We start from the raw sequence: 56508 nt of genomic DNA, 5'->3' as shown, positions 1-56508 counted from the left end.
ATGCGCTGCTCTCGCTCGTCGCCACGGCCGTCGACCGGGCCCGACCGCCCGCCCACTAGACTCGCCGCATGTCCTCCCTCTCCCGCGACGAGGTCGCGCGCGTGGCGGGGCTGGCCCGGATCGACCTGACGCCCGCGGAGCTGGACCGCCTCGCGGGCGAGCTCGACGTCATCGTCGAGTCGGTCGCGCGCGTGAGCGAGATCGCCACGCCGGACGTGCCGGCCACCAGCCACCCCCTGCCGCTGACCAACGTGTTCCGCACCGACGAGCCGGTGGCCCCCGTGGACCGCGACGAGGTGCTCGCGGCCGCGCCCGCGGCCCAGGACGGCAAGTTCCTCGTGCCGCAGATCCTGGGGGAGGACGCATGAGCGACCTGACCTGTCTCACCGCCGCAGCGCTCGCCGAGAGCCTCGCCGCGGGCGAGGTGTCGAGCGTCGAGGCCACGCAGGCGCACCTGGACCGCATCGGTGCCGTGGACCACGCGGTGCACGCGTTCCTGCACGTCAGCACCGACGAGGCGCTCGCCACGGCGCGCGACGTCGACGAGCGGCGCGCACGCGGCGAGCAGCTGCACGCGCTCGCGGGCGTCCCGATCGCGGTCAAGGACGTCGTCGTGACGCGCGGCCTGCCGACGACCGCGGGCTCGCGCATCCTCGAGGGCTGGGTGCCGCCGTACGACGCGACGCTCGTCGAGAAGATCAAGGCCGCCGGGCTGCCGATCCTCGGCAAGACGAACATGGACGAGTTCGCGATGGGCTCGTCGACCGAGCACTCCGCGTACGGCAACACGCACAACCCGTGGGACCTCGACCGGATCCCCGGCGGCTCGGGCGGCGGCTCGGCCGCGGCCGTGGGCGCGTACGAGGCGCCGCTCGCGATCGGCACCGACACGGGCGGCTCGATCCGCCAGCCCGCGGCCGTCACCGGCACGGTCGGGGTCAAGCCCACCTACGGCTCGGTCTCGCGCTACGGGCTCATCGCGCTCGCGTCGTCGCTCGACCAGGCCGGCCCCGTGACGCGCACGGTGCTCGACAGCGCGCTGCTGCACGAGCTCATCGGCGGCCACGACCCGCGCGACTCGACGTCGATCGCCGAGCCGCTGCCGGCGCTCGTCGCTGCGGCCCGCCGGGGCGCGACGGCCGGCCTGTCCGGGGTGCGCGTCGGCGTCATCACCGAGCTGCAGGGCGAGGGGTACCAGCCCGGCGTCCTGGCCCGGTTCGAGGAGTCGCTCGAGCTGCTGCGCGGCGCGGGCGCCGAGATCGTCGAGGTCTCCTGCCCGCACTTCACGTACGCGCTCGCGGCGTACTACCTGATCCTCCCCGCGGAGGCGTCGAGCAACCTCGCGAAGTTCGACGGCATGCGCTTCGGCCTGCGCGTCGTCCCCGAGGACAACCCGACCGCCGAGCGCGTCATGGCCGCGACGCGCGGCCAGGGCTTCGGCGACGAGGTCAAGCGCCGCGTCATCCTCGGCACGTACGCGTTGTCCGCGGGCTACTACGACGCCTACTACGGCAGCGCGCAGAAGGTCCGCACGCTCATCCAGCGCGACTTCGACGCCGCGTTCGCGCAGGCAGACGTGCTCGTCTCGCCCACGGCGCCGACGACCGCGTTCAAGCTGGGCGAGAAGCTCGACGACCCGCTCGCGATGTACCTCAACGACGTCGCGACGATCCCCGCCAACCTCGCGGGCGTCCCCGGCCTGTCGCTACCCGCCGGGCTGTCCGACGACGGCCTGCCCGTCGGTTTCCAGGTGCTCGCGCCCGCGAAGGCGGACGACCGCCTGTACCGGGTGGGCGCCGCGCTCGAGGCGATGCTGGAGAACACGTGGGGCGGGCCGCTGCTGGCCCAGGCCCCGGAGCTGGAGACCCGATGAGCACGCAGGTGGACCTGGTCGACTATGACGAGGCGATCGCCCGGTTCGACCCCGTGATCGGCATCGAGGTGCACGTCGAGCTCGGCACGCGCACCAAGATGTTCGACGGCGCGCCCGTGTCGTTCGGCGCCGAGCCCAACACCGAGGTCACCCCGGTGTCGCTCGGGCTGCCGGGCGCGCTGCCGGCCGTGAACGGCACCGCCGTGGAGTACGCGGTGCGCATCGGGCTGGCGCTCGGGTGCTCGATCGCCGAGAGCTGCCGGTTCGCGCGCAAGAACTACTTCTACCCGGACGTGCCGAAGAACTTCCAGACGTCGCAGTACGACGAGCCGATCGCGTACGAGGGCTTCCTCGACGTGGAGCTCGAGGACGGCACGGTGTTCCGCGTCGAGATCGAGCGCGCGCACATGGAGGAGGACGCCGGCAAGAACACGCACGTCGGCGGCGCGACGGGTCGCATCCACGGCGCCGAGTACTCGCTCGTCGACTACAACCGGGCGGGCATCCCCCTGGTGGAGATCGTCACGAAGCCGATCGTCGGGGCGGGCGAGCGGGCCCCCGAGGTCGCGCGGGCGTACGTCCAGACGCTGCGGGACATCTTCCGGGCGCTCGAGGTGTCCGAGGCCCGCATGGAGCGCGGCAACGTGCGCGCGGACGTCAACGTGTCGCTGCGCGCGACGCCCGACTCCCCGCTCGGGACGCGTACCGAGACGAAGAACGTCAACTCGTTCCGCTCGATCGAGCGCGCGGTCCGCTACGAGGTCTCGCGCCAGGCGGCGGTGCTCGACGCGGGTGCGTCGGTCGTGCAGGAGACGCGGCACTGGCACGAGGACACGGGCATCACGACGTCGGGCCGCGTGAAGTCGGACGCCGAGGACTACCGGTACTTCCCCGAGCCGGACCTCGTCCCGATCGTGCCGGACCGCGCGTGGGTCGAGGGCATCCGGGCCGCGCTGCCCGAGCTGCCGGCCGCGCGTCGTCGTCGGCTGCAGGGCGAGTGGGGCTACGCGGACGCCGAGATGCGCGACGTCGTCAACGCGGGCGCGGTCGAGCTCATCGAGGCGACGGTCGCCGCGGGGGCGTCGCCGGCGGCGGCCCGCAAGTGGTGGATGGGCGAGCTCGCCCGCACCGCGAAGCAGCAGGACGTCGAGCTCGCCGAGCTGCCGATCACGCCCGCGCAGATCGGGGCGCTGCAGGGGCTCGTCGACTCCGGGCGGATCAACGACAAGCTCGCTCGTCAGGTGCTCGAGGGCGTGCTCGCGGGCGAGGGCGACCCGGAGTCGGTCGTCGTGGCGCGTGGGCTGGAGGTCGTGTCCGACGACGGTCCGCTGCTCGCGGCGATCGACGAGGCGCTCGCGGCCCAGCCCGACGTCGCGGACAAGATCCGGTCCGGCAACCTCGGCCCGGTGGGCGCGATCATCGGCGCAGTCATGAAGGCGACGCGCGGCCAGGCGGACGCCGGGCGCGTGCGCGAGCTCGTGCTCGAGCGCGTCCAGGGCTGATCCGTCCGACGCCCGGCGACCCGGACGGGTCGCCGGGCGTCGTCATGCCGGGAAGTACCGCTCGAGCGCGTCGAGGTACGCGTCGCCGTCGAAGTCCTCGACGAGGGTCGCCTGGATGACGTACCCCTGCACGGCCGAGACGAGCAGCGGGGCCTGAGCGACGCCGATCTCGTGCGCCCCGGACGCGGTGGCGCCGTGCGCACGCTCGTGCCACAGGGCCACGTAGCGGCCGAGCGTGCGCCGCAGCTCGGCGAGCACCGACGCCGCCAGGGTGCGCAGCTCGGGGTCGGTGACGCCCTCGCCCCACAGCTGCAGCATGACGCCGGTCGACCCGAGGTCGCGCACCATCCCCTCGACGAGCATGCGCGGGACCCGCGGGGGCGGGGGCATGGGGTCGAGTGCGGCGAGCCGTTCGACGTCGGCCACGCGGGAGCCGACGATCCGTTCGGCGACGGCCATGACCAGCGCGTTCTTGCTCGCGAAGTGCCCGTAGATGGCTCCCGCGGACAGGCCGGACTCGCTGATGATGTCGGCCATCGAGGTCGCCTGGAAGCCCGTGCGCCGGAAGGCGCGCAGCGCGGCGTCGGCGATCTCGTCGCGTCGGGCGGCGCGGTACTCGTCGGTGACCTTGGGCACGTCCCACCATAAAAACGAACGAACGTTCTTGACAAGCCGCCGGACGGGGTGGAACCTGAAAAACGAACAATCCTTCTGTTTGAGGAGTCCCCATGAACGTCCAGACCTCGTGGCGTCGGCTGGCCGCGCTCGGCACCGCGCTCGCGGCGGCTGCCGCCGTCCTCGCGCTCGCGTTCCTGTGGCCGAGCGCGGTCTCGAAGGCCAAGGACCTCCCGGTCGCGGTCGCCGGGCCGCCCGCCGCGGTCGCACAGCTCACCGGAGCGCTTGACGAGCGGGCCCCGGGCGTGTTCGACGTCGTCCCCGCCGCGGACCGCGCCGGCGCCGTCGACCTCATCGAGACGCGTGACGTCTACGGTGCGGTCGTCCTCGGCGCGCAGCCCGAGATCCTCACGACGAGCGCGGGCAGCGCGGTCGTGGCGCAGCAGCTCGGCTCGCTCGCACCCGTGCTGACCCAGCAGCTCCAGGCGAACGGCGTCGACGCGCAGGTGTCCGTCACCGACGTCGTCCCGCTCGGGAGCGGCGACCCGCGCGGCACGGTGCTCGGCGTCGTGACGCTGCCGCTCGTGCTCGGCGGCATGATCGGCGGCATCTCCGTGTCGCTCCTCGTCGTCGGGGTGTGGCGCAGGGTCGCCGCCGTCGGCGTCTACGCGGTCGTCGGCGGGCTCACGGTCGCGGGGGTCGTGCAGGGGATGCTCGACGCCCTCCAGGGCGCCTACCTCGTCAACGCGGCGATCGTCGCCCTCACGCTCGCCGCGATCGGCGGCGTGATCGTCGGGTTCGTGTCGCTCGTCGGGCGAGCCGGCATCGCGATCGGCCCCGTACTGTTCCTGCTCTTCGCCAACCCGCTCGCGTCGGCGGCCGCGCCCTGGCAGATGCTGCCCGCGCCCTGGGGGGCCATCGGCCAGTGGATGCCGCCGGGGGCAGCTGCGGCGCTCCTGCGCGACCACTCCTACTTCCCCCGTGCCGACGCGTCGCAGCTGTGGCTCGCGCTGGCGGCCTGGGCCGTCGTCGGCCTCGTCCTGGCGACCGCCGGGCACTTCCGCGGCACCGGCGCCGTGACCCACCTGGCGATCGAGGAGGCCGAGCACGACGCACGCGAGCCGCTGGTCGCGGCTCCCTGAGCGCGCGGTCGCACCGCGGTAACGTCGCTGCCACATGCGCGCCGTATCGTCCCTGTGGACGAGAGGAGACGTCGATGGACAAGCCGACGTTGCAGGGCGAGATGATCACCCTGCGACCGATCCGGGCCGACGACGCACCCGCGATGTGGGCCGCCCTGGGCGACGAGGAGGGCAACCGCCTCACGGGGACGACGCAGGTGTTCACGCTCGAGGAGATCGAGGCGTGGTGCGCGAGCCGGGGCGACGCTCAGGGACGCTACGACTTCGCGGTGACCGCCGGCGGGACCGACGAGTACCGCGGCGAGATCGTGCTCAACGAGATCGACGACGTCGTGCGCTCGGCGAACCTGCGGCTCGCGATGGGGCCCGCGTACCGCGGCCGCGGGTACGGCACCGAGGCGATCCAGCTGGTGCTCGGGTTCGCGTTCGACGGGCTGGGGCTGCACCGCGTCGAGCTCGACGTCCTGAGCATCAACGCCCGTGCGCAGTCGCTGTACGAGAACATCGGGTTCCGGCACGAGGGTCGTCGGCGGGACGCGTACCGCGACGGCGACGGGTTCTGCGACGCGATCGTCATGTCGATGCTCGAGGACGAGTTCCGGGCCGGTCAGATCGGCTGACGCGACGACGAAGGTCCCCGGGTCGAGACCCGGGGACCTTCGTCGTGCACGGCGTGTCAGCGGAGCCAGGGGTTCTTGCGCACGATCGGCAGGTTCGCCCACCAGCGGCCCAGGCCCCACGTGTCGCCCGCGAACGTGAGGGCGACGACGACGAGCACCAGCGCGTAGATGACGTGGTAGTCGATCAGCGGGTTGGTCGACCCCTGAGCGAGCGGCCACTCGGCGAGCCACATCATCGCCATGATGATCGAGCCGCACCACGCCGAGACGCGCAGGCCGATGCCGAGCATGACCGCGGCGCCGACGCCGAGCATGCCGAGCATGAACAGCCAGTCGGTGAGCGGGCTCGCGATGTTCGCGAAGAAGTCCTTGAGCGGACCCGTGGTGCCGAACTTCAGGAAGCCCTGGCTGGGCTGGCCGCCGTCGATCCACGACAGCGAGGGCTTGCCCTCGGCCACCGGGGCGCCGGTGCTGTAGTGCAGGCCGAACGTCTTGTCGAGGAAGGCCCACAGGAAGATGAAGCCGGTCGCGAGGCGGGCGATCGCGAGGGTCACGCGCGCCTTGCTGGAGGTGACGACGTCGGTCTCGGTGACATAGGTCGCCGACGCGGTGTCCGGAGTACGAAGGGCGGTCATGGTCGTGCTCTCTCGATGGATCCGAATGGCGTCGAGGTCGACGTCGTGCCTCCAGCGTTCCGCTGCGTCGCGACGAGTTCCCGGGACGTTCGTCCCCACTTCGTCACACTTCCACCACATCTGGGCGGGGAGCGCTCCCCAGGAAATCGCGCGTTGTGACCTGAATGACCCTTTCGCTACGCTCAGGGAGCGCTCCCTCGGGAACGGCCCTCCCGGAGCGCACCTGACGCGAGCAACGAGGCTCGCGCGTCACGGAAGAGGTCCACCTGCATGCGTGTCCCCGCTCGCCTCCGCCCTCCCGCGGTCGTCTCCGCCGCGGCCCTCGTCGTCGCGGCCGGCCTCGGCGCCGGAGCGCTCGTCGCGCCCGCCTCCGCGGCACCGGTCCCGAACCCGTCGGTCGTGGCGGTCGGGTCCGGCTCCTACGCGTCGGCGCCGCCCGCGGCGCTCGACTCGACCGACCACGACGTCTCGGGCTGGGTCGACAAGCCGCTGTTCATCGACGGCTCGGTCGCCGGCAAGCCCGTGCCGACCAACCAGTGGTGGACCGACCTCGTCGTCAGCAGGTACTCGGGCTCGTTGTGGGCGGACCCGCTCGTCCTGTCGAACTCGGCGTCGGGGACCAAGGTGTTCTACCCGACCCAGTGGAACGCGGACGGCACGGCGAGGGTCCTGTCCGACGAGATCGAGGTCGGCGGGGTCGGGCAGCCCGCGCCGCTGCCCGGCGACGTCGTGATGGCGGACTTCGAGGCCGCGCTGCCCACGGGCTGGACGGCGACCGGGAACGCGTTCACGGGGGTCAGCACCGGCACCAACGCCGGCCAGAGCACGGTCAGCGGGTTCACCGGGAAGGGGTTGGCGAACAGCTTCGTCGGCGGCGACGGCGCGACGGGCACGCTCACGTCACCCGCGTTCACGGTCGAGCGCCGCTACCTCGCGTTCCAGGTCGGCGGCGGGTCCACCGGGGTCGGCGTCCGCCTGCTCGTCGACGGCCAGGCGGTCCGGACCGCGACGGGCAAGAGCTCCGAGCAGCTGTCCTGGGTGACGTGGGACCTGAGCGACCTGAAGGGCCGCTCCGCCAAGGTCGAGATCTTCGACTCGAGCACGGGCGGCTGGGGTCACGTGCTCGCGGACCAGTTCGTCCGGACCGACGACGTGAGTGGCATCGACACCCGGTTCTCCTCGACGTTCCAGGCGCTCGACGCCAAGGCGCTGAGCTGGGGCGACTGGGACGTCAGCTGGCGGATGACGTCGTCGTCGGGCCAGCGCATGGACGTCACCGCCGCACGGGGGACGCCGTACGTGTGGTTCGAGACGAAGGGCGTCACACCCCAGGTGCGGCTCGGCAAGGACGCGACGGTGACCGGCCTCGACGGCAAGGCCGTCACGTTCCCCGCGAAGGTCGCGGCGCTCCAGGTCACGCAGAACGGTCGCTCGTTCGGCCTGCACCTGCCCGCGGACGCGTCGGTCGAGCGTGCGGGCGACGTCCTCACGGTGACGTCGGCGAAGGGCTACCTCGTCGTCAGCGCGATCCCCGCCACGGGCGCGAGCCTGGCGGACCTGCAGGCCCACGCGTTCGCGGTCCCGCGTGACACCACGATGACCTACGCCTACGACCCCACCGCGGGTGAGGTGCGCGAGACGTGGGACGTGCGCACCGACGTGCTCGAGGGCACGGACCACGCGACGATCCAGGGCTGGCTGCCGCACCACTACGTGCAGGCGAAGAACACGCTCGCGTTCACCGGATACGGCTACGACGCACCGCACGGACGGCTCAAGATGACCGTCGGCACGGGCGGCTGGGTGCTGCGCTACCCGTTCACCGGGATCCTGCCCGTCGCCCCCGCGCCGACGGGAGACGCGGCGGCCCGCGTGCGGAAGTACGTCGAGGACTACGCCGGCAAGACCGGCTACGGCGGCGACACGTACTGGGGCGGCAAGGACGTCCTGCAGCTCGCCGAGTACATGACGATGGCCAAGCAGGTCGGTGACACGGGCGCCTACACCGCGCTCAAGAAGACCCTCACGACCGCGCTCGGCGACTGGTTCACGTACACACCGGGGGAGACCGAGCACTTCTTCGCGCGGTACCCGACGTGGAAGGCGCTCGTCGGCTTCTCCGACTCCTACGGCTCGTTCCAGTTCACGGACAACCACTTCCACTACGGGTACTTCACGCTGGCGGCCGCGCTGCTCGCGATGGACGACCCGACGTGGGGGCAGCAGTACGGCCCGATGGCGACGCTGGTGGCGAAGCAGTACGCGAACGGCGACCGCACGAGCACGGACTTCCCCTACCTGCGCACGTTCGACACCTGGGAGGGGCACTCCTACGCGGGCGGCACGAGCTCGCCCGGCGGCAACAACCAGGAGTCCAGCTCCGAGGCGATCCAGTCCTGGGTCGGCGTGTTCCTGCTGGGCTCGGCGCTCGGCGACGACAAGATGCAGGCCACGGGTGCGATGGGCTACGTGACCGAACGGGCCGCGGTGCAGGAGTACTGGCTGGACACCCCCGGCCCGTCGCTGACCACCGGAAACGCGGGGACGACCAACCGGCCCGCCGCCTACCAGCACGGCACGACCGGCATCCTGTTCGACTCCGGTCAGGCGTTCGCGACGTACTTCAGCGGCGACCCCGCGTGGATCTACGGCATCCAGTGGATGCCCACCGGCCCGTGGTTCGGCTACTTCGGATGGGACCGCACCGCCGCGCGCGAGCTGCTCGCGAAGATGTTCGACGAGCGCCCGGCCGTGCTCGCCAAGGACACGGGCGAGGACCTCGCGACGGCGCGGCAGAAGTACGCCTACGACGTGCGCGACTACGTCGCGGGCCGCGACACCGCGCACGCCGCCGACGTCTACTCGCTCATGGGCGACGCGCTCGGCAACGTCGTGCTCGGGTACCTCGCGCAGGCCGACCCGGCGCAGTACGCGGACGTGATCGCCGAGCTCGACCGCCGGGCCGACCCGGTGGCGCGCGGCGTGTCGATGGCGGGCGCGGTGTACTACAACGGCCTCGCCAACATCTCGCTCGGCCAGGAGGTGGTGAGCAGGCACGTCGCGGCCCCGACGAGCCAGGTCTACAAGAACGGCTCGACGTACACCTACGTCGTCTACAACCCGACGGGCGCGCAGCAGACGTACGCGGTGCTCGACGGCAGCACGCAGATCGGCTCGATCGCGGTGCCGGCCCGCACGCTCGTGCGCTCGACCGGCCTGGGCTCGACGCTCACGACGATCGAGCTGTCGGCGTCGCCCGCCGTGCGGACCGTCGCACCGGGGTCGTCGGTCACGTTCTCGGCCCGCGGGATCGACCAGAACGGGGCGACGACCGCCACCCCGGGGCTCACGTGGTCCGTGAGCGGCGGCGGCACGATCTCGTCGGCGGGTGTCTTCTCCGCGACGACGAGCACCGAGAAGGTGACCGTGACGGCGACGTCGGGCAGCGTCAAGGCCACCACGACGATCCGCGTCGCCCCCGCCCCCGTGCTCACCGGGATCGACGTGAGTCCCGGCTTCGCACGGACCACGGTCGGTGGGACCGCGACGTTCTCCGCGGCTGGCGTCGACCAGTACGGCGACCCGTACCCGCTGTCGGGCGTCACGTGGAGCGCGCCAGGGGTCGGGACCGTGGCCGCGGGGAAGCTCACCGCGTCCGCGGTGGGGTCGGCGGCCGTGACCGCGAGCGTCGGGTCCGTGCAGGGGTCGGCCGTGGTGGCCGTCGCGACCGAGCAGCAGCTCGCCGGCGGCGCGACCGCCACGGCGAGCGGCGGCACGGCGTCGCTCGGCGTCGACGGCTCCGCGACGACGCGGTGGGAGAGCCCGTTCGCGGACGAGCAGTGGTACCAGCTCGACCTCGGCGCGAGCTACGAGCTCACGGGCGCGAAGATCACGTGGGAGGCGGCCGCGGCCAAGACGTACGACGTCCAGGTGTCGTCGTCCGCGAACGGGCCGTGGACGACGATCCGCTCGGTCACCAAGACCGACGCGTCGGCCGACGACCTGGCGCTCACGGGTTCGGGCCGCTACCTGCGCCTCGCGCTGCACACACGGCTGACCGGGTACGGGTTCTCGTTCTGGGAGCTCGCGGTGCGCGGTGTGCCGTCGGCGTCGTCGGTGACGCCGAACGTGCTGCGGGTGTCGCCCGGCAGCGTGGCGGTCCCCGCCGGCGGCACGCGCACGCTCGCGGCGTACGCGTTCGACGCGCAGGGACGCGGCGGTGCGGTCTCCCCGACGTGGTCGGTGACCGGCGGCGGGAGCGTGTCGGCGAGCGGGACGTTCAGCGCGCCGACGACGGCCGGCACGAGCACGGTCTCCGCGACGTGGAACGGGCTCAGGGGCACGAGCGCGGTCGCCGTCGGCGCCGGAGGAGGGTCCACGGATCCCACCCCGACGCCGACCCCGACGCCCACGGGCTCGCTCGTCGACCTCGCACGTGGCAGGACGGCCACCGCGAGCAGCGTCAGCGGTGCGAACGCTGCCGCGCTCGCGGTCGACGGTGACGGCGGCACCCGGTGGGAGAGCCAGTTCGCCGACGCGCAGTGGATCCAGGTGGACCTCGGCAGCAGCCGGCACCTGCAGCGGGTCCAGATCGACTGGGAGACGGCCGCGGCGAAGCGGTTCTCCGTGCTCGTCTCGAACAGTGCGACCGGGCCGTGGACCACGCTCGCCACGGTCGACAAGTCGAGCGCCGCGGCGGACGACGTCGCGGTCGACGGGACCGGTCGCTACCTGCGCATCGACGCCCCGACGCGGCTGACCGGGTACGGCGTGTCCATCTGGTCGCTGCGCGCGCTCGGCGAGTCGACCGACGCTCCCGCACCGACCGAGCTCGCCAAGGGCCGCACGGCCACGGCGAGCAGCGTCACCGGGGGGAACACGGCCGCTCGCGCGGTCGACGGTGACGCCGGGACCAGGTGGGAGAGCGCGTCGGCCGACGGGCAGTGGTGGCAGGTGGACCTCGGGCAGAGCCGCACGCTCACGCAGGTGCAGATCGACTGGGAGACCGCGGCCGCGAAGCAGTTCAGCGTCCAGCTGGCCGACTCGCCGACGGGACCGTGGCGCACGGCGGCGACCGTGACGAAGACGAGCTCCGCACCGGACGCCGTCGCCGTGTCCGGCACCGGGCGCTACCTGCGGATCGATGCGCCGACGCGGCTCACGCAGTGGGGCGTGTCGATCTGGGAGGTGCGCGTCTACGGCTCGTGAGGCTCAGCCGGGCCCTCGACGCAGGTCGTCGAGGGCCCGGCGCCGCTCCGTCGCATGGTCGACGATCGGCGCGGGGTACCCGGCGGGCGGGGGCTCGAGGTCCCACGGGCGGTGCACGGCCCGTCCCGGTGTGCCGCGCAGCTCTGGCACCCACCGACGCACGTACGCGCCGTCGGGGTCGAACCTCTCGCCCTGGGTCACGGGGTTGAACACCCGGAAGTAGGGCGCCGCGTCCCGGCCGGTCCCTGCCACCCACTGCCAGTTGAGCTGGTTCTGCGAGACGTCGCCGTCCACGAGCCGCGCCATGAAGTGCTCCGCACCGCGCTGCCACCGCACGTGCAGGTCCTTGACCAGGAACGAGGCGACGACCATCCGCACCCGGTTGTGCATCCACCCCGACGCGAGCAGCTGTCGCATGCCGGCATCGACGAACGGGTAGCCCGTACGGCCTGCGGCCCACGCGTCGAGAGCCGCGTCCGCCTCCGCGCCGGTCGCCCACGAGTCGTCGGGCAGCACGGCCCGCAGCGACCGCGTGGCGGACGCGGGGTGGTGCCAGAGCACGTCGGCGTGGAACTCGCGCCACGCCAGCTCGGAGCGGTAGACCGCGACGGACGGGGAGCCGTGATCGCGGGCATGCTGCGCCAGGTCGGCCAGCAGTGTGCGCGGGTGCAGCTCGCCGTACTTCAGCGGCGTCGACATCGCCGAGGTGGTGTCGAGGTCGGGGCGGTCGCGCTCGTCGGCGTAGCCGTCGAGCTGCTCGCGCACGAACCGGTGCCACCGCTCGCGTGCCGCGTGCTCACCCGCGGCGGGCAGCGCGACGTCCGGCGCCTGCGCGCGGGGGAGGTCCTCCGAGCGTGCACCACCCCACGGCACGTCGCGGGGCCGGGGCGCCGGGGCGGCCCACCCGTGGTCGAGCCACGCGCGACGGAAAGGCGTGAACACCTGGTACGGCGTACCCGCACCCGTGCGCAGGCGGCCAGGTGCGACCGCGTACGGGCACCCGGTCGCGACGAGCTCGACGTCTCCGAGCGCGGTACGCACGGCGTCGTCGCGGCGGCGCCCGTACGGCTCGGTCGCGCCGCTCACGTGCACGCTCGTCGCGCCCACCTCGCGAGAGAGCTCCGCGACAGCCTGCTCCGGACGACCGTGCCGCACGACGAGGCCGCGACCGCCACCGTCGCGCACCTGCGCGTCGAGGGCCGCGAGGCTCGCGGCCAGGTGCGTGAGCCGTGGAGCGCCGGACGAGCGCCACAGCGCCGGGTCGACGACGAAGAGCGGCACCACCTCGCCGCCGTCGTCGCGAGCCCGTCGCACGGCCGCCACCAGCGACGGGTTGTCCGCGAGCCGCAGGTCTCGCCGGAACCACTGGACGCTGGTCACCGACCGACCGTACGTGCCGGCGCCGACGAGCGCGCGAGGAGCGACGGGGGGCCGCAGGCCCGCGCGCGTGGACCGCGGGCACCCGTCCGTGCAGGTGGGGAGAGCGCCAGGGCTGGTGCGTCGCGGACGGTGCCGCCACGATGAGCCCATGAGCGGACCAGGGGACGCGCAGCCGGGCAGCGACGCAGCGGTGGAGCCGACGAGGGTCGGGCCTGCGGGACCGCTGCCGCGCGACCGGGCGTTCTTCGGCCAGCCGATGGGGCTCGCCACGCTGTTCGGGACCGAGCTGTGGGAGCGGTTCAGCTACTACGGGATGCGCGGCATCCTGCTCTACTACCTGACGGACACCGCAGCCAACGGCGGGCTCGGGATCGACGGCACGTCAGGGCAGGCGCTCGTCGCCGCCTACGGGGCGTCGGTGTACCTCGTGTCGGTGCTCGGCGGCTGGCTCGCCGACCGGGTCGTCGGCGCGCGTCGCGCCGTGCTGTACGGCGGCGTCGTCATCGCCGCCGGCCACGTGTCGCTCTCGATCCCCGGCGCGGGCTTCTCGTTCGCCGGCATCGCGCTGGTCGCGCTCGGCACCGGCCTGCTCAAGCCCAACGTCTCCTCGATGGTCGGAGAGCTCTACTCGCGCGACGACCCGCGCCGCGACTCGGCGTTCTCGATCTTCTACATGGGCATCAACATCGGCTCGCTCAGCGCGCCGTTCGTCGTCGGGGCCGTGCAGGGCGCCTGGGGCTACCACGCGGGCTTCCTCGTCGCCGCGATCGGCATGGCGCTCGCGCTCGTCGCGTTCGTGCTCGGCCGCCGGTACATCGGCGAGGCCGGCGCCGTGCCCCCCAACCCGCTCACCGAGGCGGACCGCGGACCGGTCGCGCGGCTGTTCGGCGCCGTCGCCGCCGGCTGCCTCGTCGCGCTCGCGATCGCGTGGGCCGTGCGCGGCGAGCTGACCCTCGACACGTTCGTCGACGCGCTGTCCTACGTCGCGCTCGCCGCGCCCGTCGCGACGTTCTGGGTGATGTTCCGTTCCCCCAAGGTCACGGCCCCCGAGCGCTCGCGGCTGCGCGCCTACGTCCCGCTCTTCGTCGCGGCGATGCTGTTCTGGATGATCTTCGAGCAGGCCGCCAGCACGCTCGCGGACTTCGCGAAGTACGACACCGACCGCACGCTCGGCTCGTGGACGATCTCGCCCGTGTTCTACCAGTCGCTCAACCCGGGCTTCATCATCCTGCTGGCGCCGGTGTTCGCGTGGCTGTGGATGCGGCTCGACGACCGTCCGCCGACGTCCGTGAAGTTCGCGCTCGGGCTCACGCTCGCGGCGCTGAGCTTCGTGTTCCTCGCGTTCATGGCCGCGGCCGCGGACGGCGGGAAGTCGCCCTGGTGGGTGCTCGTCGTCGTGTACCTGGTCCAGACGCTCGGGGAGCTCTGCCTGTCGCCCGTGGGGCTCGCCGCCACGACGTTGCTCGCGCCGAAGGCGTTCCGGGGCCAGGCGATGGCGCTGTGGTTCCTCGCGACGTCGGCCGGCAACGCGATCACCGCGCAGCTGGTGCAGGCGACCGAAGGTGCGTCGAACGCCCAGTACTTCGGCTGGATCGGCGCGGTCGCTCTCGTGTTCGCGCTCGGGATGTTCGCCGTGGCACCGTGGGTCACGCGGCACATCCGGGAGGGCGCCGAGGGCGACGCGGCGGTGCAGGCCTGAGGCCCGCCCAAGGGTCACAGGTCGGACGCGTGCGACCACCTGCCGGGACGCGGACGTAGTGTGGGCGGGCGCCCCGAGCGCCCCCCGATCCGCCGAAGGAGCACCACCGCGATGAGCCGTCCCCTGCGCTCGCGTACGTCCACCCACGGCCGCAACATGGCCGGCGCCCGCGCGCTGTGGCGCGCGACCGGCATGGGGTCGGAGGACTTCGGCAAGCCGATCGTCGCGATCGCCAACTCGTACACGCAGTTCGTGCCCGGGCACGTGCACCTCAAGGACATGGGGGACCTGGTCGCGTCCGCGATCCGTGAGGCCGGCGGCGTCGCCAAGGAGTTCAACACGATCGCGGTCGACGACGGCATCGCGATGGGCCACGGCGGAATGCTCTACTCGCTGCCGAGCCGCGACCTCATCGCCGACTCGGTCGAGTACATGGTCAACGCGCACTGCGCCGACGCGCTCGTGTGCATCTCGAACTGCGACAAGATCACGCCGGGCATGCTCAACGCGGCGCTGCGCCTGAACATCCCGGTCGTGTTCGTCTCGGGCGGTCCGATGGAGGCCGGCAAGGCCGTCGTCGCCAACGGTGTGGCGAGCACGCACCTCAACCTCATCAACGCGATCAACTACTCGGCCGACGACAACGTGTCCGACGACGCGCTCGCCAAGGTCGAGGAGAGCGCCTGCCCCACGTGCGGCTCGTGCTCGGGGATGTTCACCGCCAACTCGATGAACTGCCTGACCGAGGCGCTCGGGCTGTCGCTCCCGGGCAACGGCTCGACGCTCGCGACCCACGCAGCGCGCCGCGAGCTGTTCCTCGAGGCCGGTCGCACGGTCGTCGACCTGGCCCGCCGCTACTACGACGACGAGGACGACACCGCCGCGCCGCGCGGCATCGCGACCAAGGCGGCGTTCGCCAACGCGATGGCGCTCGACGTCGCGATGGGCGGCTCGACCAACACCGTCCTGCACGTCCTCGCCGCCGCGCAGGAGGCCGAGGTCGACTTCACGCTCGCCGACATCGACGAGATCTCGCGCCGCGTGCCCTGCCTGTCGAAGGTCGCCCCGAACCACCCCGACTTCCACATGGAGGACGTGCACCGCGCGGGCGGCATCCCGGCGCTGCTGGGCGAGCTGGACCGCGGGGGCCTGCTGGACCACGACGTGACGAGCGTGCACACCCCGACGCTGCGCGCGTGGCTCGACGACTGGGACGTCCGCGGTGGCCGTGCGACCGAGCGCGCGATCGACCTGTTCCACGCGGCCCCGGGCGGCGTGCGCACGACGCAGGCGTTCTCGACGAGCAACGTGTGGGACTCGCTCGACACCGACGCCGCGAACGGCTGCATCCGCGACGTCGAGCACGCGTACACCGTCGAGGGGGGCCTCGCGGTGCTGCGCGGCAACCTCGCGCAGGACGGCGCGATCATCAAGACGGCCGGCATCGACCCGGAGCTCTTCCACTTCGTCGGGACCGCGATCGTGTGCGAGTCGCAGGAGGACGCGGTCGACAAGATCCTGTCGAAGCAGGTCAAGCCCGGTCACGTGGTCGTCGTGCGCTACGAGGGGCCGTCCGGCGGTCCGGGCATGCAGGAGATGCTCTACCCGACGTCGTTCATCAAGGGCCGCGGGCTCGGCAAGGTGTGCGCGCTCATCACCGACGGCCGGTTCTCGGGCGGCTCGAGCGGCATCTCGGTGGGGCACGTCTCCCCGGAGGCCTCGGCGGGCGGCGCGATCGCGCTCATCGAGGACGGCGACGAGATCGAGATCGACGTCGAGACGCGCCTCATCCGCATCAACGTTCCGGATGCCGTCCTGGCAGACCGACGGGCGAAGATGGAGGCGTCCGAGCGGCCTTGGCAGCCCAAGGACCGTGACCGCTACGTCTCGCCCGCGCTGCAGGCGTACGCGGCGATGGCGACCTCGGCCGACCGCGGCGCAGTGCGCGACGTGAGCCTGATCCGCCGCGGCTGAACCCGGGGCGGGTGCCGGTCATACCGGTTATACTCGCCGGATGAAGACGGCGATCTCGGTCCCCGAGGAGACGTTCGCGCTCGTCGAGTCGCGCGCGGCCGAGCTAGGGATCTCGCGTTCCGAGTTCTACACGCGCGGAGCTCGGCTCCTCCTCGAGCGGACCGCCGCAGACTCCGTCCAGGAGCGCATCGACCTCGTCGTCGAGTACGTCGGCGTCGGCGACGACAGCCACGACTTCGCGGTCGCGGCGGGGCGCCGACGGCTCGCGGTCGGCGGTGTCGGCGAGGGTGTCGGCGAGGGTGTCGGCGAGAACGACTGGTGATCGTCCGTGGTGACGTCTTCTGGCTGGACCTGGGCGAGGCGGAGGGGAGTCGGCCCGCACGTCGAAGGCCGGTCGTGGTCGTCCAGGACGACGCGTACAACGCGAGCCGCCTCGCGACGGTCGTCGTCGCCGTGATGACGTCGAACGTCGCGCTCGCCGCGATGCCCGGCAACGTCCTGCTCCCCGCCCATGCCACCGGGTTGGCGCGCGACAGCGTCGTGAACGTCACCGCACTCGTCACGGTGGACAAGCGTGAGCTGGTGGAGCGTGTCGGCACGGTCAGGGCGCCTTTGATGTCCGACGTGTCTCGAGGCCTGCGGCTCGCGTTGTCACTCTGACGTGCGCACCGCGGGGCGGCGCCGCGAGGCCGGTCCTACAGTGACCCCATGAGCACCGACGCAGGTGAGATCGACATCAAGCCGCGCTCGCGGCAGGTCACGGACGGTCTGGAGGCGACCGCGTCTCGCGGCATGCTGCGAGCTGTCGGGATGGGCGACGACGACTTCGCGAAGCCGCAGATCGGCGTCGCGAGCTCGTGGAACGAGATCACGCCCTGCAACTTGTCGCTGGACCGCCTCGCGGACGCGGTCAAGGCCGGGGTGCACGCCGCGGGCGGCTACCCGCTCGAGTTCGGCACCATCTCGGTCTCGGACGGCATCTCGATGGGGCACGAGGGGATGCACTTCTCGCTCGTGAGCCGCGACGTCATCGCGGACTCGGTCGAGACCGTGATGCAGGCCGAGCGGCTGGACGGGTCGGTGCTGCTCGCGGGCTGCGACAAGTCGCTTCCGGGGATGCTCATGGCCGCCGCGCGGCTCGACCTGGCGAGCGTCTTCCTCTACGCCGGCTCGATCGCACCGGGTTGGGTCAAGCTGTCGGACGGCACCGAGAAGGACGTGACGATCATCGACGCGTTCGAGGCCGTCGGGGCGTGCGCGCGTGGGCTCATGAGCGAGGAGGACCTCGGTCGCATCGAGCGTGCGATCTGCCCCGGCGAGGGTGCGTGCGGCGGGATGTACACCGCGAACACGATGGCGTCGGTCGCCGAGGCGATGGGGATGTCGATCCCCGGCTCCGCAGCGCCGCCGAGCGCGGACCGCCGCCGCGACGCGTTCGCACACCGATCGGGCGAGGCCGTCGTCGAGCTGCTGCGCCGCGGGATCACGGCACGGCAGATCATGACCAAGGAGGCGTTCGAGAACGCGATCTCCGTGGTGATGGCGTTCGGTGGCTCGACCAACGCCGTGCTGCACCTGCTGGCGATCGCGCACGAGGCCGAGGTCGACCTGGCGCTCGACGACTTCAAGCGCGTCGCGGCCCGGGTCCCGCACCTCGGCGACCTCAAGCCGTTCGGGCGCTACGTCATGAACGACATCGACCGCATCGGTGGTGTCCCGGTGGTCATGAAGGCGCTGCTCGACGCCGGGCTGCTGCACGGCGACTGCCTCACCGTGACGGGACGGACCATCGCAGAGAACCTCGCGGACGTGAACCCGCCGGACCCCGACGGCAAGATCCTGCGGGCGCTCGACGACCCCATCCACCGCACCGGCGGCATCACGATCCTCGGTGGTTCGCTCGCACCGGACGGCGCCGTCGTCAAGAGCGCCGGGTTCGACTCGGACGTCTTCGAGGGGACCGCGCGCGTGTTCGACCGCGAGCGCGCCGCGATGGACGCGCTCGAGGACGGCACGATCACGGCGGGCGACGTCGTCGTCATCCGGTACGAGGGACCCAAGGGCGGACCGGGGATGCGCGAGATGCTCGCGATCACGGGTGCCATCAAGGGGGCAGGCCTCGGCAAGGACGTGCTGCTGCTCACCGACGGACGCTTCTCGGGTGGCACCACTGGTCTGTGCGTCGGGCACGTCGCGCCGGAGGCGGTGGATGCCGGGCCGATCGCGTTCGTCCAGGACGGCGATCGCATCCGCCTCGACGTCGCGAACGCGACGCTCGACCTGCTCGTCGGCGACGCGGAGCTCGAGGCGCGCAAGGCGGGGTGGGAGCCGCTGCCCCCGACCTACACGCGCGGCGTCCTCGCGAAGTACGCCAAGCTGGTGCAGTCGGCCTCGAAGGGCGCCGTCCTGATCTGACGGCACGGCCGGAGGTCGGTGCGGGTCAGTCGAGCGTGTACTCGAACCTCATGCGGTGCGTGCCGTCGGCGTCGATCACGAGCTCCCCGCCGCCCAGGATCCCGGCCAGGGCGCCCGTCCCGCTGCCGGCGACGATCGTGAACCACTCGCCGAACCGACCGGCACCGGCCGTCGAGGCGGCGTGCGCGAAGTTGAACGACCCCTCGCGACCGTCGAGCGAGCCGACGAACGACTCCAGCGCGACGTAGGTCCCCTCGCCCCGCGCGGGATCGAACGCCGACGTGAAGATCGTCGTCGACCGCCCCTCGACGTCGCCGGTGTAGCGCTTCTTCATCGTCGCGACGCCGACACCCATGGCGGTGGGGGGCGACTCCACGTCGAGCGTCACGGGCGTGAAGTCACTGACGACGAACTCTCCCTCGGTGATCATGCCGCGACCCTAGCGAGGGGGTCCGACGCGACCGGCTCGAGGGCCCCCGTCAGCAGAGCGGGCCGCGGCTCTTCTGGCCACTCGTCTGCGGCGTCAGGGAGAAGTCGCACGCGTCGTAGCCGGCGCCCGCGATGGCGGCGCGGACCTGCGCGAGCTGGTCGGCGCCGAGCGACGGGGTGCGCGACAGCACGAACCCGCTCAGGCGCGTCGGGTCGCCGACGACCGCCCAGTCGTACGCCGACCCGACCCCGACGACGACGTAGTCGGCGCCGCCGAGGTGCACGTACCGGCCTCCGACCTTCAGGAACGCGACGTTGAGCTCGGAGCTGTCCGGCGCGTTCAGCACCTTGCCCTCGCCGGTGACGCTCGACGTGCCGCCGAACCAGGTCCGGCAGACGTTGCGCACGCCGAGCGTCGTCGCGCTCGTGAGCGTGTAGGTGGCCGTCACGTCGCGCGCGCACTGCAGCTCGTAGAGGGCGGGGACGGCGGCGACCTGGTACCAGGTGCCGAGGTACCGCGGGACGTCCAGCCCGGAGACGCCGACGACGCCGCCGCCCTGGGTCGAGGCGGAGGGGGCTGTGGCCGGCGTGGCCGCGGTGCTCGCCGTCGCGGGGACGACCAGCGCGCACACGGCGAGTGCGGCGGCGGTGACGGCACGGGTGGTGCGGAGCGTGATGCGCATGACGACCTCCGGGGGCGGACGGCGGCGGCCGGCCGGGAGACCGGCGGGAACATCAGAACGCTAGCCCGGCTAGCTATATCTCGCGTGCGGACAGCGCCGACATCTCCGACGGGGCCGATAGGGGCGACAGGGACGACGACGCCCGTAACGTGGGCCCATGGGAAAGGTGCACGAGCGCATCGACGACCGGCTGCGCGCCTTCGTCGAGGCCCAGCCGATGTTCTTCGTCGCGACGGCTCCGACCGGACCGGGCGGCCACGTCAACGTCTCCCCGAAGGGCGTGCGCGGCTCGTTCGTCGTGCTCGACGACCGCACCGTCGCCTACGCGGACCTGACCGCGAGCGGTTCGGAGACCATCGCGCACCTGCGTGACAACGGGCGCATCACGATCATGTTCTGCGCCTTCGAGGGTCCGCCGAACATCGTCCGCCTGCACGGGACGGGCCGGTTCGTCACGCTCTACGACGACGGCTTCGACGAGCTGCTGGCGCGCATCCCGGACGCGCCCGACGAGTCCCACGGGACGCGCGCGGTGGTCGTCGTCGACGTCGACAGGGTCTCCGACTCGTGCGGCTACGGCGTCCCGCTCATGACGTACGCGGGGGAGCGCGACCTGCTCCCGCCGTTCATGGAGCGCAAGGGCGTCGAGGGCCGCGCGGACTACCGGCGCCTCAAGAACCGCACGAGCATCGACGGCCTGCCCGCGTTCGACATGGACCCGCTCGAGCCCTCCGCGACCTGACCGCGACGACCCGCCACGAGCAGACCTCGCGAAACGCCCCCGCGGGACCCGTCCGGACCGCTACGGTTCGGGCAGTCGCGACGACGGTGCGCGCACGACGAGGGGGCATGCGTGACCGAGCTGGCGATCTCCACCCGCGGGCTGCGCAAGACGTACCGCAAGCTCAACCTGAGCCGGTCGGTGGCCGTCGAGGGGCTCGATCTCGACGTGCCGGTCGGCGGCGTGCACGGGTTCCTCGGCCCCAACGGGTCGGGCAAGACGACGACCATCCGCATGCTGCTCGGCCTGATCCGGGCCGACGAGGGCTCGATGCGGCTGTTCGGCGAGGAGGTGCCGCGCCGGCTCCCGGACGTCGTCGGCCGCGTCGGTGCCATCGTCGAGCAGCCCAAGTTCTTCCCGAACTTCTCCGGCCGACGCAACCTGACGCTGCTCGCCGGAGCCATCGGCGCCGACCCCGCACTCGTGGACGTGGTCATCTCCGACGTCGGTCTCGCGGACCGCGCCAAGGACCGGTACCGCGGCTACTCGCTCGGCATGAAGCAGCGACTCGCGATCGCCGCGACGCTCCTGAAGGACCCCGACCTGCTGATCTTCGACGAGCCGACGAACGGCCTCGACCCCGCGGGCATCCGCGAGATCCGCGGGACGATGCGCGGCCTGGCCGACCGCGGCAAGACCGTCCTGGTCTCGAGCCACATCCTCACCGAGGTCGAGCAGGTCGCCGACACGGTCTCGATCATCGCGCGCGGGCGGCTGCTCGCGAGCGGGACGGTCTCCGAGCTCATCGGGAGCGGCACCGCGCTGTCGGTGCGGGTCGGCGTGCCCGACCCGGACGCGGCCGGCCCCGTGCTCGCGGAGCAGGGATGGGCGGTGCGCCGGGACGGGCGGCTCCTCGTCGTCGACGGCGCCGCTGACGCGGGGCGCATCACGCAGGTGCTGGCCGGCCGCGGGATCTTCGTCGACGAGCTCGTACCCGTGCGCGCCGACCTCGAGTCGGTGTTCCTCGAGCTGACCGCTGGTGCCGGTCCGGGCACCAGGCCCCAGCCGCCGGGCGCTCCGTCGCACGGTCGCCGCGCCGCGCAGACCGAGGGGAGCGCGCGATGAGGCTCGTGCGTGTCGAGCTCAGCCGGTTCCGCGCGCGGGTCCTGCTGTGGTGCGTGTCCGCCGGCATGGTCGGGCTCGCGGTCGTGCTGGTGCTGACGGGCTGGAGCTCGACGCGGCCGCCGAACGCTGCCGAGCTGCGTGACGCCCGCACGTACTACGAGCAGGCGCTGGAGGACTGGAAGGACAACGGCGACCAGATGCTCGCGGACTGCCTCGACCAGCAGTCGCAGGACCCCGACCCGAAGGCCGACTACGGCTGCAGCAGCATGGAGCCGAAGCTCGAGCAGTACCTGCCGTACACCCCCACGCTCGGGGACGACGGGATCTCGCGCATCAGGGAGATCAGCCTGGCGGTCGTCCTGGCCAGCGCGCTGATGGCCGTGAGCTTCGTCGCCGCCGAGTTCTCCACCGGCGCCATCAGCAACTGGCTGACGTTCGCGCCCCGCCGCGGGCGCGTCTACGTCTCGAAGGTCGTGGCCGCGCTCCTGGGCGTCGTGCCGGTCGCCGCACTGACGGTGCTCGTCGCTGCCGGCGGCACCGTGCTCGCTTTCCGGACGAACGGGCTGGCCGACGACGTGCCCGCGCCCGTGTGGCACCGCCTGCTCGACACCTCGCTCCGCCTCCTGGCGCTCGCGCCGATGGCCGCGCTCCTGGGTGCCGCCCTCGCGTTCCTGCTCCGGCACACCGCGGCCGTGCTCGGCACGCTGGTCGGATGGGCTGTGCTGTGGGAGGGGATCGTCGGCAACACGGTCTCCTGGGCGCGCCCGTACACGCTCACGCTCAGCATCAACGCGTGGGTCCGGGGCGGCACGAACTACTCGGTGGAGGACTGCAGCACGCGCGACGACGCGGGGATGCTGCAGTGCACGTGGGTGGACAAGCACCTCGGCATGGCGCAGGCGGGATGGCAGCTGGTGGGTGTCGCGGTGGTGCTCGCGCTCGTCGCGCTCGTCGTGTTCCGGCGGAGGGACGTGGGCTGACGAAGCTCGGCGGAGGGCCGCACGCGACGAGGTCGTGTCCACACAGCGATCTCGTGAACCACGATGTGAGACGGCGTGACACCGAGCCTACGGAGGCGTAGCCTCGCTCGCGTGCAGACGATCCTCCTCGTAGTACTTCCTGAGCGCGCCGGCTGAAGCCACCCGCACAGGTTTCGTCAGCGCGCTCACCCCTCGACCCGCCGGACCACCCGGTGCCGAGGGGTTTTCGTTTTCCGGCCTGGGCGCGCCGACACGACGAGCACGGGCCACCGCACACCCCACCGCACGCAGGGAGAGACACCGATGGTCACCGGACCCCACCCGGCACCGCCCCGGACACCCGCGCCCGTCGCGCCCACGCCCGCCCCTCGGCCCGCCACGGCCTCGACGGCCGCCCCGCGCGTCAGCGAGCAGGTCACCGGCGCGCAGTCGATCGTCCGCTCGCTCGAGGAGGTCGGCGCGGAGGTCGTGTTCGGCATCCCCGGTGGCGCGATCCTCCCGACCTACGACCCGCTCATGGACTCGACCCGCCTGCGCCACATCCTGGTGCGGCACGAGCAGGGTGGCGGGCACGCCGCGACCGGGTACGCGCAGGCCACCGGCCGCGTGGGCGTGTGCATGGCGACCTCGGGCCCGGGTGCGACGAACCTCGTGACGCCGATCGCCGACGCCAACATGGACTCGGTGCCGCTCGTCGCGATCACCGGCCAGGTGGGTGCGTCGCTCATCGGCACGGACGCGTTCCAGGAGGCCGACATCGTCGGCATCACGCTGCCGATCACGAAGCACAACTACCTGGTCACCGATCCGGCGGACATCCCGCGCGTCATCGCGGAGGCGTTCCACATCGCCTCGACGGGCCGTCCCGGGCCGGTGCTCGTCGACATCGCGAAGTCGGCGATGCAGTCGACGACCACGTTCACGTGGCCGCAGGACGTCTCGCTGCCGGGCTACCACCCCGTGACCAAGCCGCACGCCAAGCAGATCCGCGAGGCGGCCCGGCTGCTGGCGACCGCTCGTCGGCCGGTGCTGTACGTGGGTGGCGGCGTGATCCGCGCGCGCGCCTCGCAGCAGCTGCGAGCGCTCGTCGACGCCTCGGGCGCGCCCGTCGTCACGACGCTGATGGCCCGCGGCGCGCTGCCCGACACGCACCCGCAGCACCTCGGCATGCCCGGCATGCACGGGACCGTGCCCGCGGTGGCGGCGCTGCAGAAGGCCGACCTCGTGGTGGCGCTGGGCGCGCGGTTCGACGACCGCGTCACGGGGCTGCTGTCGAGCTTCGCGCCCGGCGCGGCGATCGTGCACGCGGACATCGACCCCGCGGAGATCGGCAAGAACCGCGCGGTGGACGTGCCGATCGTCGGCGACCTGCGCGAGGTCCTCGCGGACCTGCTGCCCGAGCTGGCGCGCGAGCACGGGCAGCACGGCAAGCCGGACCTCGAGGGCTGGTGGAAGCAGATCGACGACTGGCGCGAGACGTTCCCGCTCGGGTACGACGAGCCGTCCGACGGCCACCTCGCACCGCAGCACGTCATCCAGCGCATCGGCGAGCTGTCCGGACCCGAGGCCACCTACGTGGCCGGTGTCGGCCAGCACCAGATGTGGGCCGCACAGTTCATCCGGTACGAGCGCCCCAACGCGTGGCTCAACTCGGGCGGGCTCGGGACCATGGGCTTCGCGGTGCCCGCCGCGATGGGGGCGAAGGTCGGTGAGCCGGACCGCACGGTCTGGGCGATCGACGGCGACGGCTGCTTCCAGATGACCAACCAGGAGCTCGCGACCTGCACGATCAACGAGATCCCGATCAAGGTCGCGGTGGTCAACAACTCCTCGCTCGGCATGGTGCGCCAGTGGCAGACGCTGTTCTACGAGTCGCGCTACTCCAACACCGACCTGCACACGGGCCACGGGACCGCGCGCGTGCCGGACTTCGTCAAGATGGCCGACGCCTACGGCTGCGTGGGCCTGCGCTGCGAGACGAAGGCGGACGTCGACGCGACGATCGAGCGCGCGCTCGAGATCGACGACCAGCCGGTCGTCGTCGACTTCACCGTCTCGCGTGACGCGATGGTGTGGCCGATGGTCGCCGCGGGCGTGAGCAACGACAAGATCCAGTACGCCAGGGGCATCAGCCCCGCGTGGGACCGGGAGGACTGAGGCGCAATGAAGCGGAAGTTGAGGGCCGCAGCGAAGCAAGGCACTCGGCTGCAGCGGAATGCAGCCACAGGCCGACCCACGAGCACGGAGGACTGATCATGAGCCGCCACACCCTGTCGGTGCTGGTCGAGAACAAGCCCGGCGTGCTCACGCGCGTCGCGGGCCTGTTCGCCCGGCGCTCGTTCAACATCCACTCGCTCGCGGTGGGCCCCACGGAGCACGACGAGATCAGCCGCATCACGGTCGTCGTCGACGTCGACGAGCTGCCGCTCGAGCAGGTCACCAAGCAGCTCAACAAGCTCATCAACGTCATCAAGATCGTCGAGCTCGAGGACGCCGCCTCCGTGCAGCGCGAGCTGATCCTGGTGAAGGTGCGCGCCGACGCGAGCCAGCGCACCGCGGTGCTCGAGGTCGTCCAGCTGTTCCGCGCGCACGTCGTCGACGTCGTGCCGGACACGGTGGTGATCGAGGCCACCGGCTCGCCCGGCAAGCTGGACGCGCTGCTCGCGGCGCTCGAGCCGTACGGCGTGCGCGAGATCGTGCAGTCCGGGACGGTCGCCATCGGCCGCGGCTCCCGCTCGATCACGGACCGGGCGCTCGAGCGCGTCACGCGGTCCGCCTGATACCACTGACCCCATCACTCACGTTTCAACAAGGAGAGACACCGTGGCTGAGCTGTTCTACGACGACGACGCAGACCTGTCGATCATCCAGTCCAAGAAGGTCGCCGTCGTCGGTTACGGCAGCCAGGGGCACGCGCACTCGCTGAACCTGCGCGACTCCGGCGTCGACGTCACCGTCGGCCTGCGCGAGGGTTCCGCCTCGCGGGCCAAGGCCGAGAACCAGGGCCTCAAGGTCGCGACCGTCGCGGAGGCGGTCGCGGGTGCGGACGTCGTCGTGATCCTCGCGCCGGACCAGGTCCAGCGCATCGTCTACCGCGACGAGATCGAGCCGAACCTCAAGGACGGCGCGGCGCTCGTCTTCGGCCACGGCTTCAACATCCGCTTCGGCTACATCAAGCCGGCGGCGAACCACGACGTCCTCATGGTCGCGCCCAAGGGCCCGGGTCACCTCGTGCGTCGCGAGTACGTCGACGGGCGCGGCGTGCCGGTCATCGTCGCGGTCGAGCAGGACGCCTCGGGCACGGCGTGGGACCTCGCGCTGTCCTACGCCAAGGCGATCGGTGGCCTGCGCGCCGCCGGCATCAAGACGACGTTCACCGAGGAGACCGAGACCGACCTGTTCGGTGAGCAGGCCGTCCTGTGCGGTGGCGTGTCGCAGCTCATCCAGTACGGCTTCGAGACGCTGACCGAGGCGGGCTACCAGCCCGAGGTCGCGTACTTCGAGGTGCTGCACGAGCTCAAGCTCATCGTCGACCTCATCTTCGAGGGCGGCATCACCAAGCAGCGCTGGTCGGTCTCCGACACGGCCGAGTACGGCGACTACGTCTCGGGCCCGCGCGTCATCACGCCGGACGTCAAGGCGAACATGGGTGCCGTCCTCGCGGACATCCAGTCCGGCGCCTTCGCGGAGCGCTTCATCAACGACCAGGACGCCGGCGCGCCGGAGTTCAAGGAGCTCCGCGAGAAGGGTCAGAACCACCCGATCGAGCCCGTCGGCCGCGAGCTGCGCAAGCTGTTCGCGTGGGTGAAGCCCTCGGACTCCGACTACGTCGAGGGTTCCGCGGCGCGCTGACCTCAGCACGCACCGCCGACGGGGCGGGAGCGACCACTCGTGGTCCGCTCCTGCCCCGTCGTCCGTCGTGCGGCAGGATGGGCGGCACGATGGGCGGCACCACGACGAGAGGGCGGCGATGAGCGACCAGAGCGGGCACCACGAGGTGCAGGACGACCTGTACGCGCAGGACGCGGTGGCGTCCGACGGCGACGACCGGATCACGGCGTTCTGGCAGGCCGCGCGGGGGCACGTGGGCTTCGGCAAGCTCGACGGCATCGTCGGTGCGGTGCCGCTCGACGTCGTGCCGCCGCCCTCGTTCTCCTACGGCGAGGGCGCCGAGGCGGACGACGCGGTGCGGGACATCCTCGCGGGCACGCGGACGACGACGAGCGCGCCGACGGCCGACTTCGGCGGGGGTGACCTGCCGCGCGTGGGCGACCTCGCGATCGTGCTCGACGGCTCGGGCGAGCCGCGTGCGCTCGTGCGGACCACCGAGGTGGCGCCGGGTGCGGACGAGGTCGCCGAGACGTACGAGCTGGTCTACCCGACGGACGGCGCGACGCCGCCCGTCGACTGACCGGAGCACGCTGGGCTCCGACCATCCTGTGAGATGGGCGTCCCGAGAGTTGGGACGGCGGACTAGGGTGACCGCATGAGCAGCCCCGCACAGCCCCGTGACATCCAGCTCGCCGTCGTCGCAGGTGACGGCATCGGCACGGAGGTCGTCGAGCAGGGCCTGCTGGCGCTCGACGCCGCGCTCACGGGCACGGGTGTGAACGTGCGCACGACGGACTTCGACCTCGGCGCGCGCCGCTGGCACGCGACCGGCGAGACGCTGACGGACGCCGACCTCGCCGCGATCCGCACGCACGACGCGATCCTGCTCGGCGCGATCGGGGACCCGAGCGTGCCGTCGGGCGTGCTCGAGCGGGGACTGCTGCTCAAGCTCCGCTTCGAGCTCGACCACTACGTCAACCTGCGCCCCAGCAAGCTCTACCCGGGCGTCCCGACCCCGCTCGCGGCCCCGGGCGACGTCGACTTCGTCGTGGTGCGCGAGGGCACCGAGGGTCCGTACGTCGGCAACGGCGGCGCGATCCGCGTCGGCACGCCGCACGAGGTGGCCAACGAGGTCTCGGTGAACACTGCGTTCGGTGTCGAGCGCGTGGTCCGCGACGCGTTCGCCCGGGCCGCGGCGCGCCCCCGCAAGAAGCTCACGCTCGTGCACAAGCACAACGTCCTCGTGCACGCCGGCCACCTGTGGCGTCGCACGGTCGAGGCCGTCAACGCCGAGTTCCCGGACGTGACGGTCGACTACCTGCACGTGGACGCGGCGACGATCTTCCTCGTCACGAACCCGAGCCGGTTCGACGTGATCGTCACCGACAACCTGTTCGGCGACATCCTGACCGACCTCGCGGCGGCGATCACCGGCGGCATCGGCCTGGCGGCGAGCGCCAACATCAACCCGGACCGCACGGCCCCGAGCATGTTCGAGCCCGTGCACGGCTCGGCGCCGGACATCGCGGGCCAGGGCAAGGCCGACCCCACCGCCACGGTCCTGTCGGTCGCGCTCCTGCTCGACCACCTGGGCTTCGCCGACCGCGCGCGCGCGATCGAGGCGGCGGTGGCCGCCGACATCGCCGAGCGCGACGGCCGAGTACGTTCGACGGCCGAGGTGGGCAAGGACCTCGCCGCGCGCATCGCCGGCTGAACGCCTCCCTGTCCCGTCGGCCGTCTCCCCAGGTAACGTCGTCCCGACCCTGGTGAAAGGCCCCCCGACATGAGCACCATCGCGACATCGACGTCCGCCGACCTCTTCGAGGTGCACCGGACCGACACCCCCGTGCCCGACGAGCAGCGCGCGCAGGCGCTGGCCGCGCCGAAGTTCGGCACGGTCTTCACCGAGCACATGTCCCGCGTCTCGTACACCAACGAGCACGGCTGGCAGGACCGCCGGGTCGAGAAGTACGGCCCGCTGCAGATGGACCCCGCGACCGCCGTGCTGCACTACGCGCAGGAGATCTTCGAAGGGCTCAAGGCGTACCGGCACCCGGACTCGTCGGTGTGGACGTTCCGCCCGCACGCGAACGCAGCACGATTCGCCCGCTCCGCGCACCGCCTCGCGCTGCCCGAGCTGCCCGAGGCCGACTTCCTCGGCGCGATCGAGGCGCTCGTGCGGGTCGACGAGGCGTGGGTGCCGTCGGGCGAGGAGACGAGCCTGTACCTGCGGCCGTTCATGTACGCCTCGGAGTCGTTCCTGGGCGTGCGGCCCTCGCTCGAGGCGGAGTTCCTGGTCATCGCCTCGCCCGTCGGTCCGTACTTCGCCGGCGGCGTGCGCCCGGTGTCGATCTGGGTGGACCAGGAGTACCACCGCGCGGGTGCCGGCGGCACCGGGGCGGCGAAGTGCGGGGGGAACTACGCGGCGAGCCTGCTGCCGCAGCAGGCGGCGTACGCCAAGGGCTTCGAGCAGGTGTGCTTCCTCGACGCGTCGACGAACACCCAGCTCGAGGAGCTGGGCGGCATGAACGTGTTCGTCGTCTACGCCGACGGCAGCGCGGCGACCCCGCCCGTGTCGGGGTCGATCCTCGAGGGCGTGACGCGCTCGTCGATCGTGCAGCTGCTCGTCGACGCCGGGCACGAGGTGTCCGAGAAGGCGCTGCCACTCGACGAGGTCCGCCGCGGGCTCGCGGACGGCTCGATCTCCGAGGTGTTCGCGTGCGGGACCGCGGCGGTCATCACGCCGATCGGGCGCCTCGCGAGCGACGACTTCGACCTCGCGGTGGCCGACGGGGACGCCGGGCCGGTGACGAGCCGCATCCGCTCCGAGCTGACGGACATCCAGTACGGCCGCGCGACCGACCGGCACGGGTGGCTCCACCGGCTGGTCTGACCCCGAGCACGCACGACGCCCGGGACCGGAGGCGCTCGCCTCGGTCCCGGGCGTCGTGCGTGACGGACGTCAGCGACCGCCGACGATCCGCGTCGTGCGAGCCAGCACCGACGCCAGCAGCGACCAGATCGCGATCCCCATCACGAGGTTCACGAGGCCCGAGCACAGCGCTCGCGTCGTGTCGTCGGTCCACGTCAGGGGCAGCAGCGCGACGACGAGCGTCGCGAGGCCGACGATCCAGCCGAAGAACGCGCGGGGACGAGGCGTCGAGACCACGAGGAGATGCAGCAGGCCGCCCGCGAGCAGCGCCGCTGCGACGCCGCCGACGACGTAGGCGCCGAGGTGGCTGTCGGTGCCGAACGGGTCCTGCACGACGAGGTCGACGTCGAGGATCTTCTCGAAGACCACGACGCCGACGACACCGACGAGCGCCGCGACGACCGCGGTCGCGACGACGCCGCCCCAGTACTGGCCCGCGTTCAGCGTGAGCCGCGGCTCGGCCGGTCGCGCGGGCGCGGGGGCAGGGACCTCGGCGGCGGTCGGCTGCAGCGCGGGCGGGGTCGGGGGCAGTCCGCCGTCGGCTGCCGGGGGTGTCGCCGCGGCCGGTGGCGTGGTGAATCGCTGGGTCGGCTGCGGGTCCGACGGTGGCACGGTCATGGCGCTCTCCTCGGGCTTGCGGGTCGGGCTTGCGGGTCTGGCTTGCGGGTCGGGCTTGCGGGTCGGGCTTGCGGGTCACGGTCGCGCTCGACGCTAGCGACGACCGGTGCCCGCGTCGCGCCGAGAGACACGATGCCGCCCGAACGGGGCACGTCCACGTGCTGGAACGCGTGACCAGCGAGCGTGACGTGTGCCACGATGACCCCGTGACCAGCTGGACGCTCATTATCGAGTAGCGCGTCGACCACCCGTCGACGCGCAGACCTCCCGTACCCCGGGGGGTCTTTTTGTTGGTCGGTCCACCACCCCTGGACGCGACCGGACGGCCCGACCGGACCACCGCACACCCCGCGGACGACGACCGGGCCGGAGCACCCAGCACCGAGCAGCGAAGAGAGCCGACCGTGAGCGCAACGACCCGCCCGTTCCACGTCTACGACACGACCCTGCGCGACGGCGCCCAGCAGGAGGGCATGAACCTGTCCGTCGCCGACAAGCTGGCGATCGCGCCGCTGCTCGACGAGCTGGGCGTGGGGTTCATCGAGGGCGGGTGGCCGGGCGCGGTGCCGAAGGACACGGAGTTCTTCAAGCGTGCCGCCAAGGAGCTCGACCTGCGCAACGCCGAGCTCGCGGCGTTCGGCTCGACCCGCAAGGCGGGGACCCGTGCGACGGACGACCCGCAGGTGCGTGCGCTGGTCGACTCGGAGGCTCCGGTCGTCGCGCTCGTCGCCAAGAGCGACCTGCGGCACGCCGAGCGCGCGCTGCGCACCACGGGCGAGGAGAACCTCGCGATGATCGCCGACACCGTCGCGTTCCTCGTGCGTGAGGGACGTCGGGTCGTCGTCGACGCCGAGCACTTCTTCGACGGCTTCAGGTTCGACGCCGGCTACTCGCGCGCCGCGGTGCTCGCCGCGTTCGAGGCGGGCGCCGAGGTCGTCGCGCTGTGCGACACGAACGGCGGCATGGTCCCCGCGTGGGTGGGCGACATCGTGCACGAGGTGCGCGAGCTCGTCGGCCCCGACGCGATCCTGGGCATGCACGCGCACAACGACTCGGGCTGCGCGGTCGCCAACACGTTGGCCGCCGTCGAGGCGGGTTGCTCCCACGTGCAGGGCACGGTCAACGGCTACGGCGAGCGCACCGGCAACGCCGACCTGCTCGCGGTCGTCGCGAACCTCGAGCTGAAGTACGGAGCCCGCGTGCTGCGCACCGACGACGAGCGGCCCGGTGGCCTGCCGGAGCTCACCCGCATCGCGCACGCGATCAGCGAGATCACGAACATCTCCCCGTTCGCACGCTCGCCGTACGTGGGCGCGAGCGCGTTCGCGCACAAGGCCGGGCTGCACGCGTCGGCCATCAAGGTCGACCCCGACCTCTACCAGCACATCGACCCCGCGGCGGTGGGCAACGACATGCGCATGCTCGTGAGCGACATGGCGGGCCGCGCGTCGATCGAGCTCAAGGGCCGCGAGCTCGGCTTCGAGCTGGGCGGGCGACCCGAGCTGCTGGCCCGCGTGACGGACCGCGTCAAGGACGCCGAGGCCAACGGGTACACGTACGAGGCCGCCGACGCGTCGTTCGAGCTGCTGCTCGTCGAGGAGATCGACGGGTCGCGCCCGCAGTACTTCAGCGTCGAGTCGTGGCGCGCGATCGTCGAGCGCAGCGGCGGCCGCGGTACGCCCGCGACGGCGGAGGCGACCGTGAAGCTGCACGCGGGCGGCGAGCGGCACGTCACGACGGGCGAGGGCAACGGACCGGTCAACGCGCTCGACCACGCGTTGCGGCTCGGGCTGCAGCGCGTCTACCCGGAGATCGAGGAGTTCGAGCTCATCGACTTCAAGGTCCGCATCCTCGACTCGATGAGTGGCACGGACGCCGTCACGCGCGTCCTCATCGAGACCACCGACGGCCAGACGTCGTGGAGCACCGTCGGTGTCGGCCCCAACCTGCTCGAGGCGTCGTGGGAGGCCCTCACGGACTCGGCCATCTGGGGGCTGCGCAACCTCGGCGTCGCGCCGCGCTGACGACCCTGGTCGTCGTTCACAGACCGGCGGCATAACCTGGGGGAGACGACAGACCACGACGAGCACACGAGGGGAGCGGGGCGTTGGCGGGCACGATGCCGCAGCCGTCGGGACCCGACGACGCCAGCGGAGGTCCCGTGCGCCCTGCGCGCCGGTGGTGGTGGGTCCTCACGGTCCTGCTCGTGGGGGCGATCGTCGCTCTCGTGCTCCAGCCGTGGGTCGCCCACGACGTCGAGCCCGACGCCGCCACGACGACGCCGTCGCCGACGAGCGCGCTCGACGTCCCGGACCCGAAGGAGTCCTCGTCGACCGTGCAGCCAGTGGGCTCCGCCGCACGCTTCGACGCGGGGACCGCCGGACGGCTGCTCGTGACGCCGACTCAGCTCGCGACCGCGATGCCCGGTGCGGCGGCCGGCCTGTCGGCGGGCCCGACGCCGACGTGGGGCCTGCCGGCAGGCTCCGCGGTCGACCCCGACGACTGCACCGACGCCGTGACCGTCGTCGGCACCACCCCGCGTGACTTCCAGGCCCAGCAGTGGCGCGACCCGGAGATGTCGTTCGAGCAGCGCGTCTCCGTGCTCGCGAGCCCCCGGGCCGCGCAGCGCGCGTTCCGCGTGCTCGTGCAGACGGTCGACGCGTGCTCGGTGTACACGCAGTCGGTGCCGGGCGCCGACAGCACCACCTGGTCCGCCAGCCCCGCGATCGAGGGGCAGGGCGTCTACCCGTCGATCGTCCAGGAGCGCACGCAGCGGACCGGCACGCACGCCTTCCCCGACTACCGGGGGCACCTGCTCGTCGGGAACACGATCGTGACGTGGACAGCGACCGACCTGCACGACGGTGCGAGCACCGACGACGCGCGCAAGGTGCTCGGCGAACCCGAGGACCTCGACCAGCTGCTGCAGACGCAGGCGCAGCACGCGGTGGAAGGGCTCGGATAGGTGCACGGCGAGTACAAGGTCCCCGGCGGCAAGCTCGTCGTGGTCGACCTCGAGGTGAACGACGGGCTCCTTGCTGACGTCGTCGTCAGCGGTGACTTCTTCCTCGAGCCCGACGACGCGCTCGAGGTCATCGCGGCGTCGCTCGTCGGGATGCCGCAGGACGCCTCGCCGGCGGCGCTGGCGCAGGCCGTGACCGGCGGCGTCGAGACCGCCGAACGTGCCGGGGCGATCGCGGGGCCGGTCGCGATGGTCGGTTTCGACGCGCGCTCGGTGGCGCTCGCGGTCCGCCGGGCGCTCGGTTACTCGACCGCATGGGGCGACCACGAGTTCGAGCTGCTGACGCCCGGCCCGCTCAGCCCGGCCGAGAACGCGGCGCTCGACGAGGTGCTGACCGCACAGCTCGCGGCCGGTCGACGCGGGCCGACGCTGCGCTTCTGGGAGTGGCAGGACCCCGCGGTGATCATCGGCTCGTTCCAGTCGCTGTCCAACGAGGTCGACCTCGATGCGGCGCAGCGGTACGGGATCACCGTCGTGCGGCGCATCTCCGGCGGTGGCGCGATGTTCATGGAGGCAGGCAACTGCATCACGTTCTCGATGGTGGTGCCCGCCTCGCTCGTCGACGGCATGAGCTTCGAGGAGTCCTACACGTTCCTCAACCAGTGGGTGCTCGGTGCGCTCGCGGACGTGGGTGTGCAGGCCTTCGTCAGCGGGCTCAACGACATCGCCTCGCCTGCGGGCAAGCTCGCCGGCTCCGCGCAGAAGCGCATGGTGGGCGGTGCGGTGCTGCACCACGTGACGATGTCCTACGACATCGACGCGACGAAGATGCTCGAGGTGCTGCGCATCGGGCGCGAGAAGCTCTCCGACAAGGGGACGACGTCCGCCAACAAGCGCGTGGACCCGGTGCGCTCGCAGACCCAGCTGCCGCGCGAGGACGTCATCGCGGCGTTCGTGGCGCACTTCCGGTCGCGGTACCGCGTCGTCGACGCGGTCCTCACGGACGACGAGCTCGCGCGCGTGGCCGAGCTGGACCGCACGAAGTTCTCCGACCCGGGGTGGACCGCGCGCGTCCCCTGAGGCGCCTCACCGGGGCCAGGCGAGCACGAGCCACAGTCCGGCGGCACCGAGGAGCGTCATGGCCGTCGCGCACGCCGCGACGAGCGTGGACGCAGGCCGGGCGTCGTCGCGCGTGTGCCGGCGTCGTGCCGCACGGACCATCGCCGCGGCGGCCCCGAGCCCGACGAGCGTGACGGCCCAGCCGCCGGCACCGACGACCTCCTCGAGCAGCTTGCCGGCCGCGACCGAGCCCGCGGCGAGGGACAGCGCGGTGCGCCGCCACGCGAGCCGCGTGCGCTCGACGGCGAACGACTCGGGTGCGGCGGGCTCCGGGCCGCTCATCGCAGCGCTATCCCCAGCAGGACCAGGACCCCGGCGGCGCTGACGCCGACGACGAGCAGCGTGAACGACGTCGGTGCGGGCATGGGGGACCGCAGCCGGACGGCCCGCTCGGCACGCGCCCACCCCAGCCATGCGGACACGGGCGCGAGGATGCCCAGCACGACGAGGAGCACCGAGGCGGCCAGCTGGAAGCCCGCGCGCATCGGGAGGTCGAGCGCCTCGAGCGCGACGCCGCCCGCGAGCAGCCCGAGCGCGGTGCGCACCCACGCGAGGAACGTGCGCTCGTTGGCGAGCGAGAACCGCGCGTCGGGCTCGTCGCCCACGCCGTAGACCGAGCGCGGGCGGCGGCGGTCGTCGGTCACGGACCCAGTATCGCGGCGGACGTCGCCCACGCGCACGGTTCAGACCCTGCGCGCGCCGAACACCGCGGTGCCGACGCGCACGACCGTCGCGCCCGCGGCGACTGCCAGGTCGAGGTCACCGCTCATGCCCATCGAGAGCTCGGGACCGCACAGGCCGCGTGCGGCCCCGGCGTCGCGCAGCCGGCGGAGCGTGTCGAAGCCCGCGCGCACCGCGGCGCTCTCGTCGCTGCGAAGCCCGATCGTCATGAGCCCGCGCACGCACAGCGTGCCGAGCCCCGCGACCTCCTCGAGGAGGGGGAGCGCGCCCTCGGGCGACGTGCCGCTCTTCGTCGGCTCGCCCGAGACGTTGACCTGGACGAGGACGTCGAGGCCCTCCGTGCGTTCCGCGAGCCGGCGCGCGAGCGCGATCGAGTCGACCGACTCGATGCACGAGGACCAGCGCAGTGCGGCGTTCACCTTGTTGGCCTGAAGCTGGCCGATGAGGTGGATCCCGCCCGTGACGTCCGCGAGCAGCGGGGCCTTCGCCACCAGCTCCTGCACCCGGTTCTCGCCGACGAGCACCGGCCGCAGCGTCGGGTCGGCCGCGCACGCACGCGCGTCGGCCTCGAGCGCCGCGCGGATCGTCGATGCGTCCTGCGTCTTGGTGGCGAGCAGCACCCGGACCGCGCCGGGGTCTCGCCCCGCGTCGGAGCAGGCGCGCGCGACGCGTGCGCGCACGGCTGCGAGCCGGTCGTCGAGCTCGTCGTCCACGGGTGGTCGTCCTCGTCGTACGTGCGGCGGCTGTCGCCGGGGGTCATCGGGTGGGACCGTAGGGGGGTGAACACGATCCTCAACGTCGTCTGGCTGATCTTCGCAGGTCTGTGGCTCGCGGCCGGCTACGCGCTCGCCGGGATCGTGTGCTGCCTCCTGATCGTGACCATCCCGTTCGGCATCGCGTCGTTCCGCATCGCCGGGTACACGCTGTGGCCCTTCGGGCGGACCCTCGTCGACAAGCCGACCGCGGGGATCTTCTCGGTGCTCGGGAACGTGATCTGGGTGCTGGTCGCGGGGATCTGGCTCGCGATCGGTCACGTGCTGACGTCGATCCCGCTGTTCCTGTCGATCATCGGCATCCCGCTGGGGATCGCGAACCTCAAGCTGGTGCCCGTGTCCCTCGCGCCGCTGGGCAAGCGCGTGGTGCCGACGAGCTCGCTGCGCACCGTCGGGCCGTAGCGCGGGATAGCGCGGGATAGCGCGGGGTAGCGCGGACATGGTCGCGTCAGTCGCGGCCGATCGCAGCCACGGTCGCCGACGTCAGCCGGACGAGGTCGTCGGGTGCGAGCTCGACGTCGAGCCCGCGCCGGCCGCCCGAGACGTACACGGTGTCGAACAGCCACACGGTCTCGTCGACCACGGTCGGGTGCGCCGCGCGCTGCCCGAGCGGCGAGATGCCGCCGACGACGTAGCCGGTCGCCCGCTCGGCCTCGGGCCTGCCGGCCATGGTCGCGCGCTTGCCGCCCGCAGCCGCGGCGAGCAGCTTGAGGTCGAGCTGTCCGGTCACGGGCACGACGGCGACCGTGAGCGTGCCGTCGACGAGCGTCATGAGGGTCTTGAAGACCTGCTCGGGCGGGACGCCGAGCACCTGCGCCGCCTCCAGGCCGTAGCCCAGGTCGGAGGCCGGGTCGTGCTCGTAGGCGTGCGCCGTGTGCTCGATGCCGGCGGCGGCGAGCGCGACGAGAGCCGGCGTGCCGGCGGGAGGCTTCCTGGTCACGCGCACAGCGTCCCAGGCGCGCACGTCAGACCGCGAGGCCGACCATGCTCCCGACGGCGAACGTCACCGCCATCGCGACCGAACCGCCGACGACGTTGCGGACCACCGCCCTGCCCGTCGGTGCGCCGCCGATCCGGGCGCTCACGGCACCGGTCACGACGAGCGCGAGCACGACCGCGACGACGACCGCCGGCACGAGCGCGGCCCGCGCCCACGGCGCGATCGCGACGAGGAGCGGCACGACGCCGCCCGCGACGAACGCGCCGAGCGAGGCCCATGCGGCGTGCCACGGGTTGGTGAGCTCGTCGTCGTCCGCACGAGTGCCGGTGCCGGCCCGCTCGGCGTCGCGCTGCGAGCTGACGGAGACGTACTCGCCCGACGCCATCGACAGCGCGCCGGCGACGAGCCCCGCGACGCCCGCGGTGGCGACCGCCGCGACGCCGGCCGATGCCCCCGCGACGCCCACGACGATCGCGGCGACCGACACGATGCCGTCGTTGGCGCCGAGCACGCCCGCGCGCAGGCGGTTCAGACGTGCGGAGGTGACGGGGCGACGAGCTCCGAGCAGGGGTGCCGTCAGTGCGCTCATGGCGCCACCGTAGGCACGGCAGGCGGAGCCTGTCACCGTTGGAAAGGCTGGCCTGACCTGCGCAGATACAGGGCCGCCTTACCTATCTTGCGGCCACGTCACAGGGGTCCGACGGCGGTCACGGCGAGCCGGACCTCGCCCGTCTCGTCGGACGCGTCGAGGTCGACGACGGCGTCGATGCGCCAGTCGTGGTCCCCCTCCGGGTCGTCCAGGAGCTGGCGCACGCGCCAGCTGGTCGCCGACGTCGTGACCTGGAACAGCGCGGGGCCGCGTGCGGGCGCGCCCGTGAGCACCTCGTCGTGGTCGTCGTAGAACGGGTCGAGCGCCTGCGCCCAGCGGTCCGCGGTCCACGGCTCGCCGTCCTCGTCGGTGTCGCCGAGCGCGGCCAGGGCGTCGTAGGCCTCCCGCGCGACCAGCTCGACGCGGCGGAACATGGCCCCGCGCACCAGCGCGCGGAGCACCCGCGGGTTCGCGGTGATCGGCTCGGGGGTGTCGTCGTCCTGCGCGCCCGGCGCGTCGGCGCCGTGCTCGTCGAGGGGGTTGGCCAGGCGCTCCCACTCGTCGAGCAGGCTCGAGTCGGTGCGGCGGACCAGGTCGCCGAGCCACTCGACGATCTCCCAGACCTCCTCGGTCCGAGCGTCCTCGGGGACGGTCTGGCGCAGCGCGCGGTACGCGTCGGCGAGGTAGCGCAGCAGCACCCCCTCGGTGCGGTCGAGCTGGTAGAGGCTCACGTACTCCGCGAACGTCGCGGCGCGCTCGTGCATCTCGCGGACCACCGACTTGGGCGACAGCGCGAGGTCGGCCACCCACGGGTTGGTCTGCCGGTACGTGGCGAACGCCGCCTCGAGCAGCTCGGCGAGCGGCTTGGGGTACGTGACGTCGGCGAGCAGCGCCATGCGCTCGTCGTACTCGATGCCCTCGGCCTTCATCGCCGCGACCGCCTCGCCGCGGGCCTTGTTCTCCTGCGCGGCGAGCACCTGGCGCGGGTCGTCGAGCGTCGCCTCGATGACGCTGACGACGTCGTGCGCGTACGCGGGGTCGTCGCGGTCGAGCAGGTCGAGAGCCGCGTAGGCGAACGGGGAGAGGGCCTGGTTGAGCGCGAAGTTGCTCGGCAGGTCGTGCGTGAGGCGGACCGTGCGGCGGCGCCCGCGCGGGACGCTCGCGTCGTCGACCCAGACGCGCTCGACCACGCCCGCGGCCCGCAGCGAGCGGTACACCGCGATCGCCCTCCGCACGTGCCGCCCGCGGGCGCCCTCGGGCTCGTGGTTGTCGGTGAGGAGCCGCGTCATGGCCGCCACCGGGTCGCCCGGGCGCGCGAGCACGTGCAGGACCATCGCGTGCGAGACGGCGAAGGACGACGTCAGCGGCTCGGGCGGGGCGTCGCGAAGGCGCTCGAACGTCTTGTCCGTCCAGTTCACGTGCCCGGCCGGCGCCTGCTTGCGCACGATCTTCTTGAGCTTGCGCGGGTCGTCGCCCGCCTTCTCCAGCGCGCGCCGGTTCTCGATCACGTGGTCGGGTGCGAGCACGAGGACCTCGCCCACGGTGTCGAACCCCGCGCGCCCCGCGCGCCCGGCGATCTGGTGGAACTCGCGCGCGGACAGGTGCCGCATGCGCACGCCGTCGTACTTCACCAGGCTCGTGAGCACGACGGTGCGGATGGGCACGTTGATGCCCACGCCGAGGGTGTCCGTCCCGCACACGACGGGGAGCAGCCCCTTCTGCGTCAGGCGCTCGACCACGCGCCGGTACTTCGGCAGCATCCCGGCGTGGTGCACGCCCACGCCGTGCCGGAGCAGACGCGACAGCGTGCGCCCGAATCCTGGCCCGAACCGGAAGTCGCCCAGCTCGGCGGCGATCGCGTCGCGCTGCTCACGGCTCGTCAGCGGCGTCGACAGCAGCGACTGTGCGCGCTCGACCGCGTCCTTCTGCGTGAAGTGCACGACGTACACGGGGGAGCGGCGCGTGCGGACCAGCTCGTCGAGCAGCTCGTGCAGGGGCTCGACGACATAGGAGAACGTCAGCGGGACCGGTCGCTCGGCGCTCGTCACCACCGCGACGTCCCGGCCCGTGCGGCGCGTGAGGTCCTCCGCGAAGAACGCGACGTCGCCGAGGGTCGCGGACATCAGGACGTGCTGCGCGCGCGGCAGCTCGAGCAACGGCACCTGCCACGCCCAGCCGCGCTGCGGGTCGGCGTAGAAGTGGAACTCGTCCATGACGACCTGGCCGACGTCCGCGTCGGGCCCGTCGCGCAGCGCGAGGTTGGCGAGGATCTCGGCGGTGCAGCAGATGATCGGGGCGTCGGCGTTGACCGACGAGTCGCCGGTCATCATGCCGACGTTCGCCGACCCGAACGCCTCGACGAGCGCGAAGAACTTCTCGCTCACGAGTGCCTTGAGCGGCGCGGTGTAGAACGTGCGCCGCCGCTGCGCGAGCGCGACGAAGTGCGCCGCGACGGCGACGAGCGACTTGCCCGAGCCGGTCGGGGTGCTGACGATGACGTGCTCGCCGCTGACCAGCGCGAGCAGCGACTCCTCCTGGTGCGGGTACAGCGTCAGACCACGCTCGTCGGCCCAGCCGGTGAACGCCTCGTAGAGCGCGTCGGCGTCGGTCGGGTCGGCCGGGATCCGGTCGGCGAGGGTCGTGGGCACACGCGATCCTCGCACGCCCGGCTCGTCGTAGGGTGACGCCCGTGAGCGACGAGCGGCCCGTGGTGGAGATGTGGACCGACGGGGCCTGCAAGGGCAACCCCGGCGTCGGGGGATGGGGCGCGTGGATGCGCTCCGGCGGTCACGAGCGCGAGCTGTGGGGCGGCGAGGCCGTCACGACGAACAACCGCATGGAGCTCACGGCCGTCATCGAGGGCCTGACCGCGCTCAACAAGCCGTGCGACGTCACGCTGCACGTGGACTCGCAGTACGTGATGAACGGCGTGACCAAGTGGGTGGCGGGCTGGAAGCGCAACGGCTGGCGCACCGCGGACAAGAAGCCCGTGAAGAACCAGGAGCTGTGGGTCGAGCTCGACGCGCAGGTCGCGCGGCACTCCGTGCGGTGGGTGTGGGTCAAGGGGCATGCCGGCGACCCGGGCAACGAGCGGGCCGACGCGCTGGCGAACCGCGGGGTCGACGACGTGCGGGCGCGGGGCTGACCTGCGTCAGCCGTGCGCGTCTCAGCCGTGCGCGGCGCGCGCGTGGTCGGCGACCAGCGTCCCGACCGCGACCACCACACCTACGGCGGCGGCCACCGCGCCACCGACCAGCATCTCCCGCGTGAGCACGCTCATGCGGGAGATCATCGGCATCTCGTGCCCCCGCGATGAGGGTTGGCGTCACACGAGCCAGGCGGCGGTCGCTCCCGTCACGCGCGAGCCGTCCAGATCCGCGAGCTTGAGGCCGGCGAACACGCGCGCGACGTCCGAGGTCTGCACCCGGAACGGCGGTTCGTCGCGCCGCAGGACGTCGACGACCACCTCCGCGACCGCGTCGGGGTGCTGCGCGGCCGCGAACACTCCCGCGGTGCGCGCGAGGTAGGCGTCGAGCGCGGACCCGTACGCCCCCGCCTCGTCGCGCAGCGCGTCCTCGTCGGCGACCGCCCCCGTCGCGAAGTGCGTCGCGACCGCCCCGGGCTCGACCACGACGACCGCCACCCCAGCCGTCGCCGCGACCGGGTGCAGGCTCTCCAGGAACCCCTCGGCAGCGAACTTGGCGGCGCAGTACGCGTCGTTGAACGGCTGGCCGACGACGCCGCCGACGCTCGTCACCGTCACCACGCGGCCGCCGCTCGCGCGCAGGTGCGGCAGGGCCGCCTGCGTCGCGGCGACGACCGAGAAGAAGTTGACCTCCATGACCTCGCGCACGTCCTCGAGCGAGAGCATCTCCGCGGTGCCGACGCGCCCGGCGCCCGCGTTGTTCACGAGCGCCTCCAGGCCGTCGTGGTCCTTCGCGACGGCGTCGACGAGCGCCGTGACGTCGTCGGCGCGCGTGACGTCGAGCTCGCGGACGTCCAGCGTGACGCCCGCGGATCGCGCGCCCTCGAGCAGAGCGGCGGCCCTGTCGTGAGACCGCACCGTGGCGACCACGTCCCACCCCTGGCGTGCTGCTGCGATCGCGGTGGACAGACCGATGCCGGAGGAGGTTCCGGTGACGAGGACGGCGCTCATGGCGTCAGTGTGCGCCCTCGACGTGCGGACCGGCGCACGCTCGATAGCCTCGACGACGTGTTGCCGTTCGTGCTGCTCGCGTCCCGGGCGCAGGACGTCGCCGCGGACGGCGAGTACGCCGCGATGCTGCGGTACGGCGGCCTGCGGCCCTCCGAGCTGGTGCGCGTGCGGCTCGAGCGCGAGCCCATGCCGGCGATCGACCTCGACGCGATCTCGGGCGTGATCGTCGGGGGCAGCCCCTTCGATGCGAGCGCGGACTCGAAGTCCGACGTGCAGCTGCGTGTCGAGGCCGAGATGTCGGCGCTGCTCGACCGCCTGGTGCCCGCCGACTTCCCGTTCCTCGGCGCCTGCTACGGCGTCGGCACGCTGGGGACGCACCAGGGTGCCGTGATCGACGGGACGTACGCCGAACCGATCGGGCCGGTCACCGTGACGCTGACCCCCGACGGGCGCGCGGACCCGCTGCTCGCCTCGATGCCCGCGTCCTTCGAGGCCTTCGTCGGTCACAAGGAGGCGTGCCGCGAGGTGCCTCCCGGCGCCGTGCTGCTCGCGTCGTCGGCCACGTGCCCGGTGCAGATGTTCCGGGTCCGCTCGAACCTGTACGCGACGCAGTTCCACCCGGAGCTGGACGTCGAGGGCATCACCACCCGGATCCGCGTGTACCAGCGCAACGGGTACTACCCGGCGGGGGAGATGGACAGGGTGCTGGCCGGGGTCGCCGGGGCGCGGGTGGGCGCGGTGCACGGGATCCTGCGCGAGTTCGTCGGGCGGTACGCGCGGGACTGACCTGGCGCTACGCTCGCCGCACCGGCCTCGGGTCGGGCACGAGCGGCACGCGCGATGTGTGCATGAGGGGACCTGCAACGGGGGACCCGCAGAGGGGGATCGCATGGACGACGGGATGCCGCACGCGCGGACCGTTCGGGCCGAGGCGTACGTCGGGCCGTCGCCGAAGCGCCGCAGACGGCCGAAGGACTACGCGGTCCAGCTCGTGGCGGCGCTCGTCGGGATCGGGCTCGGGATGCTCCACGACGTGCTGCTGCCGTTCGTGCCGTTCTGGCTCTACCTGGCCACGCTCGTGGGCGTCGCCGTCCTCGGGTGGCTCGCGTGGCGTGCGTTCCGCGTCCTGTCGAGCGCGACGTGAGACCTCAGGCGGTCGTCGTCGCTGCCGCTGCCGCTGCCGCGAGCAGACGTGCGCGCAGCGCGTTCGACCGCGCCGCGTAGTCGCGCTGGCGTCGGACGTACTCGGCCTTCCCCTCGGGCGTCTCGATCGCGACGGGTGCGAGCCCGTAGGAAGAGACGTCGTACGGCGACGCCGCCATGTCCGTGCACCGGATCTCCATCGCGAGCTCGAAGCAGTCGAGCAGCAGGTCTCCGGGCACGAGCGGTCCGAGCTTGAGGGCCCACTTGTAGCAGTCCATGGCCGCGTGCAGGCAGCCCGGCTGGTCGGTGGCGACCTGGGTCTCGCGGGTCGGCTGCAGGGTGTTGAGCGGAACCGCGTCCGGCGTGAAGAAGCGGAACGCGTCGAAGTGCGTGCACCGGATGCGGTGCCGCTCGACGACCTCGTCGGTCCCGTCCTGGCCCAGGCGCAGCGGGAGCGTGTGGCGGTGCCGATCCTGGCGGTAGACCATCGCCCACTCGTGCAGGCCGAAGCACCCGGTCGCGGCCGGGCGCGCGGCGGTCGCCGAGAGCAGCGCGACGACGAACCGGACGGTGTCGCCCCGGTCGGCGAGGAACGCGTCGACGTCGAGCCGCACGACACCGTGCTCGTCGGTCGCGTACCACCGTCGGTCGGCAAGGGGAGTCGGTGTGCTGCCCGGAGCGAGCGCCACCCCGGCGCCGGGGTGCCACACGCGCAGCGCCGCCGGTTTGGCGGGGTAGTACTCGAACATGAAGTCCTCGACCGCGTGGCGCTCACCGCGTGCGCGGCGAGCGCGGTGAGCTGCGGTCAGCTCGTCCGCGCGACGCTCGTGGCGTGCGGCGGCGTCGGCCCATGCGGGCGCGGCGAGGACGGTCGGCATCTCACCAGGGTAGGCGGGCTGGCGCCGTCGGCCGCGGCCCGCCAGACTGCGGAGCGTGTGGGTGACGACGCAGGTCCTGGCCACGGCGGCGGCCGTGCTGCACGTGGTGATCTTCCTCATGGAGGCCGTGCTGTTCTCGCGGCCCGAGGTGCACGGCAGGTTCCGCACCCGAGGCGAGGACGTCGAGGCGGTGCGCCCGTGGGCGCTCAACCAGGGCTTCTACAACCTGTTCCTCGCGGTCGTCGCGCTCGTGGGCGTCGTGCTGGTCGGGGCGGGGCAGCACGCCGTGGGGGGCGCGCTCGTGCTCGCGGCCTGCGGATCGATGGTCGCCGCAGCTCTCGTGCTCGTCGGCACCGACCGCCGCATGGCGCGCGCGGCGGCCACTCAGGGCGTCGTGCCGGCGCTCGCGGTCGCGGCGACGATCGTGGCGCTCGCGTCGTGAGCGTCGACTGGGAAGGCCTCAACGCGCGTCTTGCGCGGTCGGCGGCGCTCGTCGGCGAACCGGGAGGGCTGGACCCCGACGCCGCGCCCGACGACCCGATGGAGCTGTTCGCGCACTGGTTCTCGGATGCGCTCGACGCGGTCCCGGAGGCTCGGGCGGCGACCCTCTCGACGACAGGCGCCGGCGGTCCGACCGCCCGCGTGCTCATCCTCAGGTCGGTGGGTCCGGAGGGCTTCGCGTTCGCGACGGACGCGCGCTCGGCCAAGGTCGCGGACCTCGCGAGCGACCCGCGGGCCGCGCTCTCCTTCTGGTGGCAGCCGCTCGTGCGCCAGGTGCGCGTGACGGGCACCGCCAGGTGGCTCGGGGCGGAGGAGTCCGCACGGGACTTCGCCGCGCGCGGCGCTGCGTCGCGTGCGGCGGCGCGCGCGAGCCGGCCGGGCGAGCCGCTCGGGTCCGTCGACGAGCTGCACGCGGCGTTCGAGGCCGCGGCGCTCGACGACGGGCCGCTCGACGACTGGCAGGCGTGGCTGCTCGAGCCGTCGACGATCGAGTTCTGGCAGGGGAGCGCGGACCGCGCACACGTGCGCCTGCGCTACCGGCGCGACGGTGAGTGGTGGGAGCACGGCCTGCGCTGGCCGTGAGCGCGGCGCGCGCGCGAGTCTCGCATCGCGGACCATCACGTCCCGTCACTTGAAACACGACGAGCGACGCGGCTTACTGGTCCGTGTGAACAGCCCCGCAGCCCCGTCGTCGGCCCAGCGCGACGTCTACACGCACGGTCACCACGAGTCCGTGCTGCGCTCGCACCGGTGGCGCACGGCCGAGAACTCGGCCGCGTACCTGCTGGGCTCGCTGCGTCAGGGGCAGAGCCTGCTCGACGTCGGGTGCGGACCCGGCACGGTCACGATCGACCTCGCACGCCGGCTCGCGCCCGGCGAGGTCGTCGGGATCGATGCGTCCCAGGCGGTCATCGACATCGCGCGCGACGCCGCCAAGGACGCACAGGTCGCCGTCACGTTCGACGTCGCCGACGCCTACGCCCTGCCGTTCGCCGACGACTCGTTCGACGTCGTGCACGCCCACCAGGTGCTCCAGCACCTCACGGATCCCGTCGCCGCGCTGCACGAGATGCGCCGCGTCACGAAGCCCGGTGGCCTGGTCGCGGTGCGTGACGCCGACTACTCCGGCATGACCTGGTTCCCGTCGTCGCCCGGGCTCGACGAGTGGTCCGCGCTCTACCACGAGGTCACGGAGGCGAACGGGGCGCAGGCCGACGCCGGCCGCCGCCTGCTGTCCTGGGTTCGTGAGGCCGGCTTCGACGACGCGGGCATCGCGCCCAGCGCCGGCGTCTGGTGCTACTCGACGCCCACCGACCGTGCGTGGTGGTCGGGCCTGTGGGCCGACCGGTGCGTGGCGTCCGACTTCGCCGCGCAGGCGATCGAGCACGGGCTGGCCGACGAGGTCGGGCTCGAGCTGCTCGCCGACGCGTGGCGCGAGTGGGGCACCCAGGAGGACGGCTGGTTCTCCGTCCTGCACGGCGAGGTGCTGGCCCGCGCCTGAGCGCACCTACGCTGGGGCCATGCGCATCGCGAGGTTCACCACCGGCTCCGACCCCCGCTTCGCCCTCGTCGACGGCGAGCCCGGCCACGAGGAGCTCGTCGTCATCAGCGGCGACCCGCTCTACATGCCGGTGCAGCCCACGGGTGAGCGCGTCCGGCTCGACGACGACGGCGTGCGCCTGCTCGCGCCCGTGATCCCGCGCTCCAAGATCGTCGGGGTGGGGCGCAACTACGCCGACCACGCCGCGGAGATGGGCAACGACGTCCCGTCCGCGCCCATGCTGTTCCTCAAGCCCAACACGTCGGTGATCGGCCCCGACGACCCGATCGTGCTGCCCGACTGGACCGAGCACGTCGAGCACGAGGCAGAGCTGGCCGTCGTCATCGGCAAGGTCACCAAGGACGTCCCTGTCGAGAGCGCGCTCGACCACGTCTTCGGATTCACGGTCGCGAACGACGTCACCGCCCGCGACGCGCAGCGCAGCGACGGGCAGTGGGCGCGTGCGAAGGGCTTCGACGGGGCGTGCCCGATCGGGCCGTGGGTCGTGCCGGGCCTGGACGTCGACGACCTCGCCGTGCGCGCACGCGTCAACGGCGAGACCAAGCAGGACGGCCGCACGTCGCAGCTCGTGTTCGACGTGGCATACCTGATCTCGTACATCTCGGAGATCTTCACGCTCCTGCCGGGTGACGTGATCCTCACGGGCACCCCCGCGGGCGTGAGCCCGATCGTCGACCGGGACGTCGTGGAGTGCGAGGTCGAGGAGATCGGCGTGCTGCGCAACCCGGTGCTGCGCCGCCACTGACTCTCGCCCCAGGGCGGCGCGGGTGGTGCAGCGTGCTGCGCAACCCGGTGCTGCGCCGCCACTGACTCTCGCCCCAGGGCGGGTCGTTCAGCCAGGGTTCACCGGGCGGGGGCGACGTTCGCCCGCGCGGCGCCTGGACGTCGTCCACGCGTCGATCCGCGTCGTTACGTTCGCGGCATGTCAGGTCCTCAGGACGCGATCGGCGCACAGCACGGAGCGCAGCACGGCGCTCTCGTCGTGATCCCCGCACGCGGCGGCTCGCAGGGCGTCCCCCTGAAGAACCTCGAGCCCGTGGGCGGGGTCTCGCTCGTCGGCCGCGCGGTCCGGGCGGCGCTCGCGGCACGCGGCGTCGGGCGCGTCGTGGTGTCCACGGACCACGAGGGGATCGTGGCCGAGGCGCGGCGCCATGGCGCGCACGTCGTCGACCGGCCCGCCGAGATCTCGGGTGCGACGGCGTCGTCGGAGTCGGCGGTCCTGCACGCGCTCGACGTCCTCGACGAGGACCGCGAGGTCGTCGTGCTGCTGCAGTGCACGTCGCCGTTCGTCGACCCCGCGGACCTCGCGGAGGCCGTCCGCAAGGTCGCGGACGACGAGGCGGACGTGGCCGTCGCGGTCGCCCCGACGCACGACTTCCAGTGGACGCTCGCCGACGGGCACGCGCGGCCGGTCGGGCACGACCTCGCGCACCGACCGCGCCGCCAGGACCGTGACCCGCACTTCCGCGAGACCGGCGCCTTCTACGTCATGCGGACCGCGGGCCTGCGCGAGCACGGCACCCGCTTCTTCGGTCGGGTCGCGCTCCAGCCGGTCGACGAGCGGCTCTCGCTCGAGATCGACGAGCCCGCGGACCTCGAACGGGCGCGTGGCCTGGCAGGTACGGCTGCCGGGCCGCTCGACGTCGACGCGCTCGTGACCGACTTCGACGGCGTGCACACCGACGACCACGCGTGGGTCGACGGCGCCGGTGTCGAGTCGGTGCGCGTGCACCGCGGCGACGGCATGGGCGTGAACCTGCTGCGCCGCGTCGCCGGCGTGCCGCTGCTCATCCTGTCCACCGAGCGCAACCCGGTGGTCCGCGCGCGCGCCGACAAGCTCGGTGTCGACGTGCTGCACGGCGTCGAGGACAAGGCGGCCGCGCTCGACGAGTGGATCGCCGTCAACCGGCTCGACCCCGACCGCGTCGCGTACGTCGGCAACGACGTCAACGACCTGGCCGCGATGGCCCGCGTCGGCTGGCCCGTCGCCGTCGCCGACGCCCACCCGCGCGTGCGCGCCGCCGCACGCGTCGTCCTGGAACGCAAGGGGGGTGACGGCGCGGTGCGCGAGGTGTGCGACCGCATCGTCGATGCCCGCTCCCGCCCGCTCGCGGACACCCGCACCCACGCACCCACGAACGCCCGTCGCAGCCACCCGGCGGCGACGACGACCGAGAGGAACACCATGACCGTCTCCGACACCAACACCGCGCCCGTCGCCATCGGCCAGCACCTGGTCGGCGAGGGCCAGCCGGTCTACGTGATCGGCGAGATCGGCCTCAACCACAACGGCGACGTGGACATCGCGCGCCGGCTCATCGACGTGGCCGCGGACGCGGGCGCGCAGGCCGTCAAGTTCCAGAAGCGCACGCCCGAGATCAGCACCCCGAAGGACATGCGCGACAAGCTGCGGCAGACGCCGTGGGGCGAGATGACGTACCTCGAGTACCGCTACCGCGTCGAGTTCGACCGCGAGCAGTACCAGAAGGTCGCGCAGCACGCCGCCGAGCGCGGTCTGCAGTGGTTCGCGTCGCCGTGGGACGTGCCGTCCGTCGCGTTCCTCGAGGAGCTCGACGTGCCGACGCACAAGGTCGCCTCGGCGTCGCTCACCGACACCGAGCTGCTGCACGCGCTCGCGGACACCGGCAAGCCGATCATCCTGTCGACCGGCATGTCGACGCTCGAGCAGATCGACGCCGCGGTGGAGATCCTGGGCACCGACGAGCTCGTCATGCTGCACGCCACGTCGACGTACCCGCTGCCGCCCGAGGAGGCGAACCTGCGCACGATCGAGACCCTGCGCGAGCGCTACGGCGTCCCGGTGGGCTACTCGGGCCACGAGCGCGGCCTGCAGATCTCGCTCGCCGCGGTCGCGCTCGGTGCCGTCGCCGTGGAGCGTCACATCACGCTCGACCGCACGATGTGGGGCTCCGACCAGGCGTCGTCGCTCGAGCCCGCGGGCCTCGAGCACCTGGTGCGTGACATCCGGATCCTGCAGGACGCCATGGGTGACGGCGTCAAGCGCGTCATGCCGGGGGAGATCGCCCCGATGTCGCGCCTGCGTCGCGTGGGCGCCTGACGGTGGCCGCGTCGTCGGGAGCGTCCGCGGCCGTCGTCGAGTCGCCCCTGCAGCTCCTGGGTGCGCTCGAGGCGCACGCCGCGGGCCTCGCGGGCGAGCGCACGCTCGTGCGCGTCCGCTCTGGTGTCCCCGCGCTCGACGACGCGGCACGCATGATCGACGCGGGCGGCCTGCCCGCCGGGGTGCGCATGCACCTGGGGGCGACGTCGGAGGACGTCGCAGTCCCGCCCCGCGGCACGTGGCTCGTGGGTGACGCGTTCTCCGGCCAGTGGCAGCAGGCGTTCGTGCGCAGGCGCGTGCACGGCCACGTCGTGCTGCTCGACGACGGCCTCGCGACGGTCGCCCTCGCGCGCGCGCTCGTCGCCGGCGAGCCCGCGGTGCGTGCGAGCCGGACGTCCGGCGGTGCGGTCGGGCAGGCGCGCCGGGTGCTCGGTGCGCTCGTGACGCGCAGGCTGCGGCGGCTCGCGCGTGACGGGCGCCTCACGCTCTTCACCGCGATGCCGCTCGACGTGCCGCTCATGACGCACCTGCACGGCATCGGCGTGGACGTCGTGACGCACCGGTTCGCGTGGCTCGCGACGCAGCAGCCGCCGATCGCGCCGGCCGAGCCCGTGGTCGTCGTCGGCTCGGCGCTCGTCGCGGACGGCTGGGTGAAGGCGGACCCGTACGTGGAGTGGGTCGCGTCCCTCGCGCGCGAGAACGACGTCGCGTACCTGCCGCACCGGCGCAGCGACCCCGCGGTGGAGGCACGACTCGCGGCGCTGCCGGGCGTCCGCGTCGACACCGCCGGACTGCCCGTCGAGATGCGGCTGCGCGGGCTGCGACCCCCGCAGCGCGTCGTGTGCCTCCCGTCGACGGCGTACGTGCTGCTCGACGCGCTGCACGCGAGCACCGGCGTGCGCATCCAGGCGCGGCCCGTGCCCGACGACTGGTGGACGGGCTCGGCGGCACCGTCGATCAGGGAGCACCTGTCGAGCGTGCTCGCGCTGCGCCCGTCCACGGACCCGCGATACCGCGACGAGGGGTCGCTGCGACCGCCTACCCTGGAGCGGTGACCACCACTCCTGCCAGCGGCTCCGCCGTGCGTGTGCGCTTCTGCCCGTCGCCCACCGGCCTGCCGCACGTCGGCCTCGTCCGCACCGCGCTGTTCAACTGGGCGTACGCACGCCACGTGGGCGGGACGTTCGTGTTCCGCATCGAGGACACGGATGCCGCGCGCGACTCGGAGGAGAGCTACCAGCAGCTGCTCGACGCGCTGCGCTGGCTCGGGCTGGACTGGGACGAGGGCGTCGAGGTCGGTGGCCCGCACGAGCCGTACCGGCAGTCGCAGCGCTACGACCTGTACGCCGACGTGGCGCGGCGCCTCGTCGAGGGGGGCTACGCGTACGAGTCCTACTCGACACCCGAGGAGATCGAGGCACGCCACCGCGCAGCCGGCCGGGACCCGAAGCTCGGCTACGACGGCTTCGACCGTGACCTGACCGACGAGCAGAAGCTCGCCTTCCGTGAGGCCGGCCGCGAGCCCGTGCTGCGTCTGCGCATGCCGGACGAGGACCTCACGTTCACCGACCTGGTGCGCGGCGACGTCACGTTCCGCGCCGGCTCGGTCCCGGACTACGTGATCGTGCGCGCCAACGGGCACCCGCTGTACACGCTCGTCAACCCGGTCGACGACGCGCTCATGGGCATCACGCACGTGCTGCGCGGCGAGGACCTGCTCTCGTCGACCCCGCGGCAGGTCGCGCTGTACCGCGCACTGCTCGAGCTCGGTGTCGCCGACGTGATGCCCGTGTTCGGCCACCTGCCGTACGTCATGGGCGAGGGCAACAAGAAGCTGTCCAAGCGCGACCCCGAGTCCAACCTGTTCCTGCACCGCGAGCGTGGCTTCACGCCCGAGGGCCTGCTCAACTACCTGTCGCTGCTCGGGTGGGGCCTGTCGGCCGACCGGGACATCTTCACGGTCGACGAGCTGGTAGCGGCGTTCGACGTCGCCGACGTCAACCCGAACCCCGCGCGCTTCGACCTGAAGAAGGCAGAGGCGATCAACGGTGCGCACGTGCGGATGCTCGCGCCGGAGGACTTCCGCGACCGCCTCGTGCCGTACCTGCACGCCGCCGGCCTCGTCCCCGCCGACTCGTTCGCCGACCTGTCCCAACGTCACCGCGACCTGCTCACGGCGTCCGCGCCGCTCGTGCAGGAGCGCATGACGCTGCTGGGCGAGTCGGTCGGGATGCTCGGGTTCCTGTTCCGCTCGGACGACGAGCTCGTGGTGGAGGACGACGCGCGCGGCGCGCTGCGCGAGGAGTCCGCGCAGGTGCTCGACGAGGCCGCGCGCGTGCTCGCCGAGGTCCCGTCGCTCGACCCGGCCGTCACGCAGGAGGCGCTGCAGGCGGCGCTCGTCGACGGGCTGGGGATCAAGCCGCGGTTCGCGTACACACCGCTGCGCGTCGCGATCACGGGTCGCCGCGTGTCGCCGCCGCTGTTCGAGTCGATCGAGCTGCTCGGGCGTGAGTCGGCGCTCGCGCGCATCGCGGCGCTGCGCGCGTCGCTGTGACGGCGCTGCCGCCGGTCGACGGCGTGCTGTTCGACATCGACGACACGCTCGTCGCGACGCGCGAGGCGTTCGGGCACGCGCTGTCGGCGGTCGCCCGACGCTACCTGCCGGCTGTCGCGCCCGAGCGGGACGACGAGCTGGTGACGAGCTGGCGCGCCGACGCCCACGACCAGTACGGCGCCTACACGCGCGGCGAGACGACGTACCGCGCGCAGCGCATGGCCCGTGCGAACGACCTGCACGCCGAGTTCGGCGGCCCGGTGCTCGACGACGAGGCGTACGACGCGTGGGACGACCTGTTCGACGCGGCGTTCCGCGACGCGTGGCTCGCGCACGACGACGCGTCCGAGGTCGTCGACGCGCTGCTCGACGCGGGCCTCGTCGTCGGGGCCCTGTCCAACGCCGCGACCGCCTACCAGGTCGCCAAGCTCGAGCGCGCGGGGCTCGGGGACCGCGTCCCGATGCTCGTCGGCGTCGACACCCTCGGGTACGGCAAGCCGGACCCGCGAGCGTTCGCCGAGGCGTGCCGCCGGCTCGGCACCGACCCCGCACGTACGGCGTACGTGGGCGACGACGTGGTGCTCGACGCGATCGCGTCGCGCGACGCGGGGCTCGTCGGCGTGTGGATCGACCGGCCCGGCGACCGTCGGCACACGGTGACCGACGAGCAGCTGGCAGCCGTCCAGGCGAGGATCACGTCGCTGCGCGAGCTGCCCGCGCTGCTGGGTGTCTCTCAGGAGACGGTCGCGCGGTAGGCACGCGTCACGTACGGCAGGTCGGCCTCGCTTCCGGCCAGGTCGGGATGGGTCGCGACGAGCTCGTCGATCTCCGCGAGCCGCGCGTCCCGCTCGTCGTCGGGCATGGTCAGCAGGAACGACCGGCTCGCCGCGAGCGGCCGCAGCGCGGCGGTGGGGATCCGCTCGACCCACGAGAACCGCTCGGCCTCCACCGGCCCGAATCCGGGCCCGAGCACGGGCGGGTCGAAGTGGTCCGCGAGGTCGTCGCCGCGGTGCACGATGCGCGAGAACTCGGCGACCCACGGCTCGCTCTCGTCGCGGACGTTCCACAGCACGGTGAGCCTGCCGCCAGGCCGCAGCACGCGCGCGATCTCGGCCGACGCCGACGCGGCGTCGAACCAGTGCCACGCCTGGCCCACGGTCACGGCGTCGACGCACGCGTCGTGCAGGCCGGTCGCCTCGGCGGTCCCCGCCAGCGCGCGCACGCCCGGCAGCGCCCGCACGAGCTCGGCGCGCATCTCGTCGGACGGCTCGACCGCGATCACCTCGGGCACCAGGCCCACGAGCGCGGCCGTGAGCTTGCCCGTCCCGGCGGCGAGGTCAAGGACCGTGCGCGCCTCGCGCGGGACGGCCCACCGCACGGCGGTCGTCGGGTAGCCGGGCCGCGTCGCGGCGTACGCGCCCACACCGAGCGAGAACGAACGTGCCCGGTCCGGGGCCGGACCGGTTCCCGGGTTCACGGCAACGGGTCCAGCAGCTCGAGCGCCTCGTCGTGCAGCCGGCCGTTGGACACCAGCGCGGAGCCGCCGTGCGGACCCGGGACACCCCGCACGGACGTGAAGCGGCCACCCGCCTCGGTGACGATCGGCACGAGGGCGGCCATGTCGTGCAGCGCGAGCTCGGGCTCGGCGGACAGGTCCACGGCCCCTTCGCCGACGAGCACGTGCGACCAGAAGTCGCCGTACGCGCGCGTGCGCCACACGCGCCGGGTCAGCCCGAGGAACTGCTCGAGGCGCCCCTGCTCCTCCCAGCCGCTCAGGCTCGAGTAGGACAGCGATGCGTCCTCCAACCGGTCCACGGCGGACACCTGCAGGCGGGACGCAGACGCGAGCGAACGCCCCGACCACGCGCCCGCGCCCTGGGCGGCCCACCAGCGCCGACCCAGCGCGGGTGCCGAGACGAGGCCGACCACCACCTCGTCACCCTCCATGAGCGCGATGAGCGTCGCCCACACGGGGACCCCGCGCACGAAGTTCTTGGTGCCGTCGATGGGGTCGACCACCCAGCGCCGGGGCCCGTGCCCGGTGTCGGCCATCTCCTCGCCGTGCACCGCGTCGCGCGGACGTGCACGCGAGAGCTGCCCGCGGATCAGCTCCTCCGCGGCCCGGTCGGCGTCGGACACCGGGGTCAGGTCCGGCTTGGTCTCGACGCGCAGGTCGAGCGCCTTGAAGCGGGACATCGTCAGCCCGTCCACCTGGTCGGCCATCACGTGCGCGAGGCGCAGGTCGTCGTCGTACCCGGGGCGCAGGCTCATGCGCCCACCGTAGCGGCGGGTCAGTCGGCGGTGCCGAGGCGGCTCGCGAGCAGCCGCCGGAACGAGTCCACGCGGGCCGCACGCGCGGTGTCCGAGGGGTCCTGCGCGACCCAGTCGTCGAGCGCGCAGTCGGGTGCGTCGGCGGCGTGCGTGCAGCCGCGCGGGCAGTCCTCGGCGACCGCAGCGAGGTCGGCGAACGCGCCGAGCAGGTGCTGCGGGTCGACGTGCGCGAGCCCGAAGCTGCGCACGCCCGGGGTGTCGATCACCCACGTGGGGTCCGGGGTCGCGGGCACGCGCAGCGCGACCGCGGACGTCGACGTGTGCCGCCCGCGACCCGTGACGTCGTTCACCACCCCGGTCGCGCGCTGGGCGTCCGGGACGAGCGCGTTGACGAGCGTCGACTTGCCGACGCCGGAGTGCCCGACGAGCACCGACGTGCGACCGTCCAGCGCGCCGAGCACGTCGTCCAGCCCGGCGATCGTGCCGTCCGCACGGGTCTGCGTGACGACCACGCGCACGCCGATCGGTGCGTAGAGGCCGACGAGGTCCGCGGGGTCGGCGAGGTCCGCCTTGGTGAGCGCGAGCAGCGCGTCCATCCCGGCGTCGTAGGCCGCGGCGACGCACCGGTCGATCATGCGGGTGCGCGGCTCCGGGTCGGCGAGCGCTGTGACGATCACGAGCTGGTCGGCGTTCGCGACGATCACGCGCTCGACCGGGTCGGTGTCGTCCGCGGTGCGCCGCAGCACGGTGCGCCGCTCGGTGATGCGCACGATGCGCGCGAGCGTGCCCTCGTCGCCCGAGGTGTCCCCGACGAGGTCGACCACGTCGCCGGGGACCACGCGCTCGCGCCCCAGCTCACGTGCCTTCATCGCGACCGTGCGCCGCTCGCCCGGGCCGTCGGCGTCGACGAGCACGGCGTACCGCCCCCGGTCCACGCCGGTCACGAGCGCCTGCTCGGCGTCGGCGTGCTCGGGTCGCTGCTTGGTGCGAGGGCGCGACCCGCGGCCGGGCCGGATGCGCACGTCGCTCTCGTCGTACCGGCGGCCGGCCATCAGCGTGCGCCCAGCATCCCGTCCCACAGCCCGACGAAGTCGGGAAGCGTCTTGGCGGTCGTCGCGACGTCCTGCACGAGGACGCCCGGGACGCGCAGCCCGACGAGCGCACCGGCGGTCGCCATCCGGTGGTCCGCGTACGTGCGCCACTCGCCGCCGTGCAGCGGGCGCGGGTCGATCTCGAGCCCGTCGTCGGTCTCGCGGGCCAGGCCGCCGAGCGCGGTGATCTCCGCGGCGAGCGCCGCCAGCCGGTCGGTCTCGTGGCCGCGCAGGTGCGCGATCCCGCGCAGCGCCGTGGGGGAGTCCGCGAGCACGGCGAGGGCCGCGATCGTCGGGGCGATCTCACCCGCGGCGTGCAGGTCGAGGTCGACACCGCGGACGTCGCCGGTGCCCGTGACGGTGAGCACGTCGCCGTCGAGCGACGTGCGGGCCCCCATGCGCTCGAGGATCCCGGGCAGCAGGGCACCGGGCTGCGTCGTCGTCGCCGGCCAGCCCGGCACCCGCACGCTGCCGCCCGCGACCAACGCCGCGCACAGGAACGGCGCGGCGTTGGACAGGTCAGGTTCCACGCGCACGTCCCGCGCCGCGAGCGACCCGGGGGCGACGGCCCACGTCGCGGGGACCGACGTGTCGACCTCGACGCCGGCCGCGCGCAGGACCTCGACCGTCATGTCGATGTGCGGGATCGAGGGGAGGGTCGCGCCGGTGTGCCGCACGACGAGGCCGCGCTCGAACCGCGGCGCCGCGAGCAGCAGCCCCGAGACGAACTGGCTCGAGCCCGAGGCGTCGACCTCGACCGCTCCGCCGCGCACGGACCCCTCGCCGTGCACCGTGAACGGGAGCCGGCCGGGCTCGCCCTCCTCGTCGACCCGCACGCCGAGGTCCTGCAGGGCGCGCACGATCGGGCCCATGGGGCGCGCGAGCGCCTCGACGTCGCCCTTGAAGTGCACCGGTCCGTCGGCGAGCGCCGCGACGGGCGGCAGGAAGCGCATGACGGTCCCCGCCAGCCCGCAGTCGACCGTGACCGACCCGCGCAGGCGCCCGGGCGTGACGTGCCAGTCGGTGCCCTGGTCGATGCCCACGCCGAGCGTCTCGAGCGCCGCGCCCATGAGCCGCGTGTCGCGTGACGTCAGCAGGCTGCGCAGCGTGCTCGGCCCGTCGGCGAGCGCCGCGAGCACGAGGTAGCGGTTGCTCAGGGACTTGGAGCCGGGCACCACGACGGTCGCGTCGAGCGGGCGGTCCGCCACGGGCGCGGGCCACAGGGGAAGGGTCGTCGTGGTCATGCGGCCAGGCTATCGGCGGGGCGTGCGTTCGACGCCGCGCGCCCGTGCTGCGGGACGGCTCACTCGTGAGCCGCCGCGTGCTGCGCGCGCGCGTGGGAGATGCGCCACCCCATGCCGGGCCTGCCCTCGAGGTCGACGCCCGCGATGAGGGCGCCACCGACGAACGCGACCGACCGCACGAGCCGCTCGCGGCGAGCGCGGCGCAGCTCCACCGACCCCTCGTCGGCCGCCTTGTCCGGGAGGTTCACGACGACGAGCGGCGCGGTCAGCGCGGCGAGCGCGAGGGCCGCCGTGCGCGGGGCCTTGCCGACCGCGAGCAGCACGCCCGCCGCGGCGACCGCGACCCCGTGGGCCTGCACCGCGGTGGTGAGCGTGCGGTCGCTGACCGACACGTCCAGCGACGTGCGGCGGCGCACCAGGTCGATCGCGCCACGGGCGTCGGCGGCGTGGGCCGCGGGGTGGCGCACGGCGTCCAGCCCCTGCCCGACGAACCACGAGGCGAACATCGGACGTGCGATGCGACGCAGCAGCACGGGTACCCCTTCCCGGGACGACGACCGGGCGATCCCGGACCCGCCCCACGC

General features: G+C 73.0%; 55 protein-coding genes and 1 pseudogene (1 of these 56 only partly in view). 37 read left to right on the top strand and 19 right to left on the bottom strand.

Annotation, left to right across the window (positions count from 1 at the left end):
• The 4 genes in view from AW16_RS0110375 to gatB are tightly spaced (at most 9 nt apart) and all read left to right on the top strand, a layout consistent with a single transcriptional unit that may run on beyond the window.
• On the top strand, positions 1 to 59 hold the end of the coding sequence (locus tag AW16_RS0110375; RefSeq protein WP_029290150.1) for a hypothetical protein. It extends 376 nt beyond the left edge of the window; only the last 59 of its 435 coding nucleotides appear in the window; the start codon falls outside the window, past its left edge; it ends in the stop codon at positions 57 to 59.
• A gap of 9 nt (positions 60 to 68) precedes the next feature.
• Positions 69 to 368, top strand: coding sequence for an Asp-tRNA(Asn)/Glu-tRNA(Gln) amidotransferase subunit GatC (gatC, locus tag AW16_RS0110370; RefSeq protein WP_029290149.1), 300 nt, complete (start codon positions 69 to 71; stop codon positions 366 to 368).
• Complete coding sequence (gatA, locus tag AW16_RS0110365; RefSeq protein WP_029290148.1) at positions 365 to 1873, top strand: Asp-tRNA(Asn)/Glu-tRNA(Gln) amidotransferase subunit GatA; 1509 nt, start codon at positions 365 to 367, stop codon at positions 1871 to 1873. The genes gatC and gatA overlap by 4 nt, the downstream gene beginning before the upstream one ends.
• A complete protein-coding gene (gatB, locus tag AW16_RS0110360; protein ID WP_029290147.1) occupies positions 1870 to 3375 on the top strand; it encodes an Asp-tRNA(Asn)/Glu-tRNA(Gln) amidotransferase subunit GatB in 1506 nt (501 codons plus the stop codon). The genes gatA and gatB overlap by 4 nt, the downstream gene beginning before the upstream one ends.
• Before the next feature lie 42 nt (positions 3376 to 3417).
• Here the strand turns inward: gatB and AW16_RS0110355 are convergent, their stop codons facing one another.
• Positions 3418 to 4011 (bottom strand): TetR/AcrR family transcriptional regulator, encoded by a 594-nt coding sequence (locus tag AW16_RS0110355; protein WP_029290146.1) that lies wholly within the window; start codon positions 4009 to 4011, stop codon positions 3418 to 3420.
• Positions 4012 to 4103: 92 nt separating this feature from the next.
• Between AW16_RS0110355 and AW16_RS0110350 the strand changes: the two genes are divergently transcribed.
• Both AW16_RS0110350 and AW16_RS0110345 read left to right on the top strand, forming a co-directional pair.
• Positions 4104 to 5132 carry a hypothetical protein gene (locus AW16_RS0110350; RefSeq protein WP_029290145.1) on the top strand — a complete coding sequence of 343 codons (1029 nt, stop codon included), beginning with the start codon at positions 4104 to 4106 and terminating at the stop codon, positions 5130 to 5132.
• Positions 5133 to 5206: 74 nt separating this feature from the next.
• The gene (locus AW16_RS0110345; protein ID WP_029290144.1) at positions 5207 to 5752 is read left to right on the top strand and encodes a GNAT family N-acetyltransferase; all 546 of its coding nucleotides are present in this window, start codon (positions 5207 to 5209) and stop codon (positions 5750 to 5752) included.
• A 56-nt stretch (positions 5753 to 5808) separates the two neighbouring features.
• Here the strand turns inward: AW16_RS0110345 and AW16_RS0110340 are convergent, their stop codons facing one another.
• Entirely contained in the window at positions 5809 to 6387 is a 579-nt protein-coding gene (locus AW16_RS0110340) for a hypothetical protein (RefSeq protein ID WP_029290143.1), read from the bottom strand.
• Between the two features lie 270 nt (positions 6388 to 6657).
• Here AW16_RS0110340 and AW16_RS17115 point away from each other — a divergent pair, with 270 nt between their 5' ends.
• Entirely contained in the window at positions 6658 to 11595 is a 4938-nt protein-coding gene (locus AW16_RS17115) for a discoidin domain-containing protein (protein WP_034648742.1), read from the top strand.
• A gap of 3 nt (positions 11596 to 11598) precedes the next feature.
• Here the strand turns inward: AW16_RS17115 and AW16_RS0110330 are convergent, their stop codons facing one another.
• Positions 11599 to 12975, bottom strand: a complete 1377-nt coding sequence (locus AW16_RS0110330; RefSeq protein ID WP_029290142.1) for a deoxyribodipyrimidine photo-lyase — start codon at positions 12973 to 12975, stop codon at positions 11599 to 11601.
• A 148-nt stretch (positions 12976 to 13123) separates the two neighbouring features.
• Here AW16_RS0110330 and AW16_RS0110325 point away from each other — a divergent pair, with 148 nt between their 5' ends.
• The 5 genes from AW16_RS0110325 to ilvD (AW16_RS0110305) all read left to right on the top strand — a co-directional run bounded on the left by AW16_RS0110325 (position 13124) and on the right by ilvD (AW16_RS0110305) (position 19063).
• A complete protein-coding gene (locus tag AW16_RS0110325) occupies positions 13124 to 14674 on the top strand; it encodes a peptide MFS transporter (protein WP_081861589.1) in 1551 nt (516 codons plus the stop codon).
• Positions 14675 to 14785: 111 nt separating this feature from the next.
• Entirely contained in the window at positions 14786 to 16648 is a 1863-nt protein-coding gene (ilvD, locus tag AW16_RS0110320) for a dihydroxy-acid dehydratase (RefSeq protein ID WP_029290140.1), read from the top strand.
• Between the two features lie 40 nt (positions 16649 to 16688).
• Positions 16689 to 16970, top strand: a complete 282-nt coding sequence (locus AW16_RS0110315) for a hypothetical protein (RefSeq protein WP_051681854.1) — start codon at positions 16689 to 16691, stop codon at positions 16968 to 16970.
• Positions 16967 to 17308 (top strand): type II toxin-antitoxin system PemK/MazF family toxin, encoded by a 342-nt coding sequence (locus tag AW16_RS0110310; RefSeq protein WP_304412827.1) that lies wholly within the window; start codon positions 16967 to 16969, stop codon positions 17306 to 17308. The genes AW16_RS0110315 and AW16_RS0110310 overlap by 4 nt, the downstream gene beginning before the upstream one ends.
• Before the next feature lie 48 nt (positions 17309 to 17356).
• On the top strand, positions 17357 to 19063 hold the full coding sequence (gene ilvD, locus AW16_RS0110305) for a dihydroxy-acid dehydratase (RefSeq protein ID WP_029290135.1): 1707 nt from the start codon (positions 17357 to 17359) through the stop codon (positions 19061 to 19063).
• Between the two features lie 25 nt (positions 19064 to 19088).
• Here the strand turns inward: ilvD (AW16_RS0110305) and AW16_RS0110300 are convergent, their stop codons facing one another.
• Both AW16_RS0110300 and AW16_RS0110295 read right to left on the bottom strand, forming a co-directional pair.
• Positions 19089 to 19493 (bottom strand): DUF3224 domain-containing protein, encoded by a 405-nt coding sequence (locus tag AW16_RS0110300; RefSeq protein WP_029290133.1) that lies wholly within the window; start codon positions 19491 to 19493, stop codon positions 19089 to 19091.
• A gap of 49 nt (positions 19494 to 19542) precedes the next feature.
• Positions 19543 to 20175, bottom strand: a complete 633-nt coding sequence (locus tag AW16_RS0110295) for a lipocalin family protein (protein ID WP_029290132.1) — start codon at positions 20173 to 20175, stop codon at positions 19543 to 19545.
• Positions 20176 to 20332: 157 nt separating this feature from the next.
• Between AW16_RS0110295 and AW16_RS0110290 the strand changes: the two genes are divergently transcribed.
• From AW16_RS0110290 to AW16_RS0110250, 9 genes are all read left to right on the top strand, one after another.
• A complete protein-coding gene (locus tag AW16_RS0110290; RefSeq protein WP_029290130.1) occupies positions 20333 to 20917 on the top strand; it encodes a pyridoxamine 5'-phosphate oxidase family protein in 585 nt (194 codons plus the stop codon).
• Between the two features lie 111 nt (positions 20918 to 21028).
• Positions 21029 to 22021 (top strand): ABC transporter ATP-binding protein, encoded by a 993-nt coding sequence (locus AW16_RS0110285; RefSeq protein WP_029290128.1) that lies wholly within the window; start codon positions 21029 to 21031, stop codon positions 22019 to 22021.
• Positions 22018 to 23001, top strand: coding sequence for an ABC transporter permease subunit (locus tag AW16_RS0110280; RefSeq protein ID WP_029290126.1), 984 nt, complete (start codon positions 22018 to 22020; stop codon positions 22999 to 23001). The genes AW16_RS0110285 and AW16_RS0110280 overlap by 4 nt, the downstream gene beginning before the upstream one ends.
• A gap of 303 nt (positions 23002 to 23304) precedes the next feature.
• Positions 23305 to 25158, top strand: a complete 1854-nt coding sequence (locus AW16_RS0110275) for an acetolactate synthase large subunit (RefSeq protein ID WP_029290125.1) — start codon at positions 23305 to 23307, stop codon at positions 25156 to 25158.
• A 98-nt stretch (positions 25159 to 25256) separates the two neighbouring features.
• On the top strand, positions 25257 to 25781 hold the full coding sequence (gene ilvN, locus AW16_RS0110270) for an acetolactate synthase small subunit (protein ID WP_029290124.1): 525 nt from the start codon (positions 25257 to 25259) through the stop codon (positions 25779 to 25781).
• Positions 25782 to 25824: 43 nt separating this feature from the next.
• Positions 25825 to 26853, top strand: coding sequence for a ketol-acid reductoisomerase (gene ilvC / locus AW16_RS0110265; protein WP_029290122.1), 1029 nt, complete (start codon positions 25825 to 25827; stop codon positions 26851 to 26853).
• Between the two features lie 118 nt (positions 26854 to 26971).
• Positions 26972 to 27412 (top strand): hypothetical protein, encoded by a 441-nt coding sequence (locus AW16_RS0110260; protein ID WP_051681853.1) that lies wholly within the window; start codon positions 26972 to 26974, stop codon positions 27410 to 27412.
• Positions 27413 to 27487: 75 nt separating this feature from the next.
• Entirely contained in the window at positions 27488 to 28546 is a 1059-nt protein-coding gene (locus tag AW16_RS0110255; protein WP_029290118.1) for a 3-isopropylmalate dehydrogenase, read from the top strand.
• Between the two features lie 69 nt (positions 28547 to 28615).
• Entirely contained in the window at positions 28616 to 29725 is a 1110-nt protein-coding gene (locus AW16_RS0110250) for a branched-chain amino acid aminotransferase (protein ID WP_029290117.1), read from the top strand.
• 69 nt (positions 29726 to 29794) lie between these two features.
• On the opposite strand, the gene AW16_RS0110245 is transcribed toward AW16_RS0110250, so the two are convergent.
• Positions 29795 to 30382: a DUF6069 family protein gene (locus tag AW16_RS0110245; RefSeq protein ID WP_029290115.1), complete on the bottom strand. Its 588-nt coding sequence runs from the start codon at positions 30380 to 30382 to the stop codon at positions 29795 to 29797.
• A gap of 404 nt (positions 30383 to 30786) precedes the next feature.
• On the opposite strand from AW16_RS0110245, the gene cimA reads away from it, so the two are divergent.
• The 3 genes from cimA (at position 30787) to AW16_RS0110230 (ending at position 34424) form a co-directional block, all read left to right on the top strand.
• Positions 30787 to 32406, top strand: a complete 1620-nt coding sequence (cimA, locus tag AW16_RS0110240; protein WP_029290114.1) for a citramalate synthase — start codon at positions 30787 to 30789, stop codon at positions 32404 to 32406.
• Positions 32407 to 32543: 137 nt separating this feature from the next.
• Positions 32544 to 33347 (top strand): sensor domain-containing protein, encoded by an 804-nt coding sequence (locus AW16_RS0110235; protein ID WP_197021603.1) that lies wholly within the window; start codon positions 32544 to 32546, stop codon positions 33345 to 33347.
• On the top strand, positions 33348 to 34424 hold the full coding sequence (locus tag AW16_RS0110230; protein ID WP_029290111.1) for a biotin/lipoate A/B protein ligase family protein: 1077 nt from the start codon (positions 33348 to 33350) through the stop codon (positions 34422 to 34424). It abuts the gene before it with no gap.
• A 6-nt stretch (positions 34425 to 34430) separates the two neighbouring features.
• On the opposite strand, the gene AW16_RS17110 is transcribed toward AW16_RS0110230, so the two are convergent.
• The 3 genes from AW16_RS17110 to AW16_RS0110215 are packed head-to-tail and all read right to left on the bottom strand — an operon-like array spanning position 34431 to position 35857.
• Positions 34431 to 34745: a DUF202 domain-containing protein gene (locus AW16_RS17110; protein ID WP_051681852.1), complete on the bottom strand. Its 315-nt coding sequence runs from the start codon at positions 34743 to 34745 to the stop codon at positions 34431 to 34433.
• The gene (locus tag AW16_RS0110220) at positions 34742 to 35107 is read right to left on the bottom strand and encodes a YidH family protein (protein WP_029290108.1); all 366 of its coding nucleotides are present in this window, start codon (positions 35105 to 35107) and stop codon (positions 34742 to 34744) included. Before AW16_RS0110220 ends, AW16_RS17110 begins: the two co-directional genes overlap by 4 nt.
• Positions 35108 to 35146: 39 nt before the next feature.
• The gene (locus AW16_RS0110215) at positions 35147 to 35857 is read right to left on the bottom strand and encodes a YggS family pyridoxal phosphate-dependent enzyme (RefSeq protein WP_029290106.1); all 711 of its coding nucleotides are present in this window, start codon (positions 35855 to 35857) and stop codon (positions 35147 to 35149) included.
• Between the two features lie 66 nt (positions 35858 to 35923).
• Here AW16_RS0110215 and AW16_RS0110210 point away from each other — a divergent pair, with 66 nt between their 5' ends.
• Positions 35924 to 36319 (top strand): YccF domain-containing protein, encoded by a 396-nt coding sequence (locus AW16_RS0110210; RefSeq protein ID WP_029290104.1) that lies wholly within the window; start codon positions 35924 to 35926, stop codon positions 36317 to 36319.
• Positions 36320 to 36365: 46 nt separating this feature from the next.
• Here the strand turns inward: AW16_RS0110210 and ybaK are convergent, their stop codons facing one another.
• The 3 genes from ybaK to AW16_RS0110195 all read right to left on the bottom strand — a co-directional run bounded on the left by ybaK (position 36366) and on the right by AW16_RS0110195 (position 40094).
• Positions 36366 to 36857, bottom strand: a complete 492-nt coding sequence (gene ybaK / locus AW16_RS0110205; protein ID WP_029290102.1) for a Cys-tRNA(Pro) deacylase — start codon at positions 36855 to 36857, stop codon at positions 36366 to 36368.
• 25 nt (positions 36858 to 36882) lie between these two features.
• Positions 36883 to 37446 carry a VIT1/CCC1 transporter family protein gene (locus tag AW16_RS0110200; RefSeq protein ID WP_029290100.1) on the bottom strand — a complete coding sequence of 188 codons (564 nt, stop codon included), beginning with the start codon at positions 37444 to 37446 and terminating at the stop codon, positions 36883 to 36885.
• 98 nt (positions 37447 to 37544) lie between these two features.
• Positions 37545 to 40094 (bottom strand): RNA helicase, encoded by a 2550-nt coding sequence (locus AW16_RS0110195; RefSeq protein ID WP_029290098.1) that lies wholly within the window; start codon positions 40092 to 40094, stop codon positions 37545 to 37547.
• Positions 40095 to 40162: 68 nt separating this feature from the next.
• Here AW16_RS0110195 and rnhA point away from each other — a divergent pair, with 68 nt between their 5' ends.
• Positions 40163 to 40591 (top strand): ribonuclease HI, encoded by a 429-nt coding sequence (gene rnhA / locus AW16_RS0110190; protein WP_051681859.1) that lies wholly within the window; start codon positions 40163 to 40165, stop codon positions 40589 to 40591.
• A gap of 180 nt (positions 40592 to 40771) precedes the next feature.
• Here the strand turns inward: rnhA and AW16_RS0110180 are convergent, their stop codons facing one another.
• The gene (locus tag AW16_RS0110180) at positions 40772 to 41602 is read right to left on the bottom strand and encodes an SDR family NAD(P)-dependent oxidoreductase (protein WP_029290093.1); all 831 of its coding nucleotides are present in this window, start codon (positions 41600 to 41602) and stop codon (positions 40772 to 40774) included.
• Between the two features lie 57 nt (positions 41603 to 41659).
• Here AW16_RS0110180 and AW16_RS0110175 point away from each other — a divergent pair, with 57 nt between their 5' ends.
• Both AW16_RS0110175 and AW16_RS0110170 read left to right on the top strand, forming a co-directional pair.
• A complete protein-coding gene (locus AW16_RS0110175; protein ID WP_029290091.1) occupies positions 41660 to 42388 on the top strand; it encodes a glutamine amidotransferase in 729 nt (242 codons plus the stop codon).
• A 103-nt stretch (positions 42389 to 42491) separates the two neighbouring features.
• Positions 42492 to 42746, top strand: coding sequence for a hypothetical protein (locus AW16_RS0110170; protein WP_029290089.1), 255 nt, complete (start codon positions 42492 to 42494; stop codon positions 42744 to 42746).
• A gap of 4 nt (positions 42747 to 42750) precedes the next feature.
• Here the strand turns inward: AW16_RS0110170 and AW16_RS0110165 are convergent, their stop codons facing one another.
• Positions 42751 to 43623 (bottom strand): hypothetical protein, encoded by an 873-nt coding sequence (locus AW16_RS0110165; protein ID WP_034648731.1) that lies wholly within the window; start codon positions 43621 to 43623, stop codon positions 42751 to 42753.
• A gap of 61 nt (positions 43624 to 43684) precedes the next feature.
• On the opposite strand from AW16_RS0110165, the gene AW16_RS0110160 reads away from it, so the two are divergent.
• The 9 genes and pseudogenes from AW16_RS0110160 to AW16_RS0110120 all read left to right on the top strand — a co-directional run bounded on the left by AW16_RS0110160 (position 43685) and on the right by AW16_RS0110120 (position 52073).
• Positions 43685 to 44065: a DUF1304 domain-containing protein gene (locus tag AW16_RS0110160; RefSeq protein ID WP_369794778.1), complete on the top strand. Its 381-nt coding sequence runs from the start codon at positions 43685 to 43687 to the stop codon at positions 44063 to 44065.
• Positions 44062 to 44706 carry a pyridoxal 5'-phosphate synthase gene (locus tag AW16_RS0110155; RefSeq protein ID WP_034648729.1) on the top strand — a complete coding sequence of 215 codons (645 nt, stop codon included), beginning with the start codon at positions 44062 to 44064 and terminating at the stop codon, positions 44704 to 44706. The genes AW16_RS0110160 and AW16_RS0110155 overlap by 4 nt, the downstream gene beginning before the upstream one ends.
• An 85-nt stretch (positions 44707 to 44791) precedes the next feature.
• Positions 44792 to 45625 (top strand): methyltransferase domain-containing protein, encoded by an 834-nt coding sequence (locus AW16_RS0110150; protein WP_029290081.1) that lies wholly within the window; start codon positions 44792 to 44794, stop codon positions 45623 to 45625.
• A 19-nt stretch (positions 45626 to 45644) separates the two neighbouring features.
• On the top strand, positions 45645 to 46430 hold the full coding sequence (locus AW16_RS0110145; protein WP_029290079.1) for a fumarylacetoacetate hydrolase family protein: 786 nt from the start codon (positions 45645 to 45647) through the stop codon (positions 46428 to 46430).
• A gap of 177 nt (positions 46431 to 46607) precedes the next feature.
• A pseudogene (locus AW16_RS18640) lies at positions 46608 to 47732 on the top strand (cytidylyltransferase domain-containing protein); the annotation flags it as partial.
• Positions 47733 to 47870: 138 nt separating this feature from the next.
• The gene (locus AW16_RS18635) at positions 47871 to 48764 is read left to right on the top strand and encodes an N-acetylneuraminate synthase family protein (protein WP_029290170.1); all 894 of its coding nucleotides are present in this window, start codon (positions 47871 to 47873) and stop codon (positions 48762 to 48764) included.
• A 2-nt stretch (positions 48765 to 48766) separates the two neighbouring features.
• Positions 48767 to 49819: a hypothetical protein gene (locus AW16_RS0110130; RefSeq protein WP_051681851.1), complete on the top strand. Its 1053-nt coding sequence runs from the start codon at positions 48767 to 48769 to the stop codon at positions 49817 to 49819.
• A complete protein-coding gene (gene gltX, locus AW16_RS0110125; RefSeq protein WP_029290075.1) occupies positions 49816 to 51318 on the top strand; it encodes a glutamate--tRNA ligase in 1503 nt (500 codons plus the stop codon). Before AW16_RS0110130 ends, gltX begins: the two co-directional genes overlap by 4 nt.
• Positions 51315 to 52073 (top strand): HAD family hydrolase, encoded by a 759-nt coding sequence (locus tag AW16_RS0110120; protein ID WP_034648725.1) that lies wholly within the window; start codon positions 51315 to 51317, stop codon positions 52071 to 52073. Before gltX ends, AW16_RS0110120 begins: the two co-directional genes overlap by 4 nt.
• Here AW16_RS0110120 and AW16_RS0110115 read toward each other — a convergent pair.
• The 5 genes from AW16_RS0110115 to AW16_RS0110095 form a co-directional block, all read right to left on the bottom strand.
• Positions 52052 to 52795 (bottom strand): class I SAM-dependent methyltransferase, encoded by a 744-nt coding sequence (locus tag AW16_RS0110115; RefSeq protein WP_029290071.1) that lies wholly within the window; start codon positions 52793 to 52795, stop codon positions 52052 to 52054. The genes AW16_RS0110120 and AW16_RS0110115 overlap by 22 nt on opposite strands.
• The gene (gene hisN / locus AW16_RS0110110; RefSeq protein WP_029290069.1) at positions 52792 to 53589 is read right to left on the bottom strand and encodes a histidinol-phosphatase; all 798 of its coding nucleotides are present in this window, start codon (positions 53587 to 53589) and stop codon (positions 52792 to 52794) included. Before hisN ends, AW16_RS0110115 begins: the two co-directional genes overlap by 4 nt.
• A gap of 20 nt (positions 53590 to 53609) precedes the next feature.
• A complete protein-coding gene (gene rsgA / locus AW16_RS0110105; RefSeq protein ID WP_029290067.1) occupies positions 53610 to 54641 on the bottom strand; it encodes a ribosome small subunit-dependent GTPase A in 1032 nt (343 codons plus the stop codon).
• Entirely contained in the window at positions 54641 to 55924 is a 1284-nt protein-coding gene (gene aroA, locus AW16_RS0110100; RefSeq protein ID WP_029290065.1) for a 3-phosphoshikimate 1-carboxyvinyltransferase, read from the bottom strand. Before aroA ends, rsgA begins: the two co-directional genes overlap by 1 nt.
• Before the next feature lie 59 nt (positions 55925 to 55983).
• Positions 55984 to 56508 (bottom strand): DoxX family membrane protein (locus AW16_RS0110095; RefSeq protein WP_231496012.1); only part of this gene is annotated, 525 nt, incomplete at its 5' end.

It is taken from the genome of Cellulomonas sp. HZM (genome assembly GCF_000708885.1).
Lineage (GTDB): Bacteria > Actinomycetota > Actinomycetes > Actinomycetales > Cellulomonadaceae > Cellulomonas.
Note: the sequence above shows the minus strand (reverse complement) of the source record. Positions and strands in the feature narration are given on the sequence as shown.

What these genes read in the sequence shown, in the direction of transcription:
- gatC (WP_029290149.1), top strand. Translation starts at nt 69, where the DNA reads ATGTCCTCCCTCTCCCGCGACGAGGTCGCGCGCGTGGCGGGGCTGGCC.
- gatA (WP_029290148.1), top strand. Translation starts at nt 365, where the DNA reads ATGAGCGACCTGACCTGTCTCACCGCCGCAGCGCTCGCCGAGAGCCTC.
- gatB (WP_029290147.1), top strand. Translation starts at nt 1,870, where the DNA reads ATGAGCACGCAGGTGGACCTGGTCGACTATGACGAGGCGATCGCCCGG.
- AW16_RS0110350 (WP_029290145.1), top strand. Translation starts at nt 4,104, where the DNA reads ATGAACGTCCAGACCTCGTGGCGTCGGCTGGCCGCGCTCGGCACCGCG.
- AW16_RS0110345 (WP_029290144.1), top strand. Translation starts at nt 5,207, where the DNA reads ATGGACAAGCCGACGTTGCAGGGCGAGATGATCACCCTGCGACCGATC.
- AW16_RS0110340 (WP_029290143.1), bottom strand. Translation starts at nt 6,387, where the DNA reads ATGACCGCCCTTCGTACTCCGGACACCGCGTCGGCGACCTATGTCACC.
- AW16_RS17115 (WP_034648742.1), top strand. Translation starts at nt 6,658, where the DNA reads ATGCGTGTCCCCGCTCGCCTCCGCCCTCCCGCGGTCGTCTCCGCCGCG.
- AW16_RS0110325 (WP_081861589.1), top strand. Translation starts at nt 13,124, where the DNA reads ATGAGCGGACCAGGGGACGCGCAGCCGGGCAGCGACGCAGCGGTGGAG.
- ilvD (WP_029290140.1), top strand. Translation starts at nt 14,786, where the DNA reads ATGAGCCGTCCCCTGCGCTCGCGTACGTCCACCCACGGCCGCAACATG.
- AW16_RS0110315 (WP_051681854.1), top strand. Translation starts at nt 16,689, where the DNA reads ATGAAGACGGCGATCTCGGTCCCCGAGGAGACGTTCGCGCTCGTCGAG.
- ilvD (WP_029290135.1), top strand. Translation starts at nt 17,357, where the DNA reads ATGAGCACCGACGCAGGTGAGATCGACATCAAGCCGCGCTCGCGGCAG.
- AW16_RS0110300 (WP_029290133.1), bottom strand. Translation starts at nt 19,493, where the DNA reads ATGATCACCGAGGGAGAGTTCGTCGTCAGTGACTTCACGCCCGTGACG.
- AW16_RS0110295 (WP_029290132.1), bottom strand. Translation starts at nt 20,175, where the DNA reads ATGCGCATCACGCTCCGCACCACCCGTGCCGTCACCGCCGCCGCACTC.
- AW16_RS0110290 (WP_029290130.1), top strand. Translation starts at nt 20,333, where the DNA reads ATGGGAAAGGTGCACGAGCGCATCGACGACCGGCTGCGCGCCTTCGTC.
- AW16_RS0110280 (WP_029290126.1), top strand. Translation starts at nt 22,018, where the DNA reads ATGAGGCTCGTGCGTGTCGAGCTCAGCCGGTTCCGCGCGCGGGTCCTG.
- AW16_RS0110275 (WP_029290125.1), top strand. Translation starts at nt 23,305, where the DNA reads ATGGTCACCGGACCCCACCCGGCACCGCCCCGGACACCCGCGCCCGTC.
- ilvN (WP_029290124.1), top strand. Translation starts at nt 25,257, where the DNA reads ATGAGCCGCCACACCCTGTCGGTGCTGGTCGAGAACAAGCCCGGCGTG.
- AW16_RS0110260 (WP_051681853.1), top strand. Translation starts at nt 26,972, where the DNA reads ATGAGCGACCAGAGCGGGCACCACGAGGTGCAGGACGACCTGTACGCG.
- AW16_RS0110255 (WP_029290118.1), top strand. Translation starts at nt 27,488, where the DNA reads ATGAGCAGCCCCGCACAGCCCCGTGACATCCAGCTCGCCGTCGTCGCA.
- AW16_RS0110250 (WP_029290117.1), top strand. Translation starts at nt 28,616, where the DNA reads ATGAGCACCATCGCGACATCGACGTCCGCCGACCTCTTCGAGGTGCAC.
- AW16_RS0110245 (WP_029290115.1), bottom strand. Translation starts at nt 30,382, where the DNA reads ATGACCGTGCCACCGTCGGACCCGCAGCCGACCCAGCGATTCACCACG.
- AW16_RS17110 (WP_051681852.1), bottom strand. Translation starts at nt 34,745, where the DNA reads ATGAGCGGCCCGGAGCCCGCCGCACCCGAGTCGTTCGCCGTCGAGCGC.
- AW16_RS0110200 (WP_029290100.1), bottom strand. Translation starts at nt 37,446, where the DNA reads ATGAGCGCACTGACGGCACCCCTGCTCGGAGCTCGTCGCCCCGTCACC.
- rnhA (WP_051681859.1), top strand. Translation starts at nt 40,163, where the DNA reads ATGTGGACCGACGGGGCCTGCAAGGGCAACCCCGGCGTCGGGGGATGG.
- AW16_RS0110180 (WP_029290093.1), bottom strand. Translation starts at nt 41,602, where the DNA reads ATGAGCGCCGTCCTCGTCACCGGAACCTCCTCCGGCATCGGTCTGTCC.
- AW16_RS0110170 (WP_029290089.1), top strand. Translation starts at nt 42,492, where the DNA reads ATGGACGACGGGATGCCGCACGCGCGGACCGTTCGGGCCGAGGCGTAC.
- AW16_RS0110165 (WP_034648731.1), bottom strand. Translation starts at nt 43,623, where the DNA reads ATGCCGACCGTCCTCGCCGCGCCCGCATGGGCCGACGCCGCCGCACGC.
- AW16_RS0110145 (WP_029290079.1), top strand. Translation starts at nt 45,645, where the DNA reads ATGCGCATCGCGAGGTTCACCACCGGCTCCGACCCCCGCTTCGCCCTC.
- AW16_RS18635 (WP_029290170.1), top strand. Translation starts at nt 47,871, where the DNA reads ATGACCGTCTCCGACACCAACACCGCGCCCGTCGCCATCGGCCAGCAC.
- hisN (WP_029290069.1), bottom strand. Translation starts at nt 53,589, where the DNA reads ATGAGCCTGCGCCCCGGGTACGACGACGACCTGCGCCTCGCGCACGTG.
- rsgA (WP_029290067.1), bottom strand. Translation starts at nt 54,641, where the DNA reads ATGGCCGGCCGCCGGTACGACGAGAGCGACGTGCGCATCCGGCCCGGC.
- aroA (WP_029290065.1), bottom strand. Translation starts at nt 55,924, where the DNA reads ATGACCACGACGACCCTTCCCCTGTGGCCCGCGCCCGTGGCGGACCGC.